Consider the following 50,118-nt stretch of genomic DNA (forward strand, 5'->3'; position numbering starts at 1 on the left):
AGCGCGGGCCACACCAATTTGCTTGTCTAGTACGGCAAGCATGCTTTCTATTTCGCTTAAGCGCGTTCTCAAAGCTCCAAGAGGAACCTGCAGTTTTCTTTCTTCTTCTCTTATTTTTTCCAGATAAACCCGCAATTTGGTATCGTTGGGCGTTAGTTCGGGATGTAAAAGATATACAGATACTCGCTCACCCATTTTTGCCTGGCTGCGGCTTGCTACCGCCTGCTCCCAGCGGATTTCTTCGGTTTCTTTAAGCAGGGGCAAAAGTTGTTGTTCAATAGGTTTAAGATCAGACTCTACAACCGTTATTTTGTCTCCTAAAACATCGGCGTCGGCTTGTGCATAGGGTGGATGAGCAAAAAGCTCCTGTAGCTCTTGCCTATAGACGCTCACAGTATCGCGCAAAGGGGCAGCTCTTGCTTCCAACGGCTTAATTGCTTGCTCAAGCTCTTTTAGTCTTGTGCCCTTGGCAAGCTGCGTTTGAAGAGCATCATAATATTTCTGTACCGCTTTGCATTGCTCTAAGGCATTGTCTATCTCACCGTTGAGCAAGAGTATCAACACATTACGCCATACAGCACTGCTTTGTTTTGCCGCAACACAACCGGACTCTTGCAAATCGCTCAGCTTTTGAGGCAAATCACTTATTATATTTGGCATCTCCGTAATTTTTAATCCAAGCACTTGTACCATGTCAGGATAACTGTGCATCTGATCGGAAGGATTGGATAAACAAAGCCAGGTATCCACAACGGTTTTTGCAAGCTCTTCATAAATGCTCTGAACTTGTTCCATATCTCCAGACAAAATTGCCTGATAGATTTGATCAACATACGACTCATTGTTTGTTGTTGAGCGCATTCCAAAATAAACAGGAGCTAAAGAAGGTATTGATGGCTTAGAAAGTGTAGAAGCTTGGGCGGGATATCCTTTTAAAACGGCCAACAAATCCTGCATATTTTTTATAGTATCTAAAAATGCAACTCCTTCTGGTGTAAGGGTTACCTGCTCTTGAGCCGACATATGAAGCTGTGGCTTAAGATGGAGAGGCAAAGAAAACTTTGAAGGTGGGGGTGTTAATGAAGGAAGCGTCTCGTTTGTAAAATATGCCCCTTTATTTTCAGGACGCCCCAAAACCTTGGGTGCTTTTTTGGGGTGTTTTTGAAATGCCCCCTCATTTTGGGCCGATAAAAAAGCCGCTTTATCGTGATAATTTTGACGTACTTTCCCCATAAACAAATAATCCAAACCCCACTTTTATTATCGGCCAAAATAGAGCAAAAAATGCTCTTAAAACACTGAGTTATCATACAAATTGGCAACAAACTGTTATCGGGGAGCGCGAATTTAAGAAAAGATTACACCCGTGCTTTTAATAAAAATGTCTTTTAAAATTAGATATTTAACACAAGAGTCATCGGACAATTCAGATGCTATGAAATTGCTATTCTGACGCTAATGATGATGACGGTGTATGCCGTTGCCACTCGACCCCCGTTGGAACACCCGCAAAAAAATGAGGGCTAGAAAAAATATACTGAATAGCCCAAGCTCATAAAGAGATGTCAAATGAGCCGTGGTTTTTTGTAACTGGCATCCACCACCACCTCCTCCACCAGCACCAGCAGGCGATGCAGCAGCAGGTGTTTCACCAGCAGGCGATGCAGCAGCAGGTGTTTCACCAACAGGCGATGCAGCAGCAGGTGTTTCACCAACAGGCGATGCAGCAGCAGGCGTTTCACCAGCAGGCGATGCAGCAGCAGGTGTTTCACCAGCAGGCGTTTCACCAGCAGGTGGGCCTGTTTCCGGTTCAAAATTGAGTATAAATAAGCCATAATCGCCAACGTAAACTTGATTATCTTGAACAGCAAGAGCTGAAGAATGTTCCATACCTCTAACAGAGCCTTGTGTTTGGGAGTCTAAAATTGGCGCTGCAGGATTAGAAATATTGAGAACTTCAATATTATTATTGTATTCTGCCAAAAAAGCATAATTACCAAGTATAGCAACGTCTTTTAAATATCCAACCGAGTTGTAAGACCCTGCCAGAGTAGGGCTGGCTGGGTTTGTTATATCAATAATTAGAAGGCCGGCACTACCATCCGCTACAAAGGCATAATTGCTCTGGATAGCAACACTAACGGCAAAATGGGTCGGGTAAGACCCTGCCAGAGTGGGGCTGGCTGGATTTGTTATATCAATAATTTCAAGGCCAGCACTACCATCCGCTACAAAGGCATAATTGCTCTGGATAGCAACACTAACGGCAAAATGGGTCGGGTAAGACCCGACCAGAGTGGGGCTAGACGGATTTGTTATATCAATAATTTGAAGGCCAGCAGTACCATCCGCTACAAAGGCATAGTGGCCCTCAACGATAACACCGTATGCCTGTCCGGGTGTGTCGTACCCCCCTACCAGAGTAGGGCTGGCTGGATTTGTTATATCAATAATTTCAAGGCCGCTATATTGCTCCGCTACAAAGGCATAATTGCCCTGGATCGCAACACTGAGGGTATAATTGGTCGGGTAAGACCCGACCAGAGTGGGGCTAGACGGATTTGTTATATCAATAATTTTAAAATCGCCTATATAGTCCACCGTAAAGGCATAGTGGCCGCTCAGAGCAACATCACGTACATTCCCCGACGTTCGAAACTGAGTTATAAGAGGATTATTATCTGGGTTTGCAAAACTGGATAAACTTAAAATTGAAATGTCGGTATCAGAAACAAGATAAAGGTACGTACTATTAACAGCAGCATATTTTGCGTATCCAAGCGTGTTGTATCCCCTTGCCAGAGTGGGGCTAGACGGATTTGTTATATCAATAATTTGAAGGCCAGCAGTACCATCCGCTACAAAGACATAGTGGCCCTCAACGATAACACCGTATGCCATTCCGGGTGTGTCGTACCCCCCTACCAGAGTGGGGCTAGCTGGGTTTGTTATATCAATAATTTGAAGGCCAGCAGTACCATCCGCTACAAAGGCATAATTGCCCTGGATAGCAACATCCTGAGCGAATCCGATGTTCGCTCTCTCTATGGAATTCTGGTAAGACCCTACCAGAATAGGGCTAGACGGATTTGTTATATCAATAATTTGAAGGCCAGCAGTACCATCCGCTACAAAGGCATAGTGGCCCTCAACGATAACACCGTATGCCTGTCCGGGTGTGTCGTACCCCCCTACCAGAGTAGGGCTGGCTGGATTTGTTATATCAATAATTTCAAGGCCGCTATATTGCTCCGCTACAAAGGCATAATTGCCCTGGATCGCAACACTGAGGGTATAATTGGTCGGGTAAGACCCTGCCAGAGTGGGGCTGGCTGGATTTGTTATATCAATAATTTGAAGGCCAGCATGACCATCCGCTACAAAGGCATAGTTATTCTTAATTTTGATATCAAGAGTTCTATCATGAATGTTATTTTCTACCGAAAAATTTCCAACAACGATAGGGTTGTTGATGTTGGCAATATCAACAACTCGGATTCCTGCATACCCATCTGCCACATAGGCGTAATGCCCCTTAAAAGCAATACTTTCTGCCAGACTGCTGGTAAAAAAATGACTTACATTGGTGAGACTTGCCTGCGCCGGCCCTGAGAATGCCACAAAAATAAATAACATCAAAAAGCGAATGAAAAAACGTATCATGTTTTCCTCCATTTTTAACAATTTCCCATTTGCCCGCTTGCTAATTTTATTTTTCAGCAAAAAATGCGCCACAACTTGCATCTAAATAACATTTTAAAGTTTAAGGAAATTAGCTATTTATAAATATTACAGTTGCTGGAGGCACAGGTGAGCCGTCAAAAAAGTGGTGGTAGCTCCCCAAAATGATAAAATTTAGAGAAGTGTGCACCGTAGATAGTCAGAACATATGTTACAGGGAGAGTTATTAAGCTTTGCGCACAAACTCCGATTTTAAAGCCATAGCTCCAAAGCCTTCTATTTTACACGAAATATTGTGGCCATTACTACTTTCTACCAGACGGATATTTTTAACCTTGGTGCCCACTTTAATGTCTTGAGAAGCGCCTTTTACAGGCAGATTTTTTATAACGGTCACCGAGTCACCATCTTTTAAAACATTACCACTTGCATCTTTTACTACAAGGCCAGCCTCTGTTGTTTCATTCTTGTTTTCTGAACTCCATTCATGAGCACATTCAGGACAAATCCATAATTCACCTTCGGCATAAACGTAACTGGAACTGCATTTGGGACATTGAGTATTCATATAAAAAAGGTTTAACCTTAAATTTTGGAAAAGTAAAATAAGACTCTTGTATGATAATTTCAAGTTTCAAGAGTTGACCCCTTCAGCATGTGAGGTATGATAAAAACTCATAAAACTATGAAAAAAACTCAACAAAAACGCCCTGTCATCCTCATCAATGGTCTTTTGGCACCTAAGATCAGTAACCTTCCTTTTAAGTGGATGCTTAATCGCGCTGGATTTAGCGCTCACCTTATCGATCTCCCTCCCCTTAATATTGCCGACGTCAGAAAAATTGCCGCACGCATAAAAAAAGGCGTAGATCAGGTTTTGAAAAATGAAAATGCGGATGAATGCGATATTTTAGCGCTGAGCTTGGGAGGTATTACGGGGCTTTATTATCTCAAAAAACTGGGGGGCCATTTAAATACTAAAAAGTTTATTGCCCTTGGAACTCCTTTTAAAGGGACATGGGCAGCCATGCTTCTTACGCCCTTTATTGGTGCTATTTCCAGGTCGATTTGGCAGATTTTACCATCTAATAAATTATTGATCGATTTATGGAGCTCTCCTGTTACGCGTACACAGGTTTATTCCATTCATGCCCACAACGATTTGGTAGCCACTCAAAAAAGTGCAAGCCTTAACTGGACCGAAAACATTCAAATTAAAACTTTGCCGTTCCCTTTAATTAGTCATCAAGCCCTGATGGGGTCTAAAAAGTCGATGGAAACAATTATCCAGATTTTATCTGGTAACGAGAATACAAAGACTATTCAACCGTTTCTACCCGCACACGCTTACCCTTAATGCGCCCGCTTTGCAGGCTTTTTAAGGCCTGTTTTGCTACTTTTTTAGATACCGCCACATACGCAAAGCGATCGTGAATTTCTATTTTTCCAATATCCTTTCCATCAAGCCCGCCGGCTTCTCCCGTAAGAGCACCCAAAATATCCCCCGGCCTTATTTTTTCTTTACGTCCTCCTGAGATAAACAAGGTAGCCATTTTAGCTTGCTCAAAGTGGATACGCTTTATATTTTCCACACCATCCATTGTATAAAACTGTAATGCCGCTTTGGTATGGTTTTGAATCGCTGTGAGTTTTGATTCTTCACGTGGAGTAATAAAGGTAAAAGCAAGACCTGCTTTACCAGCACGCCCTGTACGGCCAATGCGATGAGTGTAAATATCGGCGGAGAGAGGCAAATCAAAATTAACGACCATCGATAAATTTGTTACATCAATCCCACGGGCGGCTACATCGGTGGCAATTAAAACGCGTATACTTTGGTTGCGAAATTTAGCCATCACCCGGTCGCGATCATTTTGTTCTAAATCGCCATGCAAACAATCGCTATCAACACCGGCATTTAAAAGAGCTTCATTCAATTCGGCAGTGGTAATTTTTTGATTACAAAAAATCAGGACAGATTCCGGCTGATGTTCCTCTAATAACGTCAAAAGTGTTTTTACTTTAAGACGCTCTTCACCTTTATAAACCAGTTGTTTGATTTCTGTCTTTTCTTCTGGAATGTTTTCTACCGTAATCTCTACAGGGTTTTTTTGATATTTCCGGCTTAAGGCTTTAATGGAGCTTGGAAAAGTGGCCGAAAAAAATACCGTCTGACGTGCTTTGGGAACAGCTGCTAAAATAGCTTCCATGTCATCTTTAAAGCCCATATCCAGCATACGGTCGGCTTCATCTAAAATGAGTGTTTTAATATGCGCAAGATCAAGTGCTCCAATATTCAAATGATCAAGGAGGCGGCCTGGTGTGCCAACAACAATGTGCACGCCTTTTTGGAGCGCTTGTTTTTGCGGACCCTTGGGCATGCCGCCGGATAAGACAAGAACTTGAAGCCCCGGATGATTGCGGCCAAATTTACGAATCTCGCGAGCCACTTGTGTGCACAGTTCGCGTGTTGGACACAACACCAAAAATTGGACGTATTTATCCTCCAGCTTAATTTGTTGAAGAATAGGCAACGCAAACGCCGCTGTTTTTCCGCTACCGGTTTTAGATTGGCCAATCAAATCTTTGCCCGCTAATAAGGCAGGAATACTTTGCTCTTGTATAAGTGTAGGTTTTAAAAAACCAAGCTCCTCCAGTACTTGTAAAATGGCAGGGTCTAAATCGAAAGAGGCAAAGCTTGTGTGTGGTTGTGTCATGGCGCTAGAGTAAAAATTAAAAAAGCCTACTCAACAAGCCCTTGAAGTTGATCAAGTTGATTAGTAATGGGTGTGTTACATTTTACAAAAGTGGTTTGGCTAGTATCCTGCCCCGATTTTTGCACTTCTACCTGTACCCCCTTTTTAGACTCGGCTTTTCCGCTTTCCGATATGGTAGCGGCATAAAATGCGGATGTAACGGTATAGCTTGTGCTGTTAAAACTGCTATCAATAATAATAAACGACAAAAAATCTTCGTTAGTGGCAGGGTCCAGACGCCAATAATGTGAAAAATCAAAAGCATCACTGGGTTTTGCATTATCGGCAGGATAAACCAGTTCCTTTTTTTGAGCTGTACCAAAACGGTATTGCAAAAAAGTAAGTGTTTCGCCTGCTTTTTTGCCGCAAACCGAAAGAGTTTTTCCACCTTTAACAGGACATGAAAAATAAGTAACTTCGGCTTTATCACACAATCCCATGGCCATAGTGTTAAAGGCCCATAAATACAAACCAAGGAAAGTAATAATTTTTTTCATATAAAGAGGGTGGATGAACCAAGAAAGAAAGTCCAATAAAAACCTGACTTTTTTAATGACTTATCCCCGTTCCATGAAGAACTTTAAAAAGCGTTATAAAAAGAATTTTGATATCAAAAAGAAAGGATCTTTTATGGAGATATTCTTCATCTAATTTTACTTTTTGCATAGGCGATAAATTATCCCTTCCATTAATCTGGGCCCAGCCTGTTAATCCCGGGAGTATTTGATCTACACCGGCTTTTTTTCTAAGCATAATGAGCTCTTCCTCATTAAAAAGAGGCGGCCTCGGCCCTACTAGGCTCATGTCTCCTTTTAAAATGCTGAATAACTGCGGCAGTTCATCCAGGCTTGTTTTGCGCAAAAATTTACCAATAGACGTGATATAGGTGTTTGGGTTTGAGAGCAAGTGAGGGGCTAATGCCGGTGTCCCTAAATACATGGTGCGGAATTTTGGCATTTTAAAAAGATGACTATAACGGCCAATGCGCTGCGACCAATAAATGGCGGGGCCTTTGGAGGTGAGTTTAACAGCCAAAGCAACAAGCATCATGGGCAACATGAAAACAACCAATAAAAAAAAGCCCATAATGATATCGAAAAATCTCTTAGTCATACGTGTTTTTTAAAATACAAAAAAATAGTCTTTGTTTTTTTTAAAAACCTGACTAACAGAAAGAGGTGGAAAAGAGAAATAGATTTAAAGCTTCAGTGCAGCAAGGGAGCTTGTTTTGGTTTCAGCGTAATATCGCCCCTCTTTGGTGCCTAACGCTAATTGCTTCCGCCATTTTTGCCGTTTATTGGCAAACGTTCAATAATCCCATTTTTTTTGATTCAGCCACAGCCTTAAGTGATGCCGAGTTGCGCCGGTATGCCGAAAACTTTAATCTTTTAAGCCCGCGGCTACTTTCTCTTATCACGTTTAATCTTACCGACATGTACTTGGGCACCGATTGGTTTTGTCACAACGTTATTAACGTTATCTTGCACGTTCTCACAGCAGGCGTGTTGTATGTTTTTTTTCGCCTCGTTTTTATACACGCGTTTGAAGCTATCAAAGAAAATAACAAAATAATTCATCCTACCTGGCTTGCATGTTTTGCGGCCTTGGCGTTTGCCTTAAGCCCCGCCACGGTTTACGGCCCCGCCTATCTCGCCCAGCGCACCATTGTGATGGCAACATTATTCAGCATCGTGACGCTCATTTTTTATTTCAAAGGACTCGTAACGGGACGCAAACGTTGGTTTGCCTTGTCGGTACTCGCATTTTACGTGGCCATTCATTGTAAAGAGCATTGTGTGGCCATTCCCGGCATTGCATTTCTGTTAACAATTTGGATGGAGGGATTTAATTTTAAAACTTTAAAACGCCACTCTTGGGTTTACGCCTTGTTTTTACTGGTGATTGCACAAATTCTTTTCCACAAAGATATGAGTGGTATTGCCACTTTAGAGCACGAGCCGGAAGGCGTGCAGATGATTGAACTGTTGCACAAACAGCAGGTTCTATCATCCCAGAATCTCAATTTGCCGCTTCTAAATTTTGTCACGCAATCTTACGCTTTTTTCCGTTATCTTTATTTGTGGCTTATCCCCGATGTGCGCCTTATGAGCATTGATACACAATTGCCGTTTGCAACATCATTTTGGTTTTGGCCGTATACACTCACCTTTATTTTGTTTTTTGCTTTTATGGTAGTAAGTGCGCGCGTGTTTTTAAGCCGCAATAAAATTACCGCACTGGCAGGCTTGGGTTTTTTATTTCCGCTGGTTCTATTTGTTACAGAATTTTACGGCATACGTGTTTCGGAAGTTTTTGTTTTATACCGCGGTTATTTATGGATGAGTGCTTTGTTTTTATTTTTTCCGGCTCTTTTTCAAGCTCGCCTGGCAGGGTATGCGTGGCCGCGTGCCAAGGTGGGTTTGTTTGTTGCGTATCTAGCCATACTCATCATGTTAACGCATGAACGTCTTAATACTTTCGATTCGGAAAAAAAGGTATGGCAAGATGCCGTTAATAAAATTGATACTCACGATACTCGCACCGCTTATAAAAATTACCGCGCTTACAATAATTTGGCTTTTACGTTTGCTAACGAAGGAAATTTTGATGCGGCCATTCCTTATTACAATAAGGCGCTTCTTAGTAACCCCACTATGGTTGCGGCTCACACCAACCTGGGTTTTGCGTTCATCAACAAAAAACGGTACCAGGAGGCCTCACAGCATTTTAATACCGCACTCACAATTGTTTCCAAACACGACAATGCCTATTTAGGCCTGGGCGTGTTAGCTACCGAGCAAGGACAGTTTGAAGGGTCTCTTGATTATTATAAAAAGGGTTTGGAGATAAATTCCAATAACGCCGATTTGTGGTACAACCTAGGCAACAGTTATTTAAATTTGAAACAGCCCGAAAATGCCGCGGAGGCCTATCAAAAATCTGTTGCCATTCGCCCGCAATTTATAGGGGCTTGGTTCAACTTGGGCCTTGCTTACGGTAACATGGGCAAAATTCCCGAAGCCATTAACACCTTTAAGCAATGCCTCATTATCAATCCCAATGACACCCAGGCTAAAGAGATTCTTGCCGCCTTATTGCAGCGGCACTGAAATTAATTCGGAATTTAGTTTGATAGCCTTATCGTAAGCTACTTTTGCTTTATCCATTTCGCCGCGCTTTCTGTAAAGGACAGCCAGGTAAAAATGAAAGCCTGCTTCGTCTGGCAAAACGGTAATGGCTCTTTTAAAATAAGATAAAGCGTTGTCAAGCTGGCCCAAGTCCATGTAGGTCATGCCGGCGTTCCACAAGTGATTGGGCGAATAAGGATAGTGCTTCAAACCTTCTTCGTAGAGAAGAACAGCTTTAGCCTTGTTGCCCGTGATTGTATTTGTCCATGCCGCTGTAAAGAGGATCAGTTTGTTGCCAGGATCAAGCTGATGTGCCGCTTCAATTTCGCTTAAAGCGCGCGGCCAATCTTGCTTTTCGCTGGCTCTAAAGGAGGCTGCCAGATGGCGATCGGCGGCAAGGCGTGTAATTCCCCAAGAGAGGGCTATCATGCAGAGAAGCACACAAGTAATTGCTATAGCACTCATCACCCGTGTATTTGGTTTCCATTCCCAACGTTTGTTGCGCATCAAAACGCCGTATACCAAAAAAACAAAAGGTGGTAGTGGCCCGCGATACAGGGGAAAATTCACCAGCGCATCTAAAACAAGCCCTATGCCGGCTAACCCCATGGCCATGCACCACGCTGCGTGGGGCGAGTTTAAGCCCGTCCATGCCTCTCTAAAAAATAAAAACAACAAGGCTACAAATAGAAAAGCGCCAATAGCCCCCAGTTCGGCCCAAAATTGCAAAAAGTCGTTGTGCGTTTCTTCAGGTTGAAAATCTAGAGTAAAATGTGGGTCAACCACGTTGCTTCTTGCATAGGCCGGATAAAGCGACTTAAAACTGCCCAGACCAAAACCTGCCACGGGCCTGTCTTTGGCCATCGCCCAGGTATTTTGATACAGCATGGTACGCTCATCTGGCAAAACTCCACCTTTTTCGTGAAAAAGCGGAGGTTTCATTTTCTCAGTTTCTTGCGCCGCCGATTTCCATCGCCACTCAAAACCATGAGATGTTAAATTGGACAAAATTAGAAAAACTGCCAGGCAGCAGGCAACAGCTAATGTGTGTAAGCGCGTCCAACCGGTGGGTAAAAGCAAGGCTCGCGTACGCTTTGCAATAAGAAATCCCACAAGTAGCAAGGCCTGAAAGACCGAAAATAAAATTCCTGTGCGGCTTAAGGTATAGGTAAAGAAAACACCGATGAGCGCACATCCCAAGCCGGAGAGTAAAATCTTAAATGGACAGCGCGCCTTTAAAAACAAAACCCAACCCAAAGGAAGTGTAAGCAACAGATACTCCACTGCCATGTTGCGGTTGCCAAACATGGCGGCAGGCCCCTTGGTAAGGGGGATCCAGTCCATTTTGAGCGGCAGTAAAAATTGAAAAATTCCAACCGTTGCCACAAGCGCGCCCGATATAAAAAAAAGGGTGAGAATTTTTTGGGTAAATCCTTCAGTACTTTGGCATCTTCCGCAGGCTAAAGCCAGGCCAGTCGCTGCCAGCCATTGTGCCCAAAGATTTATCCCATGATTAGTATCTGGCGTCCATAAGAGCGATAATCCCATCCATATAATCCACGCGGCAACAGCAATATCAAAAAAACCAAACTGAAAAGCTTTGTCTCTAAAGCCATACAAGGAAAGCGCCAAGGCTAAGGCAGCCCCCACTTGCAACACAACTCCTTGGGGTAAATTGGCGTAATCGCTCAGTTGTGGCGCAAAAACAAGGCATGCGCCCAAGGCAAGAGCACACAGTATCCACTGGGCAAGTAAACGAAATGAAAATGGCATGGCGGAACCTTAAAGAAATCAATAGAAAAAGAAAGCTTTTTCCATTAACCTCTGATACTTACAAAAAGTTAAAAAAATAATACTTTGTCACTCATGAACATCAATAAACCTTTCACTTTTACCCGCTTTTTTTTGGTGTTTATTTTTTTAGCGTCCCTTTTTCTGCCCTCATCAGCGTTTGCTATTGTTGTTGCAAAATATGTTTCCTCCAGCGGCATTATTGTAAGCTCTAACATCAACGGCCTTGCCAAAGCAATGCGGGTTACATCCGATGGCTCAATTTATGTGCTTGGAACCAGCACCAGTACTTTTCTAAAAGTTACGTCCGATCTATCAACAGTCTCAAGTGTTTCTTATGATCAGGCCCCTTCAACCCATGCTAGTTCCGATTTCATTATAGATGGCAGCTCGTTTTACATCGCCATAAGCAACAGCAATTTTAAGCTCTACAAATACACCGTTAGTGGCAACGCGGCCACTTATGTTGCCGAAGCTGCAGCCACAAGCGGAACAACCAGCGTGACGCTGGGCTCCGATGGCTATGTTTACAACAATAGGGGCGCCACGGCCAACCGATACAATCCGGATTTAACGTCTGTGGGAACAACCTACAAATTTGTTGCAACACCTATCCGTATGGCCGTCGACGGGTCGTCGCTTTATTATGTCTCAACAACGGGAACGCTCCGAAAGGTGACCGATTACACAACCGGGAGCGTTGGCGTTAACGGCAGCACGGATATTTCGCTTGCCACCAGTCTTAACAGCGGTGGTAGCCCCAATGGGCTTGCTGTTAGCAGCGGTGGTTATAGTTACGTTTCATCACCCTCCCGAGTTTATAAAGTCTCTCCAGCAGGTAGCACCCTATGGGCCTTAACAACTGCCAATGTGGTGACTATGGGTTTTAACCAGTCAACAGGAGAGGTAAGTACCATCGATAATTCAGGTACTGCGCGTACCTATTCACCTATTAGCGCCCCCACAACTTTTACGGCTAGCAGCATTGCCAGCACAAGCTTAACTTTAAATTGGACTGTCGATTCTAATGCCTCCGGCTCCGACTTTGCCGGAGCCACCATCCGCAGCAGCACATCATCCTATCCCACATCGGCCACGGATGGCAGTGCTGTTACCTCCAGTAACACGGACACCAGCTTCGATGTGACGGGTTTATCGGCGGGTACAACGTATTACTACACCATTTTTAACAAAACGGCCGATGGGTTTAGCAGCGCCGGCGTGCAATTAAGCGTGGCTACAGCACCTGCTGCCCCCAGCATTTCGGCCTCAAAACCTGCGCTTGATAGCAGTACCATTAATTTATCCTGGGATGTCCCCACTGGTACCGACCACTTTATTTTAAAACGAAACGACGGTACTTCTGATGTTAACATCAACACCAACATCGACGACGCCATCACCTCATACTCCGACACAGGATTATCCGATGGCACTTACACGTATAAAATTTATGCAGTCAATTCAAACGGCGACAGTTCTGGTGTAGGAACTTCTTCGGCGCTTACCATTGATACCACAGCCCCCAGCGCGCCCAACTTAACGGCAAATAAAGCCACTCTCAATGGCAATATTATCAATTTAACTTGGGATACCCCTTCAGGAACCAACACGTTTACCTTGCAACGCAGTACAGACGGTGGCGGTTATGTCAATGTGCAAACGGGCATTGCCAGTTCTACTACAACGTATAACGATACCAGTCTTTCAGATGGCACGTATGCCTATAAAATATTTTCTGTAGATGCCTACGGCAATATTTCCAATGCTGGCACGTCTTCTACGCTTACTATTGATACCACAGCGCCTAGTGCACCAAGTATTACGGCCGAACTTAATTTGCCCAATGGAAACACCATTAACTTAACCTGGAATGTGCCCAGTGGTACCAGCACTTTTACTTTAAAGCGCAGTGTGGATGCCGGCGTTGAAACAACGGTTGCTTCCAGTATTCCTAACTCAACCACAAGCTATCAACAAACGGGGCTTGCCGATGGAGGTTATGAGTACACGCTGTATGCTGTGGATGCTTACGGCAATACTTCCTCCGCCGGATATTCTTCTGTACTCTTGGTAGATACCACACCGCCCAGCGCTCCCACATCGGTTGCGGCAGAAGTATCGGATGATGGAACTGTAACCTTAACCTGGGTTAATCCCGTTAGCGATTTTGATTCTATTACCATTCTCAGAGACACCACCGCTTTTCCGGCAAATTTGGATGAAGGCGATTTAGTAGCTCAAAATTTAACTGTTACCACCTACGACGATGAAGATTTAGAACATGGAACCTATTATTACAGCCTGTTTGCCTTGGATACCGTAGGTAATGTGTCGCTTGCGGCCAATGTGACGGTTGTTTACGAAGGAACCACTCCAACAGTTGTTACAGACGAAGCGGTAGATGTTGATGACAGCAGCGCTCTGTTAGCAGGAACCATTACCGATGCCGGTACCAGCGATATTGCTACCCGTGGTTTTGAATTTGGCACCACAACCGATTACGGTGACAGTGTAGAAGAAACGGGTGCATTTGGTGCCGAAGAGTTTGAGTTGGCAGCCGAAGATTTAGACTGTGGCACCACGTATCATTATCGTGCTTTTGCTACTAATGAGACGGGTACAGCATATGGTGAAGATATCACGTTTGCTACATCCAGCTGCTCTGGATCAAGCCTGGAAATTACCATTGAATCCCCATCGTCTATAGTTGTTAACAAGCAAGCCGTGTTTGTGGTTACCATTACCAATACAGCAGACAGCGACAGTACCGATACCACCATCGAATTTACTTTATCGGATAGCCTGGAGTTTGTTTCGGCCGAAGTGGAAATAAGCGATGCCTCTGTCAATGCTGCTGTGTCAAGATCCACAACTCCCGTTACCTGCACCGGCACTAATCCTGTTGTTTGTAATATTGGCACCATTCCCGCTGGTCAGTCGGCCACGTTAAACGTTACCACCCGCGTTGTTTCTACAGGAACAGTTACTTTTGGTGCCAGAAGTGAAGGGGATGATGAAGGAGACGGAGGTACAATTATTACCGGAAGTGCGGCCGATGCCGATTTTGTGAGCGGGTGCAGGCTTAACCCGGCAGCCCAGTTTTCTAAAAGTCTTTTTGTTTTTGTGGGGATGTTTTTACTGTTTCTTTACGCCAGGCGTTTGTACAGTTGAATTAAACTGGCCATAAATTTATCTTTAGAAAAATAATTTTCAAATCGTTTCAAACAATTCAATTTAAATTTTTCATACAGTTCAGCATTATTTAATATTTGTTCTATGGCACTGGCTAAATCTTTGGCATTGTTAGGCTCTACATTTAGCCCTGTTTCGTTATGCTGATTCACCCAATCCACCCCCGAGCCTAAAATTTTTGTAGCTACAAGCGGTTTTCCTTTACTCATGGCCTCCAGCAACACCAAGCCAAAGGCCTCGGTTTTTTGGGTGGAACTTAAACAAAACAAATCGCAGGCCTCATAATAACTACCTAAATCGGCCTCGGGAATTTTGCCTAACAAAATTACTTTGTTATCTAATTTTAAATTTTTAATCTGCGTTTCTAAATCTTGTTTAAGCGGCCCATCACCGCCAATAAGCACCACATAAGAATCATCCAAATACGTGGCCGCATCTATAAGGTAATTATACCCTTTGTTATAAGCAAGCCTGCCCAAGCTATAAATAATTTTGCGGCCTTTAAACCTTTGTTTAATTTCTTGTACTATTTGCGGGTTAACAACTAAACGCTTGGTATCAATTGTTAGAGGAATAGAAATTACTTTTTCTTTGTAGCGCAATAAATACGGAGATTCGGCGGCATATTTGGGGCTAGTGGCAATGATGGCATTGGCTCTTTTAAGCAAATATTCTTGGAGGGGTTCATACAGCTTGAGTAAGTTTTTCTGTTTTACAATATCACTATGCCAATGGAGGACTACTTTTACATTTTTGGGTACAAAGAGCAGAGCTAAATTGGCCAGAGGATTGGGCGCGTGGATGTGAAGGATATCGTAATTAGGCGTAAGAGATTTTAGTTTTTTTATATAAGGAAGAGATAAAACAACAGAAGCAACCATCCCTAAAGAAGCGGAGCGATAGACGGTATGAGAGTGGTGCTCTTCTTGAACGGATTTATTGTTATCGTTCGTACACAGCACATCACATTTAATTCCTGCCTCGTTAAGCCACTCTGCAATATATTGAGTAGTCACCTCGATGCCACCAATATGAGGAGGATAAAACTGGCCACATTGTAAGATTTTCACAGGCTCTCCGGGGTAGCATTTGGATACATTTCAATAAATTTTCTAATGAGTGCTGAGTATCCTCCGCCTGTTTTTTTACTTAACAAGGTAAGTTTGTTGTAGTCGTCCGGGCTTAGGCGTAGTGTAATGGTGCGTGATTTTTGTTTTTGTGTTTTGGCCTTTAGAAAATTTTTATAAATAAGGGCTGCTTTAACGCAATCGGCAACAGGAATACCTAAAAAATCTTTGGGGCGTTTTTTTTCGTCGAATAACACAGCAAGGAGTTGAACAAGTTTTTGGTGATGCGGTAAATCGCGTTTTAGTTTGTAAACAACGCTTGGTTTGTAAAGTAAAAGCCCGGGAAGGGCTTGTGCAATGCGTGGTTCGTAGGGGGTGGCATGAAATATATCTTCTAAAGTAATGCGAACCCGTTTGGGTGTAATGCCGCTTGCCATAAGAAGTTTTTCGTAACAAAAACGTTCCAGTACTTTTTGTGTGATGGGGTCCATATTAAATTCCGGCCAGTTTTTTAATAACGTCCTTTTTATCGGGAAAACTTTCCAAATAATCTTTAATAAGCTTTTGGTCTTTAGGGCGTTTAAATTTAAACTTTGAAGCCACTACAAATTCGGGCTTGGCTTTTTCTACTTCTACATAGGGCAGTTTAAAAAGAGTGTCGTATTCTGTTTGAGATGGCATCCATATTAAATGACCATCTTTTTCCAGTTGCAAACCTTTTTCTACAAGTAACGCCTCCAACTTTTTTGAAACCGTATAATCGAGTGTAGAAATAACATCTAAATCCATACTGGAGGCAACACTAAAAGGGAGCGGTGTAAGGAGTAAAGCTGTTTGCCCTACAATACGAATTGTTTGAGTTGGAATAAGAGCCAAACCTTCACTACGGGCCTGAGCATTGCATGTTTCAATAAAAGAATTGAGTTCGGTAAAAACATCCAAAAACTCATTGGCAAGGGGCGTATCCACAAATAGAGGATATATAATAAGATTTATAATGTAAATACAAATTATTTTATTAATAATTACATATATTTATAGTTTTTTAAATTGTACCTGGTACTTAATTCTCCTTGATGAGGCTGTTTTCAAACATTGGGCATAATGAAACAAAAATGGGAGTAATTCTATTTATTTTTCGTGGGGGTTTGTGCGTGCCTGGCACCGGGACTATGACTAGGCGTATAGTTCTTTACAAAGAAAGCTGAAGCCGATGACTTTTCTTTTTCAAAAGACTTTATATGCTCTTTAGCCAAAGAGTAAAGAGTGTCACCGTCAAATCTCTCCAGAGATTCCATGTTTAAAACAATTTTTAATTTGCCGTTGTCTTCAATTTCGCTACTATGCTCACTATGAAATGCTAAAAATTGTTCAATATTTTCTTTATTGAGATTCTTTTTAAGACACTCCTTGAATCTAGGATCAGTCGAGAATTTGGATATTATGCTAAACGCCACAGGAAGATTGGTTCCTGTAAAATCAGAAAAGATTTTTAGGTCATTTCCTAAAATTTTTTCGGCTATGTCTTTGGTAAGAATATCAATCAACCTTTTTAAATCTAATGCTTTCTTGATTTTATAGTAGTTGCCATGGGCATCATTTTTTAAAATTTTAAGAACAAACAATTTAAAATCGTAAGATGTAAGCTGAAAAGTGCTATCGAAAATATTTTGTATAGCTTTCTCTGACGTGTCTGTTTTTTCTAAAATTTTTAGAAATTCATAAGCCAAGGTATGATTTTCTTCTTTCCCTTGAAGTGCATTCCAGTTTTCTGAGGGTTGCAATTGGCAATAAACCACCCCCATGTCCTCTCCAAGTGCCTTAATTTTTAAATGGGATTGATAGATGCGACTCAATGTATGTTTAATCCCATATTCGTCTACTAATCTACAAAGATCTGAAAAAATCATCCCCCTTCTATTTTCTTTTACTTCTGTCCATCTATCAAGCATTGGGTAAATCTGAGCATTGGTCAGAGTTAGAGGTTTGACTTCTTTTGTAAAATAACGATGAAATGCTGAGGGGTGTGAAATACGAGAAAATTTATCTTCAAACACATCATCTTCATATCTCTTGTTAAAAACCTCAGCTACTTTAGGAAAGATTGAGGCTAACAAAGTAATTAAGGGCTCTTCAAGATTTTTATCATTTATTATTTTTTTTATTCTATCAGAATCTATTTTTTTTATCTTTTCTTGATCTTCTAGTCTAAATTTTGCTGAGTCTGAAAAATCAAATTCAAAAAATCCTGTATCCATATAATTAGAACGGTTGTTAAAAATATCTTGGCGGATTGAATTGTTGGCGATCGAAATAATTTCAAGGATTACCAAGTCAAAAATATTTATTTCTTCTTCAATTTGTAAGGATAAAAAAATGCGATTAAATAGACGATTTATATCCCTTACAGATCTAATTATTTTTCGGATACTTAAGCTATAAAGTTCTCTTACAAGTTTTGAGTATTTTTCTCTGTCCTGAACTTCCCTAATTTTTGAAGCAGGAATATGTTTTTGGAATTCTAAAAACCAATTTAGATCAGAATTTTTTTTGATATAGTCTTTTTTTGTTTCATCCAATTTATAATAGCCTTCTTCAACTTCTAAGAAAATTTTATCCTCAAAAGAATCAAATCCTAATTGTAGTATAAAATGATGGGTAAAAAGACCGGTCAGTAAAAATATGAGGTACCCATTTATAAATGGCTCATTAATTCTTGGGAGATCTAATTCTATTTGGATTATTTTTTGAAGATAGGTTGGGGGTATTTTTTCTAGTGTCAACAGGCCCTCAATTTGAGCTCTGTCATAAAAAAGGATATAGGTGATATTTTTAAAGTCTGTCAGATTTTTAATTAATCCAAGAATAGCTAAGATTTCCTGGCCGCTGATCCTATCTAAATCATCTATAAAAATTACCTTTTGGCTCGCTAATTCTTCTAAAAATTCTCCTATAGCGCCTTTTATGTCATCAGGTGTTTGATTGTCATTCCGGAATTCTAAATCTGTTATTTTTCCCATGGAAGTACGTAATAAATTGTTGCAGTAACTCTTCAAATTATTAAGCACTGACAAGGGAATTCGTGCATCGCTTCTGAATACAGAAAAAAGCGATCTTAAAAATTTTTCATACAGGTCTTTGACGTCAAAAACAGGCCACGGATTGAATCGAATACTTTTTGTTTTGTGTTTGATAAGAAGTTCTTTTTCTAAGTAATTTAAAAAAGATGTCTTTCCCGAGCCCCAAGGACTTTGAATACCAATAACTCTCGAATTATGAGAGCTTTGAATTATTGTTTTAATTTTAAATGTCAAATCTTCGACTTTTGATGCGCTTTTAACTCTAATAAAGTCAGAGTAGCTTAATGGGTGATCATCAAATGGATTTAATAAAGCGTTTCCTTTTGGGGTTAAATCATCAGCACAAGGCTCCAAAAATAAAAAAATTAACCTAATTGATATGGCAAAAGCAATAAATACAATGGCTACATCGTATAGTTGATTTACCTTTTGAAGGGTATTGATTTTAAGTATTTCTTCTTTTGATAGAATCAGAAAAAATAAAGCTATAATTAAAAGCAATTCGATATTTCGAAAAGAACTCCCCAAGCCAAATCTTTTTTTAAAAGATTTTAATTTTCCTTTTCTGGGCCATAATCCCTCCAGATATAATAACAATTTTATAAGAACGACAAGGGCCACAATAGTAAGTATCGGGGTAGAAAAATCCTCTATTAGTAAAATACATTGAGTAAAGACATGAATGACTTTTGCGCTTGCAAGGCCGATAAGCGTTAAAATACTTATGGAAAAGATTTTTGATGGTAATTTTTCTAAGATTCTATAGATATAATTTTTCATTTTAAATAACCCCGGTGCCAGGCATGTGTAAAAACGCAGCGAAAAATAAAAAACAAACAACCCCAAATTCCTACTCACCCTCCACAAGCAGATCAAGAAAAAATCACCGCATTCTTCAAATTTTATCGCTTATTTTGATGCGTGAATTGGATATGAATTTATCCTTGGGCCGGGCAAAAGTATATGTTGTAATTAAATACAACATATGTTGTAATTTATTACATGGATATTTTGGGGTCAAAGTCGTGTTTGCGTATTTTGAGGTATTTTATGGAAAATCCTCAAAGTGCTCATCATGTTCGTGAGCTGGCTACACATTTAGAGGTGGATGCCGGTAATTTATCGCGTGATCTTAACAAGTTACAGCAATTGGGGCTTTTAAATGTGGTTGTGCAGGGGCGTAATAAGGTTCTCTCACTTAATCATAATCATGCCCTTACCCCTATTGTTACCAGCTACTTTAAAGCCACTCAAAGCATAGACCAGCTTATTAAAAATAAACTGCAAACTTTGCCCGATATTGAGCAGGCTTTTATTTATGGCTCTTACGCCAAAAATAAAATGGATCAACATAGCGATATTGATGTTTTGATTATTGGGGGTGTGTCGGCACTTAAAGTGCAAAAATGCCTTAAACCTGTTGAACTGCAAACAGGGCGCGAAATCCATGCCCGTATTTTAAGTTCCAAAGAATTTGCCAATCGTAAAAAGAAAAAAGATGCTTTTATTCAGGATGTTTTTGGGGGTAATATCGTGCCCGTTATATGACCTCATCGGCACCACAAAATTTTAAGCCTGTTAATATCGATAAAAAGCAAATCGCTTTGTTTTATAAGTTGGCCCTCGAAAAACTGGGGGTTGCTCAAGATTTGGCTTCTAAAAATCCTGATATTGCCTACGAAATTTTGTACGAATCGGCTTTGCAGGCCTGCTTAGCCTTGCTTCATGCACATGGCTTGCGCCCGCGCGCGCAACCAGGGCATCACATTGCCATTATTGAAAAATCGAAAGAATTGCTCAAACAGGAAGTAGATGATGATTTTTTTGAAGTGATGCAACTGATGCGAAAAACCCGAAACACTATGCTTTATGATGCTGTACTACCGGTAAGTCATGATGAATTTAAAGAAATGCGGGCACAGGTGAAAATATTTTTAGAGCTTATCTGCAAGAAATTACCAAAGTAACTTATTCACATCCCGGTGCCGGCCACGCGCAAAACCCAAAATCAAACAACCCCAAATCCCTACTCACCCTCCACAAGCAGATCAAGCAAAAATCACCGCATTCTTCAAATTTTATCGCTTATTTTGATGAGCGAATTGGATATGAATTTATCCTTGGGGAAAAAGTTGTTTTTTCGTTGCAATGTGAACGCAGGCTCCAGTAGCGTTCAAAAATACAAAGGACTTTTATGAAAGACAATTTAGCTATTTTTGAAGGTTACAAAATTAGGCGTAGTTATGATGAAGAAAGCGATACTTGGCTTTTTTCGGTTGTGGATGTTGTGCAGGCTTTAATCCAACAGAGCGATTATCAAGCGGCTCGAAACTATTGGAAAGTACTTAAAAATCGGCTTATTAAGGAAGGAAGTGAAGTGGTTACAAAATGTAACCAGTTGAAAATGCTAGCTGAAGACGGCAAGTTACGCCTTACCGACGTAGCTAATCCCGAAACTCTTTTGCGCCTCATCCAATCCGTCCCCAGCCCCAAGGCCGAACCTATCAAGCTGTGGCTTGCAAAAGTGGGCTATGAGCGTATGCAAGAAATGGCCGATCCATCTCGTTCACTCGATCGGGCGCGTGATACCTGGAAAAAACATGGTCGAAGTGAAAAGTGGATTCAGCAACGCATGATGGGGCAGGAAACCCGCAACAAACTGACCGATTATTGGAAAGATCATGATATTAAAGAAGGAGATGAATTTGCCATTCTCACTAATATCATTCATCAGGAGTGGGCGGATGTTTCGGTTAAAGAACATAAAGCTCTTAAGGGATTAAAATCTCAAAACCTGCGAGACCACATGAGTGAAGCCGAACTTATTTTTACGGCTCTTGCCGAACTATCCACACGGCAAATTGCCGAAAGTGTTACAGCAACGGGAATGGATGAAAATAAAGTGGCAGGTGCTAAAGGTGGCCGTATTGCCAAAAATGCCAGGCTAGAACTAGAAGCAAAAACAGGACGGAAAGTTATATCGGCCGGAAATTATTTAGCTAAAAAAAATAAAAAATAGCCATAAACTGACTTACGCACTGATCAAAGTCTCCAGCAAAACACCGGCCGATTTTTCCCACGAAAAACGCCCCAGGTTTTCTTGTCCGCGCTTGATTAAGGCGGGCACATCAATTTCTTGATTTACTATCGATGAAATAGCCTTGGCAATGGCTTGCATATCTTTTGGATCTACTAAAAGAGCGCCAGCCCCAGCTACCTCGGGTAGGCTTGTTGTGTTACTGGTAATGAGGGGGCAGTTTAACCGTTGAGCTTCTAAAACCGGTAAACCAAAACCTTCATACAACGATGGAAACAACATGAGAGCGGCATTACGAATAAGCACTACTTTTTCTTCATTAGAAATTTTCCCTATAAACTTTACCTGCGGTAATGGTTGAGTAACTTTATCTAAATTGTAGTTGCCTGCTAACACAAACTGCCATTCTTCTTGCTGCCTCGTTTTACAAAACTCATCAAAAGCCGCCATCATGCCCTTTATATTTTTACGTTCATTTAAACTGCCTACATAGAATAAATAACGCTTTGGTTTAAGTTGATACTTTTGCAACAGAGTATCGTCTTGTAGCTCAGTTACCTCAGGCAGTTGTGGGGCCGCATTGCCAATGACAACGATTTTATTGCCGGAGAAACTATATTTTGAAATGAGTTCAGTTTTAGAAAAATCCGAAACGGTGATGACGCGCTTGCATAGCCAGTGCGATAAATAAATGGAAGTTTGAATATACCATTTGGATAAAATATTACGAAACTCTTTAAACTGTGCGTAAGCGGCATCGTGTATAGTATTAATTTTTTGGCAGGGCGCTAAAAAACTAAAAAAGGGTGCGGTGCTGTATAAAATATTTAATTTATGCCGCAGCGCAAGTAATGGCAGCAATAACTGCTGCGTTAACATAACCCCAAGCGCATGGCGCCCGTGTTTAAAATTGATTACTTTAAATTCTGTGGCTGAATACTTTTTGGCCAAATCATCTAAAAATAAAAACTGATTATACCCTTTAAATATAACCACGGTATGTCCGGCTTTGATGGCTTTGGGAACAAAGTGCGCCATCAGGTTTTCGGTAAAAACCTCGGTTCCCTGGTAAGTTCTAAAAATTGTTAAATCGATACCTAGTTTCATACAAGAGCAATTATATTTTCTATTTTACTCACCTGTTTAAACCACGTGTTTAAATTAATTAAATGCGTTTGGCCAAACTCATCTAAACCATAAAGCGTATAACCCAAATTATTGAGCAAGTAAGCCGCTTGTTGATGCTGCTTGTTATTGGGATGAGGCCAAACTTCCATCAGCACACGGGGCTTGGCTTTTTGTAAAACGTGCTGGGCTCCCAGCAACGCATCCAGTTCGGCATTTTCAATGTCTAATTTAATGAGTGTGGGCCAAATGTTGTGCTGTTTGCAAAATTCATCCATGGTTTGGATGGGCACGCTTAATGGGAAGGTGGTATTGTGCACAGGGTCTTGCAAAAAAAACGAGTTAGAACCGCGCTTGCTGCCGGCTGCATAAATATTTAGGGGGCGCTCTCCATTGTGCTGGCCCAAAGCTGTTTTAACAAGTTGGGCATGTTTACAAACGTGTAAATTTTTTTGTAATACCGCTTGGGTTGTGGGCGTGGGTTCAAAAGCATAAATGGAATGGGGCTTATTGTTTAGCAAAGTGGCTACCACCAAACTGTAATAACCATAATGGGCCCCTACATCAAAAAACACTTCGGATTTTTGTCCCACATTCTGCAAAAGCCATTTTGTTAACGCGCGTTCATTATCTTCGCCTATGATGCCGCACAGATAATAATCCATAAAGTAAGCTTCGGTATAAAATGTATTGCCGGTGAAGAGGCTGTTTTTAACCAGCCAATGGCGTTCGGCACCGGGGCAAAGCTTAAATAACAGCTTAAAGAACAGCACGTGGAGTGGATAAGCTTTAAGCTTACCCCAAAGGGGGCCTCTAAAAATTGGGTGAAGTTCTTTTGCTTTGGCTTCACATTCATTAAATCTTTGCAAAAGTTGTTGTAATATTAGAGCCATATCCCGGTGCCAGGCACGCTTGCAAACACTTGAAAAACAATCAACTAAAAAAGCCCTCAAAAATAATGGCTTTCGTTTGCTCCACCTGCTGGAATCTAGCTTCGCTACGAAACTTCCTCGGGCTGATTTCGCTTCGCTCATCTTTGCGCCCTCGGTCGTCGAACATGGTTCTCGCCAGAGTCAAAACAAAAAAAATCCCCGATCTCTGATGAGACCGAGGATTTTTTTGCTCCGACTGCTGGACTCGAACCAGCGACCTAGCGGTTAACAGCCGCTTGCTCTACCGACTGAGCTAAGTCGGAATCTACGTCATTTGCTTGTGGCAAAATGAGGTAAGTTCCCTTTTTTATTGGAAGATGGTCTTGGTGTCAATCTGATTCTCCTAAGCTTTTTTGAGGTCAAAAAGTCTCCTGTTTTACCCACACATTTGTCCCTTTTCTTACCCCTGCCCCTCTGTAATTATAAGCATTTAAAGAACTTAAAATACAAAGTACATATCACAACCATCTCATACAATTAAATACTCGTATGCAGGGACTAATTTTTATCCACTATCCAGTTATTATTACGGATTTTATAAAAACTACACTTTAAGTTGACAAAATCATTCATTTTTACAATGAATAGTGCTAGTCTGTTTAAGCATGCAGGGGGAATTTTTTATGCATCTCCAAACAGTTTCAAATACTCCAAAAAAAATACTGCTGGTTGAAGACTCCGAAAACCTGTGTCAAGTTATCACCAAGCGCGCTCAAAAAAAATTTGGTTACTCCTGCAGAGTAGATAATACGGGAGAAAATTGCATCCAGCTATGCCGTGAAGAAAAACCCGATGTTCTTATTTTAGATATGGGACTTCCCAAGGTAAGTGGTTTAAGCCTGCTCCGCATGATTAAACAAGATAGCGAATTACAAAACATCCCGGTAATTGCCTACACCGCTTATAGCTACCACGATTTAGTAGCCGAATGTGCCGATTTAGGAATAGATGCCTACTTCACCAAATCGGAACCTATTTCCGAACTCTTCGATCTTATTCAAAATCAAATCAATAAAACCCAACATTAAGCAATTGGGAACGCCAAATGAATACTGCATCCATTTTGGTTTTCAACCCAAATTTTTCCATTTTGCGATGCCATCATTTCAATACACAATGGAAGCCCTAAACCTAATCCGTCGTGCTCGTTTACAGATAAATGCATTTTTTGAGTGGGCTGATGAAAAATTTCTTTCATACTTTTTTCAGACATCCCAGGGCCATCATCGTGCATGGTTATACATACCTTAGAAGTATCATTTTGCATTACACACGCTTTTAACACGATACTTTTTTGCGCATGCCGTAACGCATTAGAAAACAAATTATAAATAACTTCTTTTAACAACGCCATATCACAAATAACCGCTGGCAAAGCTTCTGGCACATCCACAATCACGTTTAAATCTTGTGCCTGGCCCAACCTAAAAAAACCAAGACCAATACGCTTTAACAGCTGAACCAAATCATTTTTTTGCAACTTCACTTTATAATTACCTTTATCAAAACGCCTCATCATCAAAAGATGATTAATAATATCATGCAAACTATCTAAATTATCTTTGGCAATACCAATAATTTGTTTTTGACTTTCGCTAACAGGGCCTTCCATTCCATCGTTTAGGTTATCTATAATACCCGATACAACCGCCAGCGGCGTGCGCAGCTCGTGCGCTAAAATACCCGAAAAATGGTCACGAATTTCATCAAGTTTTTTTCTATCGGTAATATCAATAATAGAAGCTAAAATATAGAGAGTGTTATTGATGTAAAGAGGATTAAGCCCAATTTCAACCGGAAACTCTGTTCCATCCGATCGCAATCCCTTTAAATCTCTCCCAACACCCATACGCCTTGTTTCTGGCTTATTTAAATAACCTTGCACACCTTGGTGATGGCTAGAATGAAAACGAGCCGGGATAAGACTATTTATTTTGAGACCCACCAGTGTGTGCTGAGGATAAAGAAACATTTTTTTAGCCTGGTTATTAGCAATAATAATACGTGTATCCTGATTTACTAAAATAAGGGCATTAGGCGTAGATTCAAAAATAATTTGAAATCGCTGTTCCAGCAAGTTTGCTTCTTCCTGAATACGTATATTAAAAAAACCAAGCCATGCTACCGTCCATGCTACAGCCACTAAAACAACTCTACGTAAAAACGCATCCTGATTAAATACGTAGCCATGATGAATAAAGTAGCCCGCTATCATCAAAAAAGTAATGAGGGCTGTAATATAAATAATACTTCTTTTATTGGCATGAATGATGATGATGGCTACACAAATAAGGATATAAAACCCGTTGGTAAAATTGACTATTTTAATAAGACAATCAATCATGAATAAAACCAGAGACAGAAGCGTAAAAAACAACAGAATAAATACCACAAGCCAAGTATCTTGGTTTTTTGCATCCTTATTACTGTGTGAAAGCATAGCCATAACTTATTATTGGTTATTTTTTTTCATCCATTCCTCTTTTTCCTTTCGCAGCCTATCTACCTCTTCTACCAACTCGTTGTACGACATAAACAAAAGCCCTTTGTTATCCATTGTTAAAATTTTAGGAACAATTCTAATCATACACACAACTGTAGCCAGCGAAACAATGGCTGTGATTAATTTAATAATGCCAGAAAGCGTGTAGTAGGCTTCCCACACATTAATGATTTCCATCAAATGGGTAGTGCCGCAGGCTAATATAAAAAGAGCAAACATAATAAACAGCCAATTAAAGGGAATTTTCTTTTTGTTTAAAATAAAAACAACCAGCAAAAAAGGAATAGAATAATAACACAGCATAATGATCACATCGGATATGACATGCAGGCCAATCAGTTCAGGTTTCCATAAATAACAATGGCCGTGGGGCATAAACCCCTGCATATTAAAAAAACTGGACATACACCCTCCTCATTTATAAACACCATCTCATACTGAACCCGTCTTAGGCATTTGCAAGATTTTTTTTTAAAAACAGTAAAAATACCGGATAACTTCTTATCCTTTGTGTTTACACTTTACTGTTATAAAGAAGCCCGTTACACCTACTGATAGGGAGACAATATGACACCATCATGGGCTTTAGTTACCGGATCCAGTAGTGGAATTGGAGTATGCTTCGCTTGGGAGCTGGCTCAAAAAGGATATTCGTTGGTGCTGGTTGCCCGCAGGCGAGAACGCATGCTGGAGTTAGCCGCTCAAATCTCAAAAAAATATCTCGTAAGCGTAGAAGTAATTGCGTGCGACCTCTCAGAATCCAGTGCTATACCGCTCATTGTTGCCGAGCTAAACAATAAAAAAATTGAAATTGAGGTTCTAGTCAATAATGCCGGCTATGGAAAACTAGAGTCATTTTTAACCAGCGATAAAGCTATCAATACCAACATGATTGATCTTAATATTAAGGCGCTTACCGACTTAACACATGCGTTAGCCAAACCCATGGTGCAAAACAAAAAGGGGTTTATTTTAATGGTAGCTTCTGTTGGTGCTTTTCAGCCCGACCCCTATTTTGCTGTATATGGCGCCACCAAGGCCTATGTGTTGTCGTTTGGTGAAGCTTTATATCATGAATTAAAACCTTATGGGGTTACCGTCAGCACATTTGCTCCAGGCCCCACCGCCACCGAATTTTTAGACACAGCCAACGTGCCTAAAAGTCCGCTTACTCTTAAATTTTTGGTACCGGCCAATACCGTAGCCGCCATTGGTTTAAAAGGTTTGTTTAAAAAACAGCGTCTGATAGTCCCGGGTTTTTCTAATAAAATCATGGTATTTTTGGTTCAACTTTTACCACGGGCTATTGTGCTGGCCATGGCTGCCTTAACAGCCAAAATGATGATGGGCAAAAACAATACATAATGACATTGCCTTTTAAACTTATATTCATTAAGGTTTTACAAAAAGGGGCTCCTTGGAGGGAGCATGGGCAATCCTTTCGGTGTTCCAGATTACAATTTAAAGTTTGATGACAGGGTTTTAGAATGCCCTGTAGATTTTGGCACGCCCGCAACATCTAACGAGGCCGTTACTCCGCCGCTTGCTCATCCACCCGCACAAGGTCCTTCACCACTTTCCCTTGGCGTGTTAGTCAGCCTACTAATCTTTCGTTTTATATAGCCGTTTCTCCCGGCCTACATAGTATTGCAGGGTTACCCCATGGGGTTGAAGTCCAAACACTTCAACAAATAGACGACGATACTTACCGCATGTCCGTATCGGGCCCTCTTACCGGCGACCACACCATGCCTACTATTAGCTTGGGCCTACAGTTTAGACGCCTCATTCCACAAGCTAATCCCCTTAAACCAGATCAACCGCTTACTTATAGGCTCATGGGGCAACCTCCTATTTCTTTAAATTTTGAATTTGGAAGTTTTAACACCACTCGTTATTCGGCCTACGCCCAGCTTGATACCGAGCAACTACAAGAAGTTTTTGGTATCTCCGACGACGAATTGGATGACATTACAGGCGACATTGCCAAAGGAGATTTTAAAAAACTGTTTAGTTTTATCGACAGTCTCACAGGACTTTTTTCTGATTACGATTTTAGCAACGATGTTCAAACCGACATTGCCCAAACCACCCAAAAAGAATTTTATTTTAGATTTGGCCCTACCATTTGGCTTGCCAGCGGCAACGTTTATAACCCGCAAAAGCGATTTCAGTTTTCACCGGCGGGGGGGTTGGGCTTAAGCATAAACGGGCTTGTATTAGGCAAAGATTTTTACTTTGGCGGCGGACTTGTATTTGATTGGACTGCAGTAAGAGTAAACGCGGGCCCCACACATATTGAACTAGCCGGATTTGCCAGCAGTAATTACAATCACGAAGTTCATACAGGTGAAGATGCAAAAAAGCATGGTGCCTGGGGCGATGGCCAGCTCATCGATTTTCAAACCTGGCTTACGGCACGTGTCTGGTTTGATGTTCGCGTACGCGACAATAAATTTGAACAAAGATTTAACCAACACCTGGAAGACGGCCTTAATCAATTAATAGACCGCGCCCGAGAACTACCCGAAGAACTTGAAAACAACCCTATTATAAAACCGGAAGACATGCCCTTTTAAATTAATTTTAAAACAAAATTAGACGTTAACGCCTTTGTACAAAATAAGATGAAAGTTTAAGCCACAAAGCATCCACAATTTTTTTATCATCTTTGTCGAGCCCCAAAATAAAAATAAGAATAACATACAAAACAAGCCCCGCTACACTTAACAATAAATACATAACAAAACTTGGCTCTACAAATGTTCTTAATCCATGAACAAGAACTAGAGATAAAATACCCGATACAAAAAGTTTAATAAGCGACAAAGAAAAAGCATGCATGTGCAAATAAATTTTAACCTGCACCATTTGCAAAATTCGTAATAGTAGTCGCGATATTGTTGTTGCCACAGCCGAACCCATCATGCCCCATTTGGGAATAAATAAAACATTAAGAATGAGGTTAACAATAAAAACAACAATATTGTTTATTAAATCCAGCCGCGACCTGCCCGAAATAACAACAGGCCACTGGTGCAAGCCAAAAACGGCATTAAACAAATGTCCAAAAGCCAAAAACACCAAAGCCCCGTAAGCTTGCACATAACTTTGCCCCCACAGCATTAAAATTTGATCGCCCATGGTAGACATCACCATATAAAACGGCAAAGCCAAAAAACTTACCCAACGCACCATGCGTTTTAAATTTTCTTCCAAACGGGCCAAATTACCGGTTTCAATACTTTCAGAGACGATAGGACTTAAAACCGGATCAAACGCATAGCGTACCGAACTAATGCTGTTAGATAAGAGAATGATGGCACCATAATTGGCAATAATAAGAGGATCTCTAATGTAAAACCCCAGTAAAATAACATCAAGCCGGGCTAAAGCCTGATTTAACAACTCGGCAAAACCAATGGGCACACTGTAGCGCACCAAATGCCAATTTGTTTTCATCTTAAAAAAGTGATGTCCTACCTCTTTTAAATTAAAACACTTTCCAAAAATATAAACCGACAACACCAGCACACAAAACCCGGCCAATACATGCGCATAAATAATGCCATACTCTTGCACATCATAAAATTGTGATACCCCAACAAGAACACCCAATCCTAAAAGCATGGCAAGCGGGTTAATAATGCCGCGTATCACTAAACTATAACGCATGGTACGCGTAGCCATGGTGGCACTGGCTATGGCCATCATCCCCGCCCAACATAAAACTAACGGCGACAACAGTTTAAGCGAGGTAGCCATGGAGGCATCCTGATTAAAACGGGCAATAGGCTCGGCAAACAAAAGAAGAATACCAATAATAATGAAGGAGCTGCCTAAAACACATTTAAACGATGTGATCAGCGCCTGTAGCTCTCCCATTTTATTATTTTTAATACGCTCGGCCGCTACCGATTTAAGCAAACTTTTATCAAAACCCAAAAGCCCCACCTTGGCCAAAAGCTCAATGATGGAAAAAGCAAAAATATAGGCCCCGTAAGCCAGCTTGCCAAAAAAGCGACTTGCCAAAATATGAAAAACAAACACACCCAGCTCAAGAAGCGCCGACAAATAATTGGTAAGCGTCGACTTGGAGGTAACCTGCGTATCGTTTTTGTGTTCGGCACTCATGATTGAAAATTATCCTTAATATGTTTGGCTACTCTTAAAGCATTTGCCGTAATGGTAAGGCTGGGGTTAACCCCTCCCGATGTTGGCATAAAACTTCCATCTACCACAAAAAGATTGTTTAAGGCATGAAAGCGGCAATATGGATTTAACACCGATTGATTTGGATGATTTCCAAAACGCGCCGTTCCCAAGGCATGCGAAAAACTATCAATTTTTTTTACGTTATGAAAAAGACCGCCGGCTTTGCGTAAAATAGTTTTAGCCTTACCCACCAAATAATTTAAACGTTCATCATCACGCGCGCTGTACTGGTGATGCACAACAAAGCCATTATCTTTAAGGCTAACAGCATTGGTATATTGTGCGTCATCCTCGGCAATACAAATAAAGCCCTGAATATGTTCCGAAATGGCAGCGGCAACACGGCCAATAATTCCTGGATAATGATAACGGGTAGATTCGGGCGGTGGCATACACATATCTTGAATAACACCCACGGCACCTTCTGTTTGAGGTAAATCGTGATAAAAAGAGGTAATGGCAATTTGCTTGTGGTTAAGATGAGTGGGGTTGGTTTTAAACGGAAATACGGATGCCACAACCGCATTATCGTGCCGCATTAAATAATGACCCAACGCTTTAGACGCATCAAGCTCACCTAAGCCCGAACGCAATAACAGAACCGGGCTAAAAAGCGCCCCACCGCTCACAATAAAAGTATTGGCGCTAATTGTAAAAGATGTGCCATCGCGAGTACATTCTACAGCCGTTATTTTTTGATGATCATGCACTAAACTGAGCGCCTCGGTGCCTTCAAGAATTGTTAAAAATTGAGGATTGGCTTTTTCAAGCAGCGTTGTGGTTACATCATTTTTAGCACTTATCTTGCAAGGGAAACCATCACATGTAAAACAGCTCATACAAGTAGGCCTGGTTTTATTATGGCTATTAATAGCCACCGGAAGAGAGAATGGCCTATACCCTAGTTTTTTTGCAGCCTCATACATCCGCTGTGCCGGTGGGGTAAGTGGAATAGACTGGAACGGATAAGGTCTGCGATTAGGCCCCGTGGGATCGGGCTCGTTACTACCATGAACCTCCAGTAAATTTTCGGCCTCGTTATAGTAAGGTTCAAAATCGGCATACGATACCGGCCATGTTTTAAAATCAGATTCTCGTAAACGAAAAGCCGCTCCTCCGTAAAAAATGGACATACCCCCTAATACTTCGTTAAAATAGGCCGGCAATTCCTTACGCCCCAGCTGAACAACCGAAAAAGGATTTTTTGTACGGTAACGCCCCTCTATTAAAATACTTTTAGAATCCCAATCACGCTCATCGCGAGCCACTCTTTTGCCACGCTCAATGAGCACCGTTTTAAGCCCCGCACGCGATAAGGCATAGGCCGCGGCTCCACCGCCAAAACCAGAACCAATGATGGCCACATCATAGTGCATGCGCGTTTTTCTCCAAAAATTCCTGGTAAATTTTTACAGTTTCTTCAATGGCAAAAGTGGGCGTGGGTGCAAAACGGGCTTTTACATGCTCGCGTCCCAAACGTCCCATTTCTTCACGTTCTTCAGGAGTAAGGGCACACATCTTTTTAATAGCACCTGCTAAACCCGAAAGGGATAATGTGGGAACTTCAAAACCCATTTTTCCATTTTCAATAATACCATCCATATTAACAGCATACGAAAAAATACCGGGTAAACCGCAGCACACACCCTCCAGCGCCGCATTGGATAAACCTTCAAAGAGAGACGGCATGATAATTACATCAGAAGCATGGTAAAGTGAGAGCATATCTTTTTGCGCATCTAAAAAACGTACATGCTTTTGAAGCGCATCATTTTTAAGCATTTGATCCACAATCCACGAGGTCACTTTATCACGCTTGCGGCCAACAAGTAAGAGAACAAAGTTTTTGGGTAATTCCCCTTTTTTAAGAAGCCGCTTTAAAGCCCACAATAAAAAAATCTGGTTTTTCTGAATACCCACACGCCCCGGCAGCATAAACACAATTTCATCGGGCTTTATATTCCAGCGCGCTCTTTCAGTTTCATTTTGTTCACGCGTGGGCGGGCTAAAAAAATTAACGTCAATATAATTGTAAATCACCCTAATTTTTTGCGGCGACACCCGCGCTTTCCACATCAGTTCTTTTTTTACACCTACAGAATTAGTGAGGATGGCCGCCTGTCGTTTAGAAAAATATTTTTCAAAGAGAACATAACGCAGCTCAATCATCCGGTTGCGACAAGAAGAAATGATGATGGGCACACCAGCGCGAAGCGCCGCAAAGCGCGCCCAAAAATTGGATTTGTCGCGAAAGCTGTGGAGTATGGTAGGCTTTTCTTTTTTAAGAATGTCGACGAGTTTTCGATACCCTTTAAATCCCATTTTTTCGTAACCCAAAATATAACGCGGCTGATCGGCCGGTTTTTCGCGCGTGAAAAAAATATTATCGTGATACAAACACAACACCGGTTCAAATTGGGGCGGGAGATGATTGATGAGCTCCAAAAGCTGCCGCTCGGGGCCTCCCTGCGCCAAGTTGGGGATGAAATAAAATATTTTAATCTTTTGTGCCATGAAAAGTAACGAATAAACAAATTATTGCACTTTGTCTAGAGAGTAGCTTTAAAAAAGCGTTGCGACTTTCAATTTTATAGTATACACTATTATGTATACTATAGGAGCTTATTATGTACAATCACATTACCCTTAAAGACCTTCGCCCCCAGCTGCCCAAAGTAATCGAAAAAGTCGATTCCGAATTAGGCCGCTATATCATTTCTAAACATGGCGAACCGGTAGCCATTCTGCTTTCGGTAGATGATTATGAGAGCATGATTGAAACTTTGAATGAAACAACCGACAAGGAAAATCTGAAAAACATCAAACAGGGAATGAAAGAAGCCAAATCCGGCAAAACGATTAACTGGAATCAGGTAAAGCGCAAATACCGCTTGGAATAAAACCATGTATCAGGTTGAATTAACCCGCCAAGCCGAAAAAAGTTTTGCCACACTCATAAAAGCGCATGCCGGAATGGGGAAAAGAGTGGCACACGCTATCGATTTACTGGCACAAGATCCATCCATCGGCATTCCTTTAAAAGCCGAGCTTAAAGGTCTTTTTAAATATCGCATTGGTTCTTATCGTATTATTTATGAAATCAAAAAAACAAAACTCATCATCACCATCATCGACATTGGCCACCGCAGAGAAATCTACCGTTAAGCTCAACTTACTAAAAGCCTTATTCGATGAATTACGCCTTCCTTTTCACATGGCTTATTTAGGATTTAAGTGGTCTGCCCTTTTAAAATTCAGACAGGGAAAATCTCAACTCATTTACGTTATTCCCGGCTATCTCACTTCCGATCGCTCCACTCATATTCTTCGGCATTTTTTATTGGCACATGGATACGATGTACATGGATGGGGTTTAGGAACTAACAATAAAAGTGTTGTTTCTCTGTTACCGCAAATTACCGAAAAACTTAAAACCTTAACAAATCAAAAAAAGAAAAAAGTAATTTTAATTGGCTGGAGTTTAGGGGGTTACCTTGCACGCGAAGTGGCTCGTGACAATCCGCAAATCATTGACCGTGTTATCACCATGGGAACCCCCAACCGCGGCGGACCAAAAATGACCGCTTACGAGGAAAAAAACAAAAAAGGCCCCGAAGAAGAAAAACGAATTGAAAAAATTATTGCCGAACGCGAAAAAACACCCATTACGGTTCCACTGTACAGCATCTATAGCAAATCGGATAAAACGGTGTGGTGGGAGGCAAGCGTGGATAACGATAAAAGACACCAGGTTATCCATCACGAAGTACATGCTTCGCATGGAGGCTTAGGGTTTCATCCGGATGTTTATCAATTAATTTTAAAATGCCTCTCTTAAGGACTTTGAAGGAATGTACTTGTTCTACTAAAAACATTGAGAATGGCCGTATTACTTCTGCTTTTAACAACACCGGGAGCTGCATCTACTGCAACCTGTGCCAGCATGCCAAAAAAACCGTTTGAGCGACTACTCTATAAACTACTTTATAACGCGGGGGGCTACTCCCTTGAAGTATTCATAAATAATGCCCTTTCTGAGTTGGATCCGGACTTGCCCAAGCCGGCTTAAAAAGTTTATCGGCCTAAGCGATAAAAAGTTGCTTACTCTATTCAATAAATCGCTATATAATTTCATCTATGAAAACAATTAGAAAAGCGCTTCTCATATCTATTTTTAGCCTTTTTATTGCCTGTGGCGGCTCCTCGGGCGGTAGTGGTGGAGGAATAAACTTTCCTTCCACAGGGCGCGTTGTAGGCGTTTCCAGTTGGGGATATCAGCTGCAAGATATTGATTTAGACGAAGTGGGAGCATCCGATTTTGATTTGGTAGTTGTGGATTATTCGGCCGATGGTTCGGATGAAGAGGCTTTTAGTGAGGATGATGTTAACACCATGCGGGGCAACAATAACAAGCTGGTGATTTCCTATTTTTCTATTGGGGAGGCCGAAGACTACCGTTATTATTTTGATGCGGGCGCTTCCTATGTAGATGCCGAAAACCCTGACTTTCCGGGAAACTTTAAAGTATTTTACTGGGAAGACGAATGGCAGGAATTAATGGAGGGATATTTAGATAAAATAATTGCCGCCGGTTTTGATGGGGCTTATTTGGATATTATTGACGCCTACGAATATTACGGACCCGGAGGTGATAGCGGATTAGATCGCGATAGCGCAGCCGACGACATGACTAATTTTGTAATCAGGCTTGCAAATTACGCACGGGCTCAAAACGAAGATTTTATTATTATTCCACAAAACGGTTCTGGCATTATTAATGATGCCTCCAATGCCGATGATTACTTATCGATGATTGATGCCATTGGCGTAGAAGATACTTTTTATTTTGGCGATGCAGAAAATGATAATGACTTAGATCAACAGGATGAGGTGATTGATAATTTACTCACCTATCAAGATAACGATATTGTGGTGTTGTCGGTAGATTACGTTACCGACGCCGATAAAGTAGACAACTTTTATAACTTAGCCAGCGATGCGGGTTATATCCCCTATGCTACAATAAGGGCTTTAGATGCTCTAACCATGAATTAATATTATTTTACATCCCCAGCATCTTCTTTAATTCTTCGTATTCGGTAGCATATTCAAGCGCACGTTCTTTGGTGATGGAACCATCATTTACAAGGTTAGTAAGTGATTGAGTCATGGTGTGCATACCCGTTTTATCGCGGCCAATTTGCATGGCAGAGTATAATTGGTGAATTTTATCTTCACGAATTAAATTACGAATAGCGGGATTAGGAATTAAAATTTCAGTAGCTAACGCTCGCCCCCCGTTTTTTTTAGGGATGAGTTGTTGCGAAATTACACCTTCCAAAATAAAGGAAAGCTGCGTGCGTATTTGCGGCTGCTGATGTGGGGGGAACACGTCAATCACACGGTTAATGGTTTGCACGGCCGTGTTGGTATGTAACGTTGCAAAAACCAAGTGACCCGTTTCAGAAATAGTAATGGCTGCCGCTATCGTTTCTAAATCTCTCATTTCGCCCACCAGCACCACATCGGGATCTTGACGTAAAATGCGTTTAAGCGAAGCGCCAAAACTGTGCGTATCTTTTTCAACTTCACGCTGAACAACAAGTGCTTTTTTGGATGAGTGCACAAATTCGATAGGATCTTCTACAGTGATAATATGAACCGGTTCGGTTTTATTGATAGCATCTACCATGGCCGCAAGCGTTGTTGATTTACCACTACCCGTAGGGCCTGTTACCAAAACCAAACCACGGGGCTTTTTGCAAAGGTCCATTACCGTTTGCGGCACACCAATTTTTTTGTAATCAGGAATTTCGGTAGGAATGTGACGAAACGCGCCCGATACCGAATTGAGCTGCATAAACAAATTCACACGAAAGCGCGCAATACCTTTGTGCTCAATGGCAATATCAAGCTCCCAATCCTGCTCAAATTGTTTGATACGTTCGGGAGGCGTTTTTTCGTAACACAATCTTTTTGCATCTTCGGGCGTTAAATTAAAATCTTCAAGGGGAGCTAAATCACCATCCACTCTAATTTGAGGAGGCGAACCTGCAGAAATATGCAAATCGGATGACTTTTGCTCAAGCATGCGGTCGAGCAAATTTTCGAGAGTAAGCGTGGCTCCTGACATAGTTATAAATTGTACAGGTGAGTTTGTAATACGGGCAAGCTGTTTTTCGCTATTCGCTATTCGCTGATCGCTGATCGCAAGGTAAAAACTCTTATAATCTTGTTATTCACGATTAGCGATAAGCGATGGACGATAAGCCCACTTCTTCCTACCCCTCCATTTTTTTGACGCTTTTTATTCACTTTTTGAGCACGCGCCCCCTCAAAGCACAACTAAACCAAGCTTTTTCAAACACTTAAATAATACAGGTTTTTTTAAACCCCAATTAACTCTGGCACAGCCCTTGCTCCTAATTAGGAAATAAATACATGTAAAAAAATACCCTATTTGTAGAGTTTTTACACACCCTCAAAAAAGGACACAGAGCCATGAAAAAAATAAAGAAAGAAAAAGTAAAAATTATCGTTAAAAAACAAATACTTATAACAATTCATTAGTCTTGGTACTTTAAGCAGGCTTTTGGCATGTCTCATGCTTAATAAGCCCCTATTAGGAGTTTATACTATTATATGTACTCAGCCGAGAAACAGGTTTTTCAAGGTAGCGAATCCATCAGCCAATACCAAAACGAATTGGTATCTGAAGGTCTTGTTACGCGCGATCAGTTAGCCATTGCTAAAATTAGCATGGAAAACCTGGGTCTCGATTTAGGCTCGGTACTTATTAAAAAGGGTTTTGTTAAAGAAGAGCAGCTCCTTAAGTTTTTAGCGAAACGCTACAACATCGAATACATCACCCTCAAAGATTTTCAAATTAACCCGGAACTTTTTCACAAATTACCCCTTCACTTAAGCCGCCAGCACAAAGTGGTTCCTCTGTACATGAAAGACGACAAAATTGTGGTGGCCATGGCCAATCCCTTCGATTCGTTCGCTCAAGACGATATTCGTGAAGCGTTAAAAATGGACCTTGAGCCCATGCTTGCAAGCCTCCGCGAAATTGAGGACTGCTTCCGCAATATTGGCGATAGTACCGCCACCAACGATGATAAGGGTTTAACCCTGGAGGTTTCTTCCGACAACACACAAAACGAAACCGAAACGCGCAAGATGCAGGAAATGGCTTTGGGGCCCAAAGTGGTATCGGCGGTAAACAGCATTATTGCCCGTGCCCACGCCGAACGCGCCAGCGATATTCATATTGAACCATACCGTAACAACACACACATACGCTTTCGCATAGACGGCATGCTTCGCGAACGCGGCACCTTGGCTAAAAACATGCATTTGCCCGTTGTATCGCGCGTTAAAATTTTAGCAGGGCTTGACATTGCCGAACGGCGCGTACCACAAGACGGACGCGTCCGTGTGCTGCTTGTGGGAAATCCGCTGGATCTCCGTATTTCAACCTGTCCCACACAACACGGCGAAAAGGTGGTGATTCGCTTGCTCTCAAAAGATGCTGTAAAAGGCATTGAAGGCTTGGGGTTTGATGAAGACCAACGTAAAACATTTTCGGATATTATCACGCGCTCTCACGGTATTTTTCTTATTACAGGCCCCACAGGCTCAGGAAAATCAACAACGCTGTATGCGGCATTACAACGCATCAATTCACCCGAGAAAAATATTATTTCTATTGAAGACCCTGTTGAAAACGAAATTGAAGGAGTTAATCAGGTAGCTGTTAACACCAAAACAGGGCTCACCTTTGCCACCGTACTGCGCTCGGTATTACGCCAAGATCCCGATGTCATTATGCTGGGCGAAATTCGTGACGGTGAAACTGCTCTCATTTCTGTGCGTGCTGCTATTACCGGCCACTTGGTGCTTTCTACACTACACACCAACACAGCCGCCGGCGCCATTTCGCGCCTCATGGATTTAGGCATTGAACCGTTCATGCTGTCGAGCGCTTTAAAAGGTGTGATGGCCCAACGCTTGGTACGCAAAATTTGCGATCACTGCCGTGATGAAATTAATTTGGCCGAATGTGAATTTCCCCACTTAGCCAGCCGTGTGAAAAAAGCTTTTAAAGGAAAAGGTTGTAAATCTTGCCACTACACCGGTTACGCCGGCCGTATGGGCATTTTTGAATTAGCCGCCATCGACGAAGACGTACGCACTCTTATGTATAAAAACTCCGGTGAAGGCGAAATTGTGGCCTGCCTGCGCAAAAAAGGCGTGAAGTCCATCGTGCAAGACGGCCTGGATAAAATTGAGATGGGGCAAACAACTTTTGAAGAAGTGGTGAGAGTAACTGAGGAAGATTAAAGAACTACCCCCTGTTGTCCCCCTTACAAAGGAGGACAAAGAGTTCCCTCCCTTTGTAAGGGAGGGCCAGGGAGGGTAGAGACGATAAAAAACTATGACGATGTATTCTTACAAAGCGCGCGATATGAACGGCCTCCTTGTAATGGGCCAGATGGAAGCTCCATCGATGGATCCTATTCGCGAAATGCTCTCCGATCAGGGGCTTATTCCTATTGCCGTGTTTCAGGGTTCTAGCCGTGTAGCCCAAGAATCGCTCGCCATTTTTAACCATGTTTCCAGCGAAGAACTCATGCTTTTTACGCGCCAGTTTCACACCTTGTTTAAAGCCGGCATGGACATGGACACCTTGCTGCACACCATGGCGCAGCAAACCAAAAACAAATTTTTTAAAGATGCCATTTTGCGCATTAAAAGCGACGTTGCTTCAGGCTCCTCTCTCTCACGCGCGTTTGGCCAACATCCAAAAATTTTTAACGAATTATATTTGAGCATGCTCAATGCCGGTGAAGAAGCTGGTATTTTGGAAGATGTACTGGGTCAACTCTCCACGGTAATTGAAAAAGAAACGGCACTCAAATCGGCCGTATCATCGGCCACTCTGTATCCCAAAATTGTTATCTTTGTTCTTATTGTAGCCTTCTGCGTGTTGATGACATACGTGGTGCCCAAATTTTCGGTATTCTTTGCACACTACGATGCCGAACTCCCTCTTCCCACCCGCATGATGATGGGCATGAGCGATTTCATGCGCAATCAATGGTACATCCTAATTTTTATGGTGGTGGCCGGTATTTTTGCGTTTAGAAAATGGCAGTCTACCGCCAAAGGTCGTTTTGCCTGGGACCGCATTAAATGGAAATTACCTGTGTTTGGTCCGCTGGGGCAAAAAGTGGGCAATGCCCGTTTTGCTCACATTTTAGGAGCCCTCTACAAAGCCGGCCTTCCCATCACCCGCGGGCTTGAAATTACCGCCTCCACCGTAGGTAACGAAGTATTTGTTCGCGAAGCTTTGGGAGTAAAAGCCGAAGTAGAAAAAGGCGGCAGTATTTCGCAGGCCATGCGCCAAACCAAATATTTTAGCCCATTACTCATTGAAGCCACCGCCATCGGCGAAAAATCGGGTGCCTTGGACGACATGTATAAATCCGTTGGCTCGCACTACGACTTAGAAGTGGCGCACACGCTTAAAAATTTAACAACACTTTTGGAACCCATCCTGCTCTTTTTTGTGTTCGGGTTCATCGTGCTTTTTGCCCTGGGCATTTTCTTGCCCATGTGGGGCATCTCGCGCGCGGTGTTGCATCATTAGTAAACAGCGCCAAGGGCGCGTTGAGGGGGAGGCTCCAGCCGGCTTTGCCGGTGGAGGGGGCGACGTGAGCCCCTCAAAAAACAGACTTTTTACATGTCAAACGGGGTTGTCCTGTTTGACCAAATTAAAACCGTCCCTTAAGGGGCAAAACGTTCAGAAGGAAAATTCCTTTTGAATGGGAGGATAAAACAATGAAACAACTTAAAAACCAAAAAGGTTTCACCTTAATCGAATTGATTTTGGTGATTGTAGTATTAGGCATTTTAGCCGTGGCTGCTTTACCCACGTTTATCGACGTGTCAACAGACGCTGCTACCTCGTCTATGCAAGGTGTTGTAGCTTCGGTACGTGAAGGTATTTCGCTGTATCGCGCTAACGACCTTGTAGGCGGCGGTACTGGTATCTATCCTGCCGATTTGGGCGGAGCTGATGCCACCGCTTGTGATACTACCGCTTGCTTTGGTACCGTTTTGGAACAAGCTGTTAACGATAGTCGTTGGAGCAGAGTTGATTCCACTCATTACAATTATTCAAGTAATGGAGTAACAGGCAACTTTACCTACGACCCTGTTGCCGGAACCTTTCAATAAGCAGTAGTTTAGAATTGCAGTTTAAAAAAGGCGCTTCCCGTAAGGGGGCGCCTTTTTTATTAATCTTTTCCTATATTTTCCAAGCTCCAACCTATAAATAGTATCTTTTTTTCCCCTTGTGTCATTTCAACACATATTGAGCGTTAACAAGCATTAATCTAGCCCTTTAGATGGCTAATATATACAATAATTTCATATACTTAAATAATAAAATTACTTCTAAACACTTTGGCACACCCTATGCACTATAGTAGCCTTGTATGAAAGGATTATTGAAAAAATTACACAATCAGAAAGGCTTCACTTTTATAGAAGCCATCTTAACGGCCGTACTCTTGGCCGTAGGATTAACGGGCGGTTATGCCATGATGCAAAACTCCATCGATCACAGCCTCGATAACGACCACCTGGTGATTGGGTCGCAATTAGCTAACGAAAAACTACAGATGATCATCGCCGATAAAACCTTTGTAGGCTATTCCAGCATTACCCAAAACAATTATCAGCAAGAAACCTTAAGCGGAAGCTACAGAGGTTTTACCCGTTCTACGTCGGTTACCGAAGTAAGCTCTAGCGATTTAAGCACCCCACAAGCCGGCAGTGGTTATAAAAAAGTGGAAGTAACCGTCCGTTGGGGAAACGATACAGGGCAGCAGGTAAAAGTATCTACCATGCTGGCCAACCATACTTAATATGAAAAATGTGTTTCACATTTTAAAGACGAACAAAGGCTTTTCCATCATTGAAGCCGTGTTAACCATTTCCATCATGTCACTCATGTTTGGGGTAGCAAGCCAGGCCATGATTTCTAACTTAAGCACCTATGCCTTTATTTCTAACCGTCAGGCTGCTTTATCAGACATGCGTTATGCCATGAATTTGGTCACCAACGAATTAACCCGTTTAAGTAGCGCCAATATTCAATCTATTTCGGCTACCAGCATTACCTTTAGAGATATTAATGGCAATAACGCAACCTACAGCTCCAGCACTCAAAACGGTGTTACCTCGCTCATGAAAAACAACGAAAAACTGGCTAGCCCCATCAGCGGTTTTACTTTGGCCTATTTAGACCAAAACGGAAACACCACCGCTGCCATCAGCTCGGTAAGAAAAATTAAAGTGACCATGACATCGGCCCAAAAAGATAATGAAGGGAATATTTCGCTTACTACCATGATTATTCCCCGTAACTTTTTATATAGTAACTATCAATAATATGAAGACGCTTTTAAAAAAATCTGCCGGCAACCAAAAAGGTTTTACCCTTATAGAACTGGTACTCACCATTGTGGTTGTTTCTATTTTATCGGTTGTGGCCATGCCCAATTTTGATACCAGCGCTATCACGCTTGATTCGGCCTCGCGTAAAATTTTAACCGATATCCGTTACGCCCAAAATTTATCTACCACAACACTGGATGCCTACGGCTTTAGAGTAACAGGCGCCACTACCTATCAAATTTACAAACAATCTACAGGCGCTGTTGCTACCAATCCCATCACCAACAAGCCCATGCAATACGATTTATCTACCAATTTTTCCGGTGCGCGCTTTACCAATCAAAACATCAATGTTATTTTTAACGCATACGGTAACCCCACGTCAGGAGGAGGCACTAACATTACCCTGTCGGTTTCGGGCACACAAAAAACAATTAGTGTGTCCAGCACATCAGGCTATGTTGGCTTGCTTTAAGCTTATGAACCCAGTGTCCATACATCCTTTAAAAAATGATCGAGGGTCAACACTCATAGGAGCGCTTATTGTTATTTCCATGCTGGGGCTTTTTGGCATGGCCGTTACCGAAATGACTGTGGGTGAAAAAACTTCCAGTGTAAACGAAATGCAAACCGTTCAGGCTCAAGGTGTGCTTGATGCTGGTATGCAATATGCCCGTATTCGTGTGGATCAGGGTTATAGCCCTGTAGTAAACAATAAATCTTTTGGACCTGGTTCTTTTACCGTTACCGCCAATCCCTCAACCGGACTTGTAACGGTAACAGCCACCGTAGGAAACGCTAAAAAAACAGGGAGCTTTACCACCTCGTTTGCCAGCCAGTGCGTTACTTTAGATACTTCGCTCGCACAAAGTAATGGAAATGTATTAAGTGGTATTCGCCTTATTAAAAGTTGCAGCAATGCAGCCGTGATTATGACACGCACCCAAATGGATTGGGATGTGAGCTGCACACCCGACTACACGCAAGTGGCCGATCCCGACCATGCCAACAAAGTACTCATTTGCCATTGCGGTGGTAACGGCAATGCCTGCGACGGCAACGGTGCCGATAACGGTTGTAACACGCTTTCGGTAGCTACATCCGCCTGGGAAAACGGACACCGCGACCAGCATGAATTAGATTATTTGGGCGCTTGCGATGGCGAATACATTTGCTTGCGCGACACAGGTCACCGCGACCGCGCCGGTAACACCATTGAAGGATGGACAGTAGCCTCCAGCACTTTTTACAGTACGGCTAGCCACATTGGTACGCCTGTTAACGGGGCTGCCGGCGGCGACTGGATTGACGGTGCCGATACCTCGCTTACCGGTACCGGTAATTTTAATTTTCCAGCTATTACCTATCACAACACCTTGGCCGATCAAGCCAGCTACGAAATTTCGGTTGAATTTGCTGACGGCAGCGTGCTGTACGACCAGTTTGCTCTTAATAACGGTACCAGCCAAACGCCTGGAGTTACTCCGGGTGTAGATGTGAATGCTTCTAACCAAGTAGTGGTAGACCCTTATAAACAAGTGACCGTTCAAATTTTGGGAACCTCCATCACTTATGGCGCCGGAGGCCCCACTATTCCCATTACCACCAAGCTGGGCAAAGTAGCGTCTAACGGAACAATAACCTATACTGATTTATTTAACGGCGCCGCTGTACACGGTGGCGAAACCTATGTAATGAACACCTACGATACCTCCGCCAGCTATACCTTAAAAGGCAGCGGTTCTTACAGCAGTTTCTCGGCTTCCTACGACAGCTCGGTAAACTCGCCGCAGGTAAAAGTACTGATGAATGGCGATAGCGTGCCCAATATCACCCCCTTTGCTAACCAAAGTACTATTGAATCATACCTAAGAAATTATATTGTAAATCGCAAAGTAGTGCTTAATCCAAATCAGGTTATCTTCTTGTTTGAAATTGGCATGAACGTAACCTCTAGCCCCAACAGCTCGGCCGTTGACTATCAAGACTTGGTGGCTTTAATGACCGTTGCCGATGGAGATCCCTGTGCTACACCTCCTGTGGATCCTGGTTTTACCATTGAAAACGATCACACCATCACCATTGATGCCGATCATCAAATGAAAGTGAAAGTGTTGGGAACCGCTATTACCTACGGCGTAGGCGGCCCTACAATTCCTGTTACCCTCAGCATGGGTAAGAAAAGCGGTAACCATATGAACTACACCAATCTCTTTAGCGGCAATGCGGTTGTAGCGGGTAACTTGTATACCGAAAATAGTGATAACAACGGTGATACCTATTCGTTTAAAGCCTCGGGTAAATACAAACAGGGCAATAAAACCCTGTTTAGCGCAGCCTACGATAACTCGCAGGATAGCAGCCAGGTGTTAACATTAGTGAACGGTGACTCCGTACCCAGTACCGCAGCCTTTAACAGCCAAATCCGTCAGTTTTTGGCTCCTTATGTGGTGAACGGAAAAATTACACTAGATGCCAACCAGGTCATCCTGCTGTACGAAATTGGCAACAACGCAACCCGTTATCCTAATGATCCGGCCACCGACTTCCAGGACCTGGTGCTGCTGGTACAGTCTAAAGACTTAACCGATGTCAATGCCCCCGCTGGTCAGGGATCAAATTACGGCAATAACCAAATCAGTATCAAGAAGAAGTAATCTGTTGCCCGACTTTAAAAAAAATGATAAATTTCAACAACCTAAATCGGCTCTCACGAGCCGGTTTGGGTTTGTTTGAAGAAGCCTATCGTCTATCTGCCATTTTTTAAGCTTCTTTAAGGGGGTTTTGTGTACCAGAGCTTTTTCGGTCTTGTGGAAAGACCTTTTAATTTAACACCCGATACCCATTTTATTTATCCCTCTCCGCAACATGAAGGGATTTTAAAAACATTGGAGTATGGGATTAATGAACGTAAGGGGTTTTTATTGCTTACTGGAGAAGTAGGCACTGGTAAAACAACCCTCTTGCGCGCGCTTTTAAACCGCCTCCCCATCAACGTTTCCACAAGTCTCATTTTAAATCCCTTACTCTCCACCGAAGAACTCTTAAAAAGCATCTTAAAAGATTTTGGCTGCAAAACCCAAGCTCAAACCACGCACGACATGCTGGATGCCTTAAATCATTTTGTTTTGGAAAAAAACAGGGCCGGCGAAAATGCCGTAGTGTTTATTGATGAGGCGCAAAATTTATCCTTTGAATCGCTAGAAATGACCCGTCTTTTATCTAATTTAGAAACCGAACGTGAAAAATTGTTGCAGATTGTTTTAGTGGGTCAACCCGAACTGGAAGAAAAACTGGCCGAACCCAGGCTGCGCCAGTTAGCCCAACGCATTCAAATTTTTTGCAAATTGCAGCCACTCGACCGTACCAATTTAGAACGTTACGTGCATTATCGATTGGAACGTGCCGGGCACAGGCCCATGGTAGAATTTGAAAAATCGGCCTTTAAAGAATTGTATAGGGCCAGTGGTGGCGTACCCCGTGTGGTAAACAGCATTTGTGAAAACGCGCTCTTGGCCGCTTACTCTTTAGACACACGGGTTATCAGCGGAAATTTGGTTAAAAAAGCGGCACAGGAGGTGCCTTATCATGTCCATCATTCTTGATGCCTTAAAAAAAGCCGAAAAAGAACGCCAAGACCAAACCTCACCCGAACAGCCAGCACAAGCACCAACACCAGGCCCCAAAAAAACATCGTCTGTGCTCATGGGTATTGTGGTGATGATGGGACTTTTTGGTGCGGGCTTTTTAATTTATAACCACTTTTTAAAAGATCGTTTTTTTACGCAGCAGGTAGCCACTCCCGTTTTGCAGCCTAAAACCATTGCCGCCCCCTCACCCGACGAAGAAGCTGCAAAATTAAAAGATGAAGCGCTCACTCTTTTTTACAGCGAAGATTACAAAAAAAGCGAACGTAAATGGCAGCAAGTGGTAGAAACTACCCCCAACGACGCCGATGCCTACAACAGTTTGGGATTAACACAAAAAAAGATGGGTGATGCCAACAGCGCTTACCACTCCTACGAAAAAGCACTGGAGTTAAAACCCGATTTCCCCGAAGCCTTAAACAACATGGCCGCCCTGTATTTGGAACGCAACCAAACCGATAAAGCCAAAGACCTGCTGGATCGCGCCATTGGCCTAAAAAATGATTATGCCGAGGCTTATTTTCACCGTGCCGTAGCAAGCGAACGTTTGGGCGAACTAGCTAAAGCAACCACCGATTATAAAAAGTTTTTGGATTTAACTCCCAATATTGAACCGGGACTGGAAGGCCAAATAAAAATGCGTTTGGCTCTTATGGAAGCACAAAAAGAAAAGAAATAAATATTCATGGATCTTAAAACCAACCTCACGCTCGACATGTTTAAGCCGCGTCTTCCCTCGCGTAAAACCAATACGCTGGGTGTAGATATTGGCACACAATCGGTTAAAGTGGTGCGTTTATCGGTAAAAGAAAGTCAAAAACCAAAATTTGAGTTTGCAGGCATTCTTGAATCTAGTCCGTCAGACCCACAGTTTGCCAATAAATTTAAAGATTTTATTTCCAAAAATAAACTCTCTGACCTTAATGCCGCCGTATCTATTGAAGACAAAAGTTTAAAAATTCGCAAACTGGAATTGCCCAAAATGCCCGATGCCGATTTAAAAGAAGCCGTTAAATGGAAAATGCGCGATGTAGTAGAAGGCAATATTGAAGATTTTGTGGTGCGCTCATCTATTGTGAGCGGTAACGAACCCGACTCTAAAAAACTAACTTTAGTAGGATACGCCATTAAAAAAGCCTCCGTTACGCATGCCATGAAGCATTTATCGGATGCGGGGCTGCGTCCGGTTTTTGTAGAGCCTTCGGCCGTAAGCTTGGCTTCCAGCATCGATAATTTTTACCCGTCGGATGACATGTGGCTGGCAGGGCTAGATTTGGGATATTCCAAATCCACCATGATTATTATTGGGCGCGGTAAATATTATTTTTCACGTCCACTTCCGGGCATTAGCATTCAAAATAGTGAGCAAGATGCCGAAAATTTTAACCCCAAACTTGCTGCCGAAATTCAAAACACGCTGGATACCTTTGCCGTAACCTTTCAGGTGGAACAAATTAACCAAATGTTTTTATCGGGCGGCGGATCTAATCGCGACGGGTTATTGGATTACCTCACAAAAAATTTAGGTCTTAAATCCACACTGCTTGATCCTTTTTCATTTGTGGATATTAGCCCAGATAAATACGAAAAAATTGAAGGCCGGCATTTGTATGCCCCGGCCGTGGCATTAGCGATGATTACGCAATATGATTGAACGTATAAATTTTATAGAAAAGAAGCCGTTTGACTTTACCTACCAAAAAATTTTGGCGATTGTAGGGGTGTTTATGGCCGTAGCGGCTCTTTTATTTGGCTATCAAACCGTGCGTTTTAAAATACACGAAAAAAAGATGGCCTCGCTCAATGAATCCATTCAGCAATTGCAGCACGAACGCGACCGCTTGCTAAAAGCCGCCCCGCCCAAAATAGGCGGCGGGCGTCATGCCGATTTAACCAATATTTTTAACACCACGCCCATATGGAATGAACTGGTGGATGATATTACCGGACGCCTTCCCAGCACGGTATGGCTTACCGAATTTACCGGATCGGTGCGTACCAATACGCCGGCCCCTTCCAAAAAAGATAAAAAAGAATCAAAGCCCGAAAACCCCATGGAAGAAACAGCGGCTCCCAGTGTAACCCGCTCGCTGGAGCTAAAAGGGAATGCCAAAGAATTTGACAATATCGCACTTTTTTTAAGCCAGCTGAGTGCCTCGCCCTTTATAAAAGGGGCTACCCTCACCGATTCTAAAAAAACACAGGATATTTATACTTTTTCTATTGAATGCGATTTGGCAACAGGAAGCTTGTAATATGGACAGCACACTTAAAAAATCGGCAACCCCGCGTGAACTGGTGATGATTATTGTGGCCACCATCGCCCTTTTTATGATTTTTATCCGCATGGTTTATAAACCCAACGCGCAAAAAATGGCCGATTTAAGTACGCAAATGGAAAGTGTATTGGCCGAACAAAAATCGCTGTCTCAACAGGTAGAATTGTTAACGCAGCAAAAACAAAAAAAGCAGGAAAGCGAACCTCCGGTAGTGGGTAACTCCAAAATACAAATTTTAAATGGCGCCTTAAAACCCGATATTTCGGAAACGCCCGAACTTATCAAAACTCTTTCCGACCCTGCTTTTGTAAACGGGCTAGTTATTGATTCCATTTCTTACAAACCCGAAAAGCCATCAGGAGCCCACAAAGAAATACCTATTACCATACGAGCTCATGGTACCTTCAACAAGCTCAATGGTTTTTTAAAAAACCTGGATGAATTAAACGTGCTTTTTTCGGTTGATTCTGTCACCATTACTACCGACTCCATAGTACAAGGCGAGATGTCGGTGGATATGAGTGCCACCTTTTATTTAATTGAGGGGATTCATGCTGAACAACATTCGTAATCTACTTTTTACCGTTATCTTAGGCTTGTCGTGCGCCGCCCATGCAGCGGACGAGGCCAAAAAAACAGAACCCTTGTCGGATTTGTCGCTCAATGCTTTTGAAAGCAAAAAAATGACCGACGGCCCGCGTGATCCGTTTTCGCCGGGGGCTAAAGAAGGAACTGTTGATCCCTCTACCTTAAGTTTGGAAGGCATTATTTCCAGCACCAACCTGCATTTGGCTTTAGTATCGGGAAAAATTGTGCGCGAAGGCGATTCTGTTGGTTCGTTTTTGGTTAAAGAAATTGATACGGGCAGCATCACGGTACAATCTGTAGCAGGACTGCATAAACTTGAAACCAGCGCCTTTTTAGGTAATCGCTCTTCGGGCGGCCAGTACGATATTGTATTTCAAAATGCCGAATTAAAAGACGCCGTTAATATGATTGGCGCCGCCGGTAAGTTTAATATTATTGCGCCTCAAGATTTGGCCGGAAAAGTATCGGTTATTTTTGAGCAAACCACTTTAAAAGATGCTTTGGCTTCCATTTTACGCGTGAACAAACTGGAATTTGCTGAAGAAAATAATATTTTGCGTGTAGGTGCTGGTGATTCTTTTCCAGAAGGCACCAATCTTGAAACTCAAACTTTTAATTTACGCTATGCTGCTGCCAAAGATTTGGTGGAAACCATCAAAGAGCATGTATCCGATAAAGGCTCTGTAGCCGCCGATGACCGCACCAATTCACTCATCATTCAAGATAATGAAGCTTCCATGGCCCGCATTGCCGAGCTTATTAGGCAGCTGGATAAACAGGATACACAGGTGCATATTGAAGCTAAAATTGTGGACGTAACGCGCAACTTTAGCCAAAGCATGGGTATTCAATGGGGCTTTACGCGTGATACAGGCCGTGTGCAAGGTTTTAGCTCGGATGGCGCCGGCGGTTATAACGTAAATTTACCAGCCGATAACCCTACCAGTGGTGTAGGTTTACTTGTAGGCAACGTGGTAAAAAATACCAATCTTTCGGCTGAGCTAACCATGGCCGAAGGCCGCGGCGATGCGCACATTATTTCGCAGCCTTCCATTTCAACACTTAATAACGTACCCGCTAAAATTAGAAGTGGTGTTAAATTTTATGTGAAAAGCACTTCTACTATTGCTGTAGGCGGTTCCAGCGGCACTTCTAGCGGTTCGGAAAGTAATTTGGAAGAAATAGACACCGGCATTGAACTTTCGGTAACTCCACAAATTACACCCGACAGCACGGTAAAACTTAAAATTGCCGCCACCGAATCGGAAGCCGATTTTACCCGTGCGGTAGACGGAATTCCGGCCGTGGTTGATAACGTGGCCACCACCACCATTATTGTGAATAACGGCGAAACCGCCGTAATTGGCGGTTTAATGAAAGTCAATAAATCCAAAACCACCAATGGAGTTCCTGTTTTTTCTACCATCCCTATTTTTGGAGCTTTATTTAAATCGAAAGTTAAAAATAAAACCGATAATGAATTACTTATTTTTATTACACCCCGCATTATGGGCAAGGAAGTTTACGTTTCTCCGGCTGACATTTCGAGCTCTACCAATAACGCTGTAGAAAAAGAAATTATTAACACATCTACTACCAACAAAAAAGCCTCCCACAAATACGAT

Annotated in this window: 46 protein-coding genes and 1 tRNA gene; 27 read left to right on the plus strand and 20 right to left on the minus strand. The window is 42.1% G+C overall.

Going from position 1 to position 50,118, the window contains the following annotated elements; translation table 11 throughout:
• From K1X76_09085 to K1X76_09095, 3 genes are all read right to left on the minus strand, one after another.
• Positions 1–1,248, minus strand: a 1,248-nt coding sequence (locus K1X76_09085; protein ID MBX7149230.1) for a hypothetical protein, incomplete at its 3' end; no start/stop codon positions are given.
• 207 nt (positions 1,249–1,455) lie between these two features.
• On the minus strand, positions 1,456–3,663 hold the full coding sequence (locus K1X76_09090; protein ID MBX7149231.1) for a hypothetical protein: 2,208 nt from the start codon (positions 3,661–3,663) through the stop codon (positions 1,456–1,458).
• 244 nt (positions 3,664–3,907) lie between these two features.
• A complete protein-coding gene (locus tag K1X76_09095) occupies positions 3,908–4,249 on the minus strand; it encodes an alkylphosphonate utilization protein (protein ID MBX7149232.1) in 342 nt (113 codons plus the stop codon).
• Positions 4,250–4,366: 117 nt separating this feature from the next.
• On the opposite strand from K1X76_09095, the gene K1X76_09100 reads away from it, so the two are divergent.
• The gene (locus tag K1X76_09100; protein MBX7149233.1) at positions 4,367–5,038 is read left to right on the plus strand and encodes a hypothetical protein; all 672 of its coding nucleotides are present in this window, start codon (positions 4,367–4,369) and stop codon (positions 5,036–5,038) included.
• On the opposite strand, the gene dbpA is transcribed toward K1X76_09100, so the two are convergent.
• Genes dbpA through K1X76_09115 form a run of 3 tightly spaced genes read right to left on the minus strand, consistent with a single transcriptional unit; the run spans position 5,001 to position 7,550 of the window.
• Positions 5,001–6,398: an ATP-dependent RNA helicase DbpA gene (dbpA, locus tag K1X76_09105; protein ID MBX7149234.1), complete on the minus strand. Its 1,398-nt coding sequence runs from the start codon at positions 6,396–6,398 to the stop codon at positions 5,001–5,003. The genes K1X76_09100 and dbpA overlap by 38 nt on opposite strands.
• A 26-nt stretch (positions 6,399–6,424) precedes the next feature.
• Positions 6,425–6,934, minus strand: coding sequence for a hypothetical protein (locus tag K1X76_09110; GenBank protein ID MBX7149235.1), 510 nt, complete (start codon positions 6,932–6,934; stop codon positions 6,425–6,427).
• A gap of 52 nt (positions 6,935–6,986) precedes the next feature.
• Entirely contained in the window at positions 6,987–7,550 is a 564-nt protein-coding gene (locus K1X76_09115; protein MBX7149236.1) for a sugar transferase, read from the minus strand.
• 110 nt (positions 7,551–7,660) lie between these two features.
• Here K1X76_09115 and K1X76_09120 point away from each other — a divergent pair, with 110 nt between their 5' ends.
• Positions 7,661–9,547: a tetratricopeptide repeat protein gene (locus K1X76_09120; protein MBX7149237.1), complete on the plus strand. Its 1,887-nt coding sequence runs from the start codon at positions 7,661–7,663 to the stop codon at positions 9,545–9,547.
• Here the strand turns inward: K1X76_09120 and K1X76_09125 are convergent.
• Entirely contained in the window at positions 9,530–11,338 is a 1,809-nt protein-coding gene (locus K1X76_09125; GenBank protein ID MBX7149238.1) for a tetratricopeptide repeat protein, read from the minus strand. The genes K1X76_09120 and K1X76_09125 overlap by 18 nt on opposite strands.
• Before the next feature lie 93 nt (positions 11,339–11,431).
• Between K1X76_09125 and K1X76_09130 the strand changes: the two genes are divergently transcribed.
• Positions 11,432–14,530, plus strand: coding sequence for a fibronectin type III domain-containing protein (locus K1X76_09130; protein ID MBX7149239.1), 3,099 nt, complete (start codon positions 11,432–11,434; stop codon positions 14,528–14,530).
• On the opposite strand, the gene K1X76_09135 is transcribed toward K1X76_09130, so the two are convergent.
• The 4 genes from K1X76_09135 to K1X76_09150 form a co-directional block, all read right to left on the minus strand.
• Entirely contained in the window at positions 14,506–15,621 is a 1,116-nt protein-coding gene (locus K1X76_09135) for a glycosyltransferase (protein ID MBX7149240.1), read from the minus strand. The two genes, K1X76_09130 and K1X76_09135, sit on opposite strands and share 25 nt — an antisense overlap.
• The gene (locus tag K1X76_09140; protein ID MBX7149241.1) at positions 15,618–16,109 is read right to left on the minus strand and encodes a hypothetical protein; all 492 of its coding nucleotides are present in this window, start codon (positions 16,107–16,109) and stop codon (positions 15,618–15,620) included. Before K1X76_09140 ends, K1X76_09135 begins: the two co-directional genes overlap by 4 nt.
• Position 16,110: 1 nt before the next feature.
• Entirely contained in the window at positions 16,111–16,587 is a 477-nt protein-coding gene (locus K1X76_09145) for a hypothetical protein (GenBank protein MBX7149242.1), read from the minus strand.
• A 158-nt stretch (positions 16,588–16,745) separates the two neighbouring features.
• Positions 16,746–19,478: a hypothetical protein gene (locus K1X76_09150; GenBank protein MBX7149243.1), complete on the minus strand. Its 2,733-nt coding sequence runs from the start codon at positions 19,476–19,478 to the stop codon at positions 16,746–16,748.
• Positions 19,479–19,748: 270 nt separating this feature from the next.
• Here K1X76_09150 and K1X76_09155 point away from each other — a divergent pair, with 270 nt between their 5' ends.
• The 3 genes from K1X76_09155 to K1X76_09165 all read left to right on the plus strand — a co-directional run bounded on the left by K1X76_09155 (position 19,749) and on the right by K1X76_09165 (position 21,717).
• The gene (locus K1X76_09155; GenBank protein MBX7149244.1) at positions 19,749–20,246 is read left to right on the plus strand and encodes a nucleotidyltransferase domain-containing protein; all 498 of its coding nucleotides are present in this window, start codon (positions 19,749–19,751) and stop codon (positions 20,244–20,246) included.
• The gene (locus K1X76_09160) at positions 20,243–20,665 is read left to right on the plus strand and encodes a hypothetical protein (protein ID MBX7149245.1); all 423 of its coding nucleotides are present in this window, start codon (positions 20,243–20,245) and stop codon (positions 20,663–20,665) included. Before K1X76_09155 ends, K1X76_09160 begins: the two co-directional genes overlap by 4 nt.
• A 227-nt stretch (positions 20,666–20,892) precedes the next feature.
• On the plus strand, positions 20,893–21,717 hold the full coding sequence (locus K1X76_09165; GenBank protein ID MBX7149246.1) for a hypothetical protein: 825 nt from the start codon (positions 20,893–20,895) through the stop codon (positions 21,715–21,717).
• Positions 21,718–21,729: 12 nt separating this feature from the next.
• On the opposite strand, the gene K1X76_09170 is transcribed toward K1X76_09165, so the two are convergent.
• From K1X76_09170 to K1X76_09180, 3 genes are all read right to left on the minus strand, one after another.
• On the minus strand, positions 21,730–22,842 hold the full coding sequence (locus tag K1X76_09170) for a glycosyltransferase family 4 protein (protein ID MBX7149247.1): 1,113 nt from the start codon (positions 22,840–22,842) through the stop codon (positions 21,730–21,732).
• Positions 22,839–23,753 carry an FkbM family methyltransferase gene (locus K1X76_09175; protein ID MBX7149248.1) on the minus strand — a complete coding sequence of 305 codons (915 nt, stop codon included), beginning with the start codon at positions 23,751–23,753 and terminating at the stop codon, positions 22,839–22,841. Before K1X76_09175 ends, K1X76_09170 begins: the two co-directional genes overlap by 4 nt.
• Before the next feature lie 229 nt (positions 23,754–23,982).
• Positions 23,983–24,055, minus strand: a tRNA-Asn gene (locus tag K1X76_09180).
• Positions 24,056–24,415: 360 nt separating this feature from the next.
• Between K1X76_09180 and K1X76_09185 the strand changes: the two genes are divergently transcribed.
• Positions 24,416–24,820 (plus strand): response regulator, encoded by a 405-nt coding sequence (locus K1X76_09185; GenBank protein MBX7149249.1) that lies wholly within the window; start codon positions 24,416–24,418, stop codon positions 24,818–24,820.
• On the opposite strand, the gene K1X76_09190 is transcribed toward K1X76_09185, so the two are convergent.
• Both K1X76_09190 and K1X76_09195 read right to left on the minus strand, forming a co-directional pair.
• A complete protein-coding gene (locus K1X76_09190) occupies positions 24,817–26,238 on the minus strand; it encodes a PAS domain-containing sensor histidine kinase (GenBank protein ID MBX7149250.1) in 1,422 nt (473 codons plus the stop codon). The genes K1X76_09185 and K1X76_09190 overlap by 4 nt on opposite strands.
• A gap of 6 nt (positions 26,239–26,244) precedes the next feature.
• Complete coding sequence (locus K1X76_09195) at positions 26,245–26,700, minus strand: hypothetical protein (GenBank protein ID MBX7149251.1); 456 nt, start codon at positions 26,698–26,700, stop codon at positions 26,245–26,247.
• A 162-nt stretch (positions 26,701–26,862) separates the two neighbouring features.
• Here K1X76_09195 and K1X76_09200 point away from each other — a divergent pair, with 162 nt between their 5' ends.
• The 3 genes from K1X76_09200 to K1X76_09210 all read left to right on the plus strand — a co-directional run bounded on the left by K1X76_09200 (position 26,863) and on the right by K1X76_09210 (position 28,874).
• Entirely contained in the window at positions 26,863–27,660 is a 798-nt protein-coding gene (locus K1X76_09200) for an SDR family oxidoreductase (protein MBX7149252.1), read from the plus strand.
• A 63-nt stretch (positions 27,661–27,723) separates the two neighbouring features.
• On the plus strand, positions 27,724–27,918 hold the full coding sequence (locus K1X76_09205; GenBank protein MBX7149253.1) for a hypothetical protein: 195 nt from the start codon (positions 27,724–27,726) through the stop codon (positions 27,916–27,918).
• An 89-nt stretch (positions 27,919–28,007) separates the two neighbouring features.
• The gene (locus K1X76_09210) at positions 28,008–28,874 is read left to right on the plus strand and encodes a hypothetical protein (GenBank protein ID MBX7149254.1); all 867 of its coding nucleotides are present in this window, start codon (positions 28,008–28,010) and stop codon (positions 28,872–28,874) included.
• Positions 28,875–28,899: 25 nt separating this feature from the next.
• Here the strand turns inward: K1X76_09210 and K1X76_09215 are convergent, their stop codons facing one another.
• The 3 genes from K1X76_09215 to K1X76_09225 are packed head-to-tail and all read right to left on the minus strand — an operon-like array spanning position 28,900 to position 33,024.
• On the minus strand, positions 28,900–30,429 hold the full coding sequence (locus tag K1X76_09215) for a polysaccharide biosynthesis C-terminal domain-containing protein (GenBank protein ID MBX7149255.1): 1,530 nt from the start codon (positions 30,427–30,429) through the stop codon (positions 28,900–28,902).
• Positions 30,426–31,886 carry a GMC family oxidoreductase gene (locus tag K1X76_09220; GenBank protein ID MBX7149256.1) on the minus strand — a complete coding sequence of 487 codons (1,461 nt, stop codon included), beginning with the start codon at positions 31,884–31,886 and terminating at the stop codon, positions 30,426–30,428. Before K1X76_09220 ends, K1X76_09215 begins: the two co-directional genes overlap by 4 nt.
• Positions 31,876–33,024, minus strand: a complete 1,149-nt coding sequence (locus K1X76_09225) for a glycosyltransferase (GenBank protein MBX7149257.1) — start codon at positions 33,022–33,024, stop codon at positions 31,876–31,878. The genes K1X76_09220 and K1X76_09225 overlap by 11 nt, the downstream gene beginning before the upstream one ends.
• A 113-nt stretch (positions 33,025–33,137) precedes the next feature.
• Between K1X76_09225 and K1X76_09230 the strand changes: the two genes are divergently transcribed.
• From K1X76_09230 to K1X76_09245, 4 genes are all read left to right on the plus strand, one after another.
• Positions 33,138–33,410, plus strand: a complete 273-nt coding sequence (locus tag K1X76_09230; GenBank protein ID MBX7149258.1) for a type II toxin-antitoxin system Phd/YefM family antitoxin — start codon at positions 33,138–33,140, stop codon at positions 33,408–33,410.
• 4 nt (positions 33,411–33,414) lie between these two features.
• Positions 33,415–33,675: a type II toxin-antitoxin system RelE/ParE family toxin gene (locus tag K1X76_09235; protein MBX7149259.1), complete on the plus strand. Its 261-nt coding sequence runs from the start codon at positions 33,415–33,417 to the stop codon at positions 33,673–33,675.
• Complete coding sequence (locus K1X76_09240; protein ID MBX7149260.1) at positions 33,605–34,348, plus strand: alpha/beta hydrolase; 744 nt, start codon at positions 33,605–33,607, stop codon at positions 34,346–34,348. The genes K1X76_09235 and K1X76_09240 overlap by 71 nt, the downstream gene beginning before the upstream one ends.
• Positions 34,349–34,647: 299 nt before the next feature.
• Complete coding sequence (locus K1X76_09245) at positions 34,648–35,565, plus strand: endo alpha-1,4 polygalactosaminidase (GenBank protein ID MBX7149261.1); 918 nt, start codon at positions 34,648–34,650, stop codon at positions 35,563–35,565.
• Between the two features lie 7 nt (positions 35,566–35,572).
• On the opposite strand, the gene K1X76_09250 is transcribed toward K1X76_09245, so the two are convergent.
• A complete protein-coding gene (locus tag K1X76_09250) occupies positions 35,573–36,643 on the minus strand; it encodes a type IV pilus twitching motility protein PilT (GenBank protein ID MBX7149262.1) in 1,071 nt (356 codons plus the stop codon).
• A gap of 509 nt (positions 36,644–37,152) precedes the next feature.
• Here K1X76_09250 and tadA point away from each other — a divergent pair.
• From tadA to K1X76_09315, 13 genes are all read left to right on the plus strand, one after another.
• On the plus strand, positions 37,153–38,856 hold the full coding sequence (gene tadA / locus K1X76_09255; GenBank protein MBX7149263.1) for a Flp pilus assembly complex ATPase component TadA: 1,704 nt from the start codon (positions 37,153–37,155) through the stop codon (positions 38,854–38,856).
• A gap of 124 nt (positions 38,857–38,980) precedes the next feature.
• On the plus strand, positions 38,981–40,165 hold the full coding sequence (locus K1X76_09260) for a type II secretion system F family protein (GenBank protein MBX7149264.1): 1,185 nt from the start codon (positions 38,981–38,983) through the stop codon (positions 40,163–40,165).
• A 191-nt stretch (positions 40,166–40,356) separates the two neighbouring features.
• Entirely contained in the window at positions 40,357–40,755 is a 399-nt protein-coding gene (locus tag K1X76_09265) for a type II secretion system GspH family protein (protein MBX7149265.1), read from the plus strand.
• 260 nt (positions 40,756–41,015) lie between these two features.
• Positions 41,016–41,447, plus strand: a complete 432-nt coding sequence (locus K1X76_09270) for a prepilin-type N-terminal cleavage/methylation domain-containing protein (GenBank protein MBX7149266.1) — start codon at positions 41,016–41,018, stop codon at positions 41,445–41,447.
• A gap of 1 nt (position 41,448) precedes the next feature.
• Positions 41,449–41,973 (plus strand): hypothetical protein, encoded by a 525-nt coding sequence (locus K1X76_09275; protein MBX7149267.1) that lies wholly within the window; start codon positions 41,449–41,451, stop codon positions 41,971–41,973.
• A 1-nt stretch (position 41,974) separates the two neighbouring features.
• Positions 41,975–42,454 carry a prepilin-type N-terminal cleavage/methylation domain-containing protein gene (locus K1X76_09280; protein MBX7149268.1) on the plus strand — a complete coding sequence of 160 codons (480 nt, stop codon included), beginning with the start codon at positions 41,975–41,977 and terminating at the stop codon, positions 42,452–42,454.
• Positions 42,455–42,458: 4 nt separating this feature from the next.
• The gene (locus K1X76_09285) at positions 42,459–44,636 is read left to right on the plus strand and encodes a pilus assembly PilX N-terminal domain-containing protein (GenBank protein ID MBX7149269.1); all 2,178 of its coding nucleotides are present in this window, start codon (positions 42,459–42,461) and stop codon (positions 44,634–44,636) included.
• Positions 44,637–44,765: 129 nt separating this feature from the next.
• A complete protein-coding gene (locus K1X76_09290) occupies positions 44,766–45,584 on the plus strand; it encodes an AAA family ATPase (protein MBX7149270.1) in 819 nt (272 codons plus the stop codon).
• The gene (locus tag K1X76_09295; GenBank protein MBX7149271.1) at positions 45,568–46,305 is read left to right on the plus strand and encodes a tetratricopeptide repeat protein; all 738 of its coding nucleotides are present in this window, start codon (positions 45,568–45,570) and stop codon (positions 46,303–46,305) included. The genes K1X76_09290 and K1X76_09295 overlap by 17 nt, the downstream gene beginning before the upstream one ends.
• A gap of 6 nt (positions 46,306–46,311) precedes the next feature.
• On the plus strand, positions 46,312–47,280 hold the full coding sequence (gene pilM / locus K1X76_09300; protein MBX7149272.1) for a pilus assembly protein PilM: 969 nt from the start codon (positions 46,312–46,314) through the stop codon (positions 47,278–47,280).
• On the plus strand, positions 47,273–47,881 hold the full coding sequence (locus K1X76_09305; protein ID MBX7149273.1) for a PilN domain-containing protein: 609 nt from the start codon (positions 47,273–47,275) through the stop codon (positions 47,879–47,881). The genes pilM and K1X76_09305 overlap by 8 nt, the downstream gene beginning before the upstream one ends.
• A 1-nt stretch (position 47,882) precedes the next feature.
• Positions 47,883–48,476 (plus strand): type 4a pilus biogenesis protein PilO, encoded by a 594-nt coding sequence (locus K1X76_09310; GenBank protein MBX7149274.1) that lies wholly within the window; start codon positions 47,883–47,885, stop codon positions 48,474–48,476.
• Positions 48,457–50,118 (plus strand): hypothetical protein (locus K1X76_09315; protein MBX7149275.1); only part of this gene is annotated, 1,662 nt, incomplete at its 3' end. The genes K1X76_09310 and K1X76_09315, both read left to right, overlap by 20 nt.

It is taken from the genome of bacterium (assembly GCA_019695305.1).
Taxonomy (GTDB): domain Bacteria; phylum UBA10199; class UBA10199; order UBA10199; family JAIBAG01; genus JAIBAG01.

Excerpts from the sequence above, each read along its gene's own strand:
- K1X76_09250 (MBX7149262.1), bottom strand. The coding sequence starts at position 36,643 with ATGTCAGGAGCCACGCTTACTCTCGAAAATTTGCTCGACCGCATGCTT.
- K1X76_09280 (MBX7149268.1), top strand. The coding sequence starts at position 41,975 with ATGAAGACGCTTTTAAAAAAATCTGCCGGCAACCAAAAAGGTTTTACC.
- K1X76_09230 (MBX7149258.1), top strand. The coding sequence starts at position 33,138 with ATGTACAATCACATTACCCTTAAAGACCTTCGCCCCCAGCTGCCCAAA.
- K1X76_09200 (MBX7149252.1), top strand. The coding sequence starts at position 26,863 with ATGACACCATCATGGGCTTTAGTTACCGGATCCAGTAGTGGAATTGGA.
- K1X76_09190 (MBX7149250.1), bottom strand. The coding sequence starts at position 26,238 with ATGGCTATGCTTTCACACAGTAATAAGGATGCAAAAAACCAAGATACT.
- K1X76_09155 (MBX7149244.1), top strand. The coding sequence starts at position 19,749 with ATGGAAAATCCTCAAAGTGCTCATCATGTTCGTGAGCTGGCTACACAT.
- K1X76_09240 (MBX7149260.1), top strand. The coding sequence starts at position 33,605 with ATGAAATCAAAAAAACAAAACTCATCATCACCATCATCGACATTGGCC.
- K1X76_09130 (MBX7149239.1), top strand. The coding sequence starts at position 11,432 with ATGAACATCAATAAACCTTTCACTTTTACCCGCTTTTTTTTGGTGTTT.
- K1X76_09100 (MBX7149233.1), top strand. The coding sequence starts at position 4,367 with ATGAAAAAAACTCAACAAAAACGCCCTGTCATCCTCATCAATGGTCTT.
- K1X76_09110 (MBX7149235.1), bottom strand. The coding sequence starts at position 6,934 with ATGAAAAAAATTATTACTTTCCTTGGTTTGTATTTATGGGCCTTTAAC.
- K1X76_09285 (MBX7149269.1), top strand. The coding sequence starts at position 42,459 with ATGAACCCAGTGTCCATACATCCTTTAAAAAATGATCGAGGGTCAACA.
- K1X76_09160 (MBX7149245.1), top strand. The coding sequence starts at position 20,243 with ATGACCTCATCGGCACCACAAAATTTTAAGCCTGTTAATATCGATAAA.
- K1X76_09125 (MBX7149238.1), bottom strand. The coding sequence starts at position 11,338 with ATGCCATTTTCATTTCGTTTACTTGCCCAGTGGATACTGTGTGCTCTT.
- K1X76_09275 (MBX7149267.1), top strand. The coding sequence starts at position 41,449 with ATGAAAAATGTGTTTCACATTTTAAAGACGAACAAAGGCTTTTCCATC.
- K1X76_09165 (MBX7149246.1), top strand. The coding sequence starts at position 20,893 with ATGAAAGACAATTTAGCTATTTTTGAAGGTTACAAAATTAGGCGTAGT.
- tadA (MBX7149263.1), top strand. The coding sequence starts at position 37,153 with ATGTACTCAGCCGAGAAACAGGTTTTTCAAGGTAGCGAATCCATCAGC.
- K1X76_09205 (MBX7149253.1), top strand. The coding sequence starts at position 27,724 with ATGGGCAATCCTTTCGGTGTTCCAGATTACAATTTAAAGTTTGATGAC.
- K1X76_09215 (MBX7149255.1), bottom strand. The coding sequence starts at position 30,429 with ATGAGTGCCGAACACAAAAACGATACGCAGGTTACCTCCAAGTCGACG.
- dbpA (MBX7149234.1), bottom strand. The coding sequence starts at position 6,398 with ATGACACAACCACACACAAGCTTTGCCTCTTTCGATTTAGACCCTGCC.
- K1X76_09095 (MBX7149232.1), bottom strand. The coding sequence starts at position 4,249 with ATGAATACTCAATGTCCCAAATGCAGTTCCAGTTACGTTTATGCCGAA.
- K1X76_09115 (MBX7149236.1), bottom strand. The coding sequence starts at position 7,550 with ATGACTAAGAGATTTTTCGATATCATTATGGGCTTTTTTTTATTGGTT.
- K1X76_09210 (MBX7149254.1), top strand. The coding sequence starts at position 28,008 with ATGTCCGTATCGGGCCCTCTTACCGGCGACCACACCATGCCTACTATT.
- K1X76_09140 (MBX7149241.1), bottom strand. The coding sequence starts at position 16,109 with ATGGACCCCATCACACAAAAAGTACTGGAACGTTTTTGTTACGAAAAA.
- pilM (MBX7149272.1), top strand. The coding sequence starts at position 46,312 with ATGGATCTTAAAACCAACCTCACGCTCGACATGTTTAAGCCGCGTCTT.
- K1X76_09260 (MBX7149264.1), top strand. The coding sequence starts at position 38,981 with ATGAACGGCCTCCTTGTAATGGGCCAGATGGAAGCTCCATCGATGGAT.
- K1X76_09150 (MBX7149243.1), bottom strand. The coding sequence starts at position 19,478 with ATGAAAAATTATATCTATAGAATCTTAGAAAAATTACCATCAAAAATC.
- K1X76_09220 (MBX7149256.1), bottom strand. The coding sequence starts at position 31,886 with ATGCACTATGATGTGGCCATCATTGGTTCTGGTTTTGGCGGTGGAGCC.
- K1X76_09170 (MBX7149247.1), bottom strand. The coding sequence starts at position 22,842 with ATGAAACTAGGTATCGATTTAACAATTTTTAGAACTTACCAGGGAACC.
- K1X76_09195 (MBX7149251.1), bottom strand. The coding sequence starts at position 26,700 with ATGTCCAGTTTTTTTAATATGCAGGGGTTTATGCCCCACGGCCATTGT.
- K1X76_09245 (MBX7149261.1), top strand. The coding sequence starts at position 34,648 with ATGAAAACAATTAGAAAAGCGCTTCTCATATCTATTTTTAGCCTTTTT.
- K1X76_09225 (MBX7149257.1), bottom strand. The coding sequence starts at position 33,024 with ATGGCACAAAAGATTAAAATATTTTATTTCATCCCCAACTTGGCGCAG.
- K1X76_09295 (MBX7149271.1), top strand. The coding sequence starts at position 45,568 with ATGTCCATCATTCTTGATGCCTTAAAAAAAGCCGAAAAAGAACGCCAA.
- K1X76_09090 (MBX7149231.1), bottom strand. The coding sequence starts at position 3,663 with ATGATACGTTTTTTCATTCGCTTTTTGATGTTATTTATTTTTGTGGCA.
- K1X76_09310 (MBX7149274.1), top strand. The coding sequence starts at position 47,883 with ATGGACAGCACACTTAAAAAATCGGCAACCCCGCGTGAACTGGTGATG.
- K1X76_09305 (MBX7149273.1), top strand. The coding sequence starts at position 47,273 with ATGATTGAACGTATAAATTTTATAGAAAAGAAGCCGTTTGACTTTACC.
- K1X76_09185 (MBX7149249.1), top strand. The coding sequence starts at position 24,416 with ATGCATCTCCAAACAGTTTCAAATACTCCAAAAAAAATACTGCTGGTT.
- K1X76_09175 (MBX7149248.1), bottom strand. The coding sequence starts at position 23,753 with ATGGCTCTAATATTACAACAACTTTTGCAAAGATTTAATGAATGTGAA.
- K1X76_09270 (MBX7149266.1), top strand. The coding sequence starts at position 41,016 with ATGAAAGGATTATTGAAAAAATTACACAATCAGAAAGGCTTCACTTTT.
- K1X76_09265 (MBX7149265.1), top strand. The coding sequence starts at position 40,357 with ATGAAACAACTTAAAAACCAAAAAGGTTTCACCTTAATCGAATTGATT.
- K1X76_09235 (MBX7149259.1), top strand. The coding sequence starts at position 33,415 with ATGTATCAGGTTGAATTAACCCGCCAAGCCGAAAAAAGTTTTGCCACA.